Below are 41,493 nucleotides of genomic sequence, written 5' to 3' on the forward strand. Positions count from 1 at the left end.
TTTCTTACCTACAGTCAAGTGTTTTTATTAATTAATAACTATTTTTTGGGTGGGAGGGGTACCACTCCCACCCAAAAAAACATTTTGGAAATGACAAATAGACCTGACGAGTTATGTTTTTTCGAAAGGTCATCTATGTTATAGTGTAAATAACTGATTACGAACAGATGGATGCTGTATTGTAATCATAGGTGATGTTGTGTGTGATTAGATGAAAGGCCACTTTCAAGAACTTATTCACACATGCAATTGACGCAACTTTATGGGGTTTGCCTTGAGGTTGCGTTTTTAATTTGTCATAATACTCTACAATATGATTGTTGGACTTCTTACGAAGTTTAATCATCGATTGAACCATGTAGTACAATAGTTTTCGTAATTTGTTATTTCCTCGTTTATTTATTTTATCTTTATAAAATGTATTACCAGATTGATAACGCATGATATCAATTCCAACATATGCATTCAATTGTTTATGGTTCTGGAAGCGTTGTAGATCCCCTAGTTCTCCAATTAGTCTTACAGCAGTCACCTCTCCAATCCCTGGAAAAGAAAGTAATACCTGATACTCAATACGATCTTTTGAAAGTTCAACCATCTGTTTTATAAGCATGTCTTTTTTCGCTTTAAGATCTGTGATACGTATAGCATAATCCCGAATTTGGTCACAACGAACATCATCTTTTGATATTGCTGGATAGGAATCTTGTGCTGCGTGAAGTAATTCTATTGCTTTTTCTTCTGCACGTTTAAGGGATATGTTCTTTTTTGTATTCCCTTTTATTTTATTTCGTATTACAGTTTTAGAACATGCCAATACTTCATCTGGGTGTGGGAAAAGCTGAGTGACGTTCAAAAAGAGAGCAGAACGTTTTGAAAAAAGACGCTCTAATTCAGGAAAACTAAGCTGTAAAATAGCGTGCAATCTACTGTATAGACTTATAATTTCACTATCTAGTTCATCGTAATAACGTGTTAGTGCGCGCATTTGTTTATAGTAGTTTTCTTCCTGGTATGTCGTAGAACGTTCTGTTCGAAAATGAGATTTAGCAAGCCCATGAGCATCACTTATATCTGTCTTATGACGACGCATCGAAGCCGTTTGTAGATTCGCTTCTAACGGGCTAACTCTATGATAGGTGTAGCCTTCTGCTTGAAAAAACTGTTCTAATGGTCTCGAATACACTCCTGATGCTTCAAATACAATTTCAGGTGCTTGACCATCCCGTTTAATGATTTCACAAATCCTTTCATTCAAGGCTTTAAAGGACGATTTATTATGTGTAATTTCGCCTTCATATTCACATTTATTATAGTGATTATAGATAACCATTGTACTTTTCCCCATACTAACATCGAATGCTAGAACATGTTTCATGTTCATTTCTCCTTCTCTTACCATTCATAGAAGCCTTCACATTGCCTTATCGATTCCACTTTCTTTTACTCGATCTCTTAAGGACCCAACATACTAAACTGATTCAAATAAGGGTGTGAAGTCGGCCGGTTTATAATACGGACTCTTAAATGGTCCTAGAGGCTGGTCGGCCTTACTTCACTTCTACTATAAAAAAATAGTAGCACAAACCCTGGCCAGGGTCTGCACTACTAATGTTAGTATGTTTGTATTGTTAGCAATTTTTGTTTGTCAAAATCAATAAATTAGTTTCCTGTAGATGACCTTGAAGATCATCAAGGATAGGAAACTCGAAGTTTTTGCTCTTTTGCACAGAATTCTAAGAAGGTGAAGGAAGATACAGCAGAAATTCATCCTTTAATAAACAAATCCTATTTACATATTCTAAAATTTAAAATAAAATAAAACTGACGATACATAACATTTGTTATACAATGTTGAAAGGGGAACATATATTATGATAATTGGTCTACATCACGCACAGATTACCATTCCAAAGGGTGCTGAAGAGGAAGGGAAAAACTTTTATTGCAATGTATTAGCCTTACCAGAAATAGAGAAACCCGAATCTCTAAAAGGCCGCGGTGGTTTTTGGTTACAGGTTGGGGATAAAGAGGTTCATGTAGGTACAGAAGATGGATTTGATAGATTAACAACGAAGTCACATTTAGCCTATGAAGTAAATGATATTTCTCACTGGAGAAACATCTTAGATAGGAATCATATTAAAATTTTAGATTCTGTTCCCATTCCAGGTTATGAACGGTTTGAATTTAGGGACCCTTTTGGGAACCGAGTTGAAATGATTAAAAGAAAATGATTTTAATTTCCATGTAAGTAAGGCAAAAGATTAAGTGTATAACAGATTCTCAACTATTTTAAAGTATGATTCTTATAAATAATTCTTTATGAACAATGTGATAATTTTCAATTAAACTAATGCGGTAATGGAACAAGTTAACACTGCTATGGTGTCGCTAACGGGGAGCAGTGTTAATTAAAGAGCTACCATCTTTAATTTAACTAAGGAAGCAGAATTGTTGAAGAAGAAGATATTCTCTAATGGAAGGATGTTGTTAATGATATTAGAGTTAAAAAAAACTGAATTTCATAAATGTAAAGATTTATTATATGCGCAAGGTCAATTAGAACCTAAAGCAGTAGTCGAAGGAGTAAATCCTGGTCGTATTTTTGTAGATGATATTGTCTCTCCCGCTTCGGGACTTATTTGGTTAGGTAATAACGATGGATTTTTCTTTATTGGAAATGAAAGAAACGAAGTGTTCAATTCCGAATTAAATCTTTTTATTGATACATTAATCATACCAGAAGCAAGGAAGGTAGGACTAACTTGTTTTGAAGGTATTGGTAATCATAATAAGTGGGATGAAACTATTTTAAAAGTGTTTGAAAATCGTAATTTAGGAAGTTGGAATCAGAGGGTTTATACTTTACAAAAAAACGACTATATAGGCAACTGCGAACTTACTATTCAAGAAGATTATAATATTGTCAAAATTAGTGAAACACTTTTTGAAAACAGTGATAAATCAATTAAGAATATAAAATTTTTACATTCCAAGATATTAGAGGTTTGGTCCTCACCCGAGAGGTTCTTTAGTAAAGGCATTGGTTACTCTGTAATTTATAAAAATAAAATTGTAAGTATTTGTTTTTCGGGTTTTGTAGTTGATAATTTTCACTGTATTGATATTGAAACTTTGGAAGAGTATCAAGGTAAAAAGTTAGCACAAAAAGGAGCCTTAACTTTTGTAGAAGATTGTTTAAGAAACAACTTTATTCCATATTGGGACTGCATGGAGTCTAACAAGCCTTCGATTGCGGTTGCAGAAAAACTAGGATTCAGAAAAGTATTTAATTATATAGGATATGAATTTATGTTTGAGTAATCTTGAACTATCAAGCGTTAGTATAATAAGAAGCGAGTAAAACAAAAGCAGAGATGAACTGTGCTTTTATTTTCATTTTCTGAGCTAATGGGATACTCTCATTAAGAAATATAATTGAAAAGGTGTGGGGTATGTGGGAATTGATTTTCATAGTGATATGAATCAAAGTAGTTATACAACGCGCAAAGCTGATAAATCTTGGATCGATGCCATAAATCAGCTTGTACCAACCGAAACTATCTCTCTTGCTGCAGATGTAGGGTGTGGTGGTGGTATTTATACGAAGGCACTTGCTGACCTGGGGATTGAATTCGTAACAGGTGTTGATTTTTCAGACTCAATGCTTAACGGAGCAAGAGATAATTGCAAAGAATACGAAAATATTTCTTTTAAGCATGGTAATGCTTTTGAAACAGGATTGGAAAGTAACAGCTATGATTTACTCTTGGAGAGGGCATTAATCCATCATATAGAAGACTTACATACTTGTTTTAAAGAGGGTTATCGTATCTTAAAGGATGGTGGTTATTATATTGTCCAAGACCGTACTCCTGATGACTGTTTACTAGAAGGCAATGAAACTCATGTTAGAGGGTATTTCTTCGAGCTTTTTCCTAAATTAATAGATATGGAGACGAAGCGGAGATTTGAAAGTGAAGTTGTCGTCGAAAGGTTGAAGGAAGCAGGATTCAAGAACATTAAAGAAGTTAAACTATGGGAGAAACGAAAAAAATATGAGGATAAAGGGCAATTACTGAACGATATAAAGGCTAGAACTGGTCGAAGTATATTACATGAATTAGACGATGAAGAATTAAAGTTACTTATCGACCACCTTGATGAATCCTTAGGAAAGATGAATAGTATTGTTGAAAAAGATAGATGGACGATTTGGAAAGCTGAAAAGTAATCGTACAAGTACTAGGGAGCTATAAAACACTTTATTTGGACTGTTTGTTCATGCTGTACTTAATAAGGTTCATCTGGTGACATATTAATAACCTTCTGGGATGACACCACATTTTAGCAAATTTCGTCCCTAAGACGAACGACAGTCTTGGGGATGGTTTTTTAATTGAAGAAATTTATTAGCCTACAATGGAGGGGAAAAGGATGGTTATGAAAAGGTTAATTAAATCATGGAAATATCCTTTCATATTATTATTAGGTATTGGTGTGTCCAATATTGGAGCTTGGGTCTATTTAATTGCCTTAAACTTAATTGTATTTGATATAACAGGTTCCCCTCTAGCTGTAGCAGTACTTTATATTCTAATCCCAATGGCTACTTTAGTAACCAATTTTTGGTCAGGAAGCTTAATTGACCGTTTAAATAAACGAAATGTCATGATATGTCTTGATCTATTTCGAGCCCTATGTATATTTCTTATTCCTTTTTTAATCTTTCATTCTATTTGGCTAGTGTATCTTATCGTTTTTCTAATAAATATGGCAAGTTCCATGTTCGCACCAACTTCAATGACATATATCACCAAGTTAATCCCGCCTGAACAAAGAAAACGATTTAACTCTCTTCGAAGCTTAATGGACTCGGGAGCATTTCTTATTGGTCCAGCCATTGCTGGATTATTATTTATCATTGGAACACCAATAGTAGCCATCTACATGAATGCTGTCGCTTTATTTCTATCAGGTCTAATTACTTTGTTCATGCCTAATGTAGAGAAGAAAAATGTAACTCCTGAGAACGATAAGGTGTTATCGTTGGATATCTTGAAGAAGGATTTACTAGTTGTAGTAGATTTCAGCCGAAAAAATATTTATATTATGCTGATTTATTTTTTATTTAGCTCGGTTATGGTGATGACAGCAGCTGTAGATTCTTTGGAAGCGGCTTTTGCTAAGGAAGTACTTTATTTATCCGATAGTGAATATGGATTTTTGGTCAGTGTTGCAGGAGTAGGAATTGTTATAGGTGCCTTTATTAACACCCTTTTTGTAAAAAAAATTAGCCTTCCCTTATTAATTGGTTTAGGGTCCATTTTTGTTTCCGTAGGTTATCTTATCTATGCTTTTTCTAGCTCCTTTCATATTGCTGCATTAGGTTTCTTCGTTCTTGCGTTTTTCCTTGCATTTGCGAATACTGGGTTTCTTACTTTCTACCAAAACAATTTTCCTGTTGAAGTGATGGGGAGAATAGGAAGCTTATATAGTTTAATCCAAGCTATTTTAGTTATTATAACAACGGTGCTTTTCGGGGTGGTTGCTCAAATTATTTCCATACAGGTAGCAGTTATCTTAGGGACGTTAATTATGTTTTTACTAGCAGTTTCTCTAAGTATAGGTAGTTTTCAGCCTTCAAAAATAAAATACAATCAACCTCCAAATATGGAACCAGTCAAAACAAATTAGCACGAGAACCAATTAGAAGGGAGACGGAGAGATATGTAGGAAAAGGAGAGTGGAAATATGTCTAGAATGAAAGTTTACGATTATAAAATGGAATTTGGTTGGGAAGACCACAATGGAATTGGTGAAAAGTTGATTCAGCAGATAATCAAGGGGGAAAAAACAGCGACATGCGCTTTAAAGGAAGAATATTCCGAACAGGAATTAAAAGAGATCTATGAATCAGTTGGTAAGACTGCCACTGTTGTGGATAAAAATGGTAACCCTAGATGTAATGTACGATTGAAAGTAGTAGTTGAAACGACAGTTGGAAACCCTGATCCAAGACTTGTACGTGGGGAAGGTTATGGAGATAACACGAAACATTTCCAAGAAGCCCACAGAATAGTCTGGAATGAATTAGGGGTGAAAGTTAACGAAGGGACTATTTTAATTGCTGAATTATTTGAAGTAGTTAAATAAATAATTTTTCTAAGAACAGGAATAAAAGTATAAAAGTATAAAAGAGTCTAAAAATGTATGGAAACTGTAGATTTTTAGGCTCATTTTATATAGAAAGATTTAATGTTTTTTACCAGTCGAGTTATACATTAAGAAAAGTTATGGAACAATAATAAAAATAAATGTATAATGCATGATATGTATCGTATTTATTTCATTATAGAAGGGATTATTATGGCACCTAAAAATAAATTTACGAAAGAACAAATTATTGACTGTGCCTTTGATATTGCAAAGGTAAATGGTATAAACAGTATTACAATTCGTAAAGTTGCAGAAAATCTCGGAAGTTCCATTGCCCCTATATACGTTAACTTTAATAATGTGGAAGAACTAAAACGGGAAGTCATTAGGAAGCTTATTAAAGTAAGTAATGACATTTTAGGGAAGCAAGATTCAGGTAACCCTTTTCTTGATTTAGGTGTTGCAAGTATTTTGGCTGCCAAAAAGTATCGAGCATTATTTACAGATTTCATTTTAAACCCAAACACTTATTTAGAAGAATATGACCGAGGAATGGAACAAACTATTCTTGCAAAGATCCAGAGTGATCAGAGTTTACAGGGATTTAGTGAAGAAGAGGTTATGACGATTTTCTTGAAGATGAAGATTTTTCAAACTGGATTATCCATTATGGTAGGTAATAATTTGTTGCCAAAAGAGCTTGGCGAAGAGCAAATCATTAACTTATTAGAAGGAACAGGTCATGATATCATAACTGCAGCGCGTTTAAGAAAAGAAAATAATAACGATTAAAACAGTGGTAGCAATAAACAAGTTAAGCATTTCATACTTGTTCATATGCTCCCACTTTTTTTATGTCTTATATTGGTCTTTTTGATAATTTTTTTAAAATCATCAGTAACTAAAAAAATGAAATAATGATTGTAAAAGTGCCAGGGTTATATATATAATGATATATATAAAGTGTTATATATTATCTGTATTTTAAATGATGTATACATTATTCACAAGCGTAGAGACATAGGTGATCGATTGAGTATGGGGAATAAAGAAAACATAAAAAATTGTGGTAAAGTAAACGAAGAGGAACTCACTAAAATCATAAGGCAGGTGGAAAGAAAGTTAAAATATGTCGCATATAAATACTTGAAAAACTGGACTTTAGTGGAAGATATTATTCAAGAAGTATATATTAAACTATTTATTAACTTCCATTCTATTAATAAGAATAAAATGAAATATTGGTTGATTACTACAACAAGAAATCAGTGTCTTGATTATTTAAGGACCAAACATTCCAAATTTACCGTTCCTGTTGAATGCCCAGAGGACTTGAAAAAAGTACAAATACCATCGGCAGAAAATACAATGATAAAGAATTTAGATAGAAAAGATCTGCTTCACAAAATTGAGTTACTACCTAAAAAATATAAAAAAATAATCAAACTTTACCATTTATATGGTTTAACTTGTAGGGAAATAAGTTTTCTTCACAATATAAGCATTGGGACAGTGAAAACTCGTCTTTATCGAGGGAGAAGGATATTAAGACAATTAATGTGTGTGAAGAATATTTAAATTGTAAAAAAACACTACATTCTTTATATTGGTGAAACTTCACAATACTTTGAACACTCAAATAAGTAAACCGAGAAAGTAGAGGATGGTTTATGTGGCAAGTGTTGGGGAGTTCTGTTTACAAAGGTAAGTTATACATTGAAAGCACAAAAAATGGAGGGGATACTGCATGTTAGAAAAACGGGTAGGTAAATGGATAGAAAGGTACGAAGAAAATAATTATTTGAATGGTTCCATTTTGATCACTTCTAATGAAAATTTCATTTTAAATAAAAGTTTTGGCATGGCTAATTGGGAGCATATGGTTCCAAATAAACGGACTACTAAATTTCGTATGGGTTCACTTACTAAGGGTTTTACTGCTCTTGCTATATTTCAATTACACGAAAAGGGATATTTGAATATAGACGATAGTATAGGGAAGTATTTTGCCAACTATCCACAAGGTGAAAACATTACAATTTATCATTGTTTAACAAATACCACAGGAATTCCAAATTACACAAGTTTTCCTGAGTTTTGGTCTAAAACAATGAGACTTCCAATGACTTTAAATCAACTGATTGATTCATTTAAACATCTTGAATTGAAATTCGAGCCTGGGAGCCGCTTTGAATATTCAAGTTCTGGTTATGCATTGCTAACAGCCATTATCGAAAATGTTTCAGGTATGACTTATGCAGATTACATACAAGAACAAATCTGCCATCCATTGGGTATGTATAATACAGGATGCGATGATGGAATAAAGGTCGTTCCAAATTTGGCTTCTGGTTATTCATTCTGGGAAGAACCTGTTCATTCAGCACATGCAGACTTGTCTTTTCCACTAGGGGGATATGGATTATATTCTACTACTGAGGACTTATTTATTTGGGACAAGGCGTTAAGGTCATCTCAATTAATAAACAAAGAACTGACAGAAAAAATGTTTACCCCAAATCATGGCTCATATTCATGTGGTTGGGTAGTGTCTGAGATACTAGGCAGAAAATGCGAACATCACTTTGGAGATATTAGTGGTTTTTCCAGTAATATTCTCAGGTTTGTTGATGAACAAGTTACTATTACCTTTTTAAGCAATATAAATGTTACGCCTGTTACACATTTAACAAAAGAGATGGCTAAGGTAATTTTTGATGATCCTGTATCATTGCCTCTTCCTACGCAGCCAATCAATTTTACAAACATTGAACTTATTGCTGGTAAGTACTTTATTGAAGAGGAGAGCAAAATTTTAGACATCTCTATAAAAAATGGTGAGCTCTATTTAACAGTCCCTAAAATGTACGGGGCATTCTACAAATTTAAACTTGTGCCAGTCAGTCACACTGCATCAGAAACGACTTTTTTAACCGAAATGGTTAATGAGCAAATCAAATTCCATTATTCATTGTCAGGTGAAATAGTAGGTGTGGAGTATAAAGATTTTAACGAAAAAAAATATATAGTTTCTAAATGTTATTAAACTACGATGATAGAACGAAACAACACATTTTTTAAAGATTACTAATATAATAAAAAATGAGAGACATTCACAGGATTTTTTGGTCCTTCCTAATATCAGCAAATGACATTCCAGTCTTGCTCCGTTTGGTATACATACTCTAATTCCCATGTAAATTACTTGTCCGTTAGTGTTACAAGCACTAGTGGTCTTTTTTTATCTGGACCTATACTATCCAGTGGTTTTAAACGGATGGAGCGCCAAGGGAGAGGGACAGTTTCATGGCACTTATGCTCAACTTATAAAGTTAAAGCAATCACGAGCACGTCAACTTAGCTCAACACACTGAAAATGTCGAATTTGTGAAACTGTATACAATATCACTTCCGGTTGTGATACATATCACACACAAAATAATAAATTAATTTTAATATAAATGTATCAGTATAGTACTTAATTCGAAAACACCCATAACTGGAGGGAGTATTAATGAAACACCTAGTGATGATCGGGAATGGAATGGCTGGAATCCGAGTGATTGAAGAGATTCTAAAACAAAATAATAAGATGTACAAAATCACCATTTTCGGAGAGGAGCCGCATCCGAACTATAATCGAATCAAGTTATCCAATGTATTACAAGGCGATACTACGATCGATGACATAATCATGAACGATTGGGATTGGTATAGGGAAAACAATATTGATCTACATGTAAACGAAGCAATCGTTCAAATTGACACCAATAACAATCAAGTAATCTCTGAAAGAGGCACAATCGTATCATACGACGAGCTAATCATTGCAACAGGTTCCTCTTCTTTTATCTTACCGATTCCAGGTGCGAATAAAGATGGTGTTACCGGGTTTCGTGATATAAATGATTGTGAAACGATGATCAATATAGCGAATCAATATAAAAAAGGGGTAGTTATTGGTGGCGGGCTCTTAGGTTTAGAAGCTGCAAGAGGATTACTAAACCTTGGTATGGAAGCAAGTGTAGTTCATTTGGCCCCACACTTAATGGAGAGACAACTGGATTCAACCGCTGGTGCGATGCTTAAAAACGAGTTGGAAGCACAAGGGATGAAGTTTTTGATGGAAAAGCAGACCGCAGAAATTCTCGGTGACGAACGGGTGACTGGCCTTCGCTTCACAGACGGAAGCGAAATCGAGGCAGACCTCGTCGTCATGGCGGTAGGAATAAAGGCGAATACTAAGGTTACGCATAACACTGACATCTTTGTGAACCGTGGAATTGTTGTGAATGACTTTATGGAAACGAACATTCCAAACGTTTATGCAGTCGGAGAATGTGCCGAGCACCGTGAAGTGACGTATGGGTTGGTGGCACCTCTTTATGAACAGGCGAAAGTACTTGCCGCCAAGTTAACGGCAAATGATGTGGATGGATATGAAGGATCCATTGTAGGAACACAACTAAAAGTTGCAGGTGTTGACTTGTTCTCTGCAGGGGAAGTAGAAGAAGATGATTGTACTAAATCCATTAGAATTCACAATGATTTTGATGGTGTCTATAAAAAGATTCTGATCCGTGAGAATCGCATTGCTGGCATCGTCCTTTATGGCGATACGTCCGATGGTCAAAAGCTCTTCCGGATGCTATTGAAAAAAGAAGATTTGACTGGAATTACTAGTACGCAAATTCTTCAGACTTCTTGTGGTGTAGGAGGAGGCGGTGAGGATGTTGCTTCCATGCCTGATGATGAGCTCGTGTGCGGCTGCAATGGTGTCACGAAGAAAACGATCGTTGATGCGATTACAACAAACGGGTTAACTACGGTCGACGAAGTAGGCGGATGTACGAACGCCGGTCGTTCATGCGGAAGATGTAAAGACTTAGTCGGTGATATCCTTGCTCACACGCTAGGAGATTCCTTCGATAAAGATACAGCAACGAAAAAAACGCTATGTGGATGTACTACACTTGATCGTGAAGAAGTTATTGCCGAAATTCAAGAGAAAGGTCTCAACTCAACAAAAGAAGTAATGTATGTACTAGGTTGGAAGAATGAAGAAGGTTGCTCCAAGTGTCGCCCAGCCTTGAACTACCTACTTGGAATGTTGAATCCTACGGAATATATCGATGAGAGCAACTCCCGCTTAGTGAATGAGAAAATGCATGCAAACATTCAGAAGGACGGTACCTACTCCGTTATCCCGAGGATGTACGGTGGTGTAACGACAGCGGATGATTTGAAAAAAATCGGGGAAGTCGCTGATAAATACAATGTTCCCCTTGTTAAGCTGACAGGTGGACAAAGAATCGGTTTATTTGGAGTAAAAAAAGATGACTTGCTTTCCATTTGGAAAGAGCTCGATATACCTTCTGGATATGCATACGGCAAAACACTTCGCACGGTGAAAACATGTGTAGGTAAAACCTTCTGCCGTTATGGTACACAAGATTCCATGAGTCTCGGAATCGAACTGGAGAAAAAATTTGAACGCTTGGACACTCCTCACAAATTTAAGATGGGCGTATCTGCCTGCCCACGTAACTGTGCAGAATCTGGAATTAAAGATATTGGCTTCGTCGGTGTCGAAGGTGGTTGGGAAATCTATGTAGCGGGGAACGGCGGTACAGATTTACGTGCTGGTGACCTGTTATGTGCTGTTAAAACAAAGGAAGAAGCCATGGAAATGACTAGTGTATTCCTCCAGTATTATCGTGAAACTGCAAATTACTTGGAGCGGACTTCCCATTGGGTAGAACGTGTAGGTCTGGAAAACATCAAAGAAGATATCGCTGATTCTGAAACGAAAAAACAACTAATTGAAAGATTAGAAGTGACATTAACACGTTACACCGAGCCTTGGAAAGAAGCGCTTGAAAATAAAGAAATTCAAGAAAAGTTTTATAAAAAACGTCAGATTCAAGTAGAGGTGAACTAATATGAACGCTTTAGGAATACGTGTAAAAGTTGCAACCTATGGGGAACTGGAGCCACAAATGGGACAACCAATTTTAATAAATGACAAACGCATTGCTCTATTTAAAGTGACCAGTGGTGAATTATACGCGATAGAGGACAGGAGCCCGCATCCAAAGGGAGGAGTTCTATCAGAAGGGTTAGTTAGTGGTCACTATGTATTTTGTCCTGTATATGATTGGAAAATCTCACTTGCTGACGGTATAGTTCAGGCCCCTGATGAAGGTAGGGTGCAAACGTATAAAGTAGAAGTACTCGATGGAGATGTATACGTCAGTGTGTAAGAAAAGCTTGAAACACAAGTATACCGGTGAAAAGAGCATATACTTTTTAAACAAATAGAGGGATGAGCGTCGCTGCCTCCCTCTACACAGGGGGAAAACAGCATGAGACAAACAGGGATGGTGTATTTAGTAGGAGCAGGGCCTGGTGATATTGGACTAATAACTGTGAAAGGTTTAGAAGCGATTAAAAAAGCAGATGTTATTTTATATGACCGACTTGCGAATCCTAAATTGCTTGATTTTGCAAAATCGGATTGTGAACTCATCTACTGTGGCAAACTCCCACAACGCCATATTTTACGGCAGGAATCAATTAATGACTTATTAATTGTGAAGGCACTCGAGGGGAAAATCGTGACACGACTAAAAGGGGGAGATCCGAGCGTCTTTGGCCGTGTTGGGGAAGAAGCTGAGGAATTAACAGAACATGGTATTCGTTTTGAGATTGTACCGGGTATCACGTCAGGAATCGCTGCCCCCCTCTATGCTGGAATCCCTGTCACTCACCGAGAGTACGGGACGTCATTTGCGGTTGTAACTGCCCACGATAAATCCAACAATGGCCAACCAAACATTGATTGGGAAGGGTTGGTTAAAGGAATCGATACAATTGCCTTTTATATGGGAGTGGCTAACCTGCCATTCATCTGTGAGAACTTAATAAAATACGGCAAGGCACCAACTACTCCCGTGATCTTAATTCAATGGGGGACATTTGGTCGCCAGAAGACACTGGAAGGAACGCTTGAAACGATTGCTGAAAAAGTCCGTTCTGCTAAGTTCACTAATCCAGCGATTACCCTTATAGGTGATATCGTTAATGTCCGTGAAAAATGTAAGTGGTTTGAAAACCAACCTCTATTTGGTAGACAAATTCTGTTGGCCCGGACAAGTGAAGGGGAAAGTCACCTTGCTCGTCAGCTAAGAGCGCAAGGGGCGGATGTCATAGAGTATCCAAAGTGGAAAAGCACGCCTGCCATTATGGATGAGGCTATCCTTACTAACCTTTGTTCCTATGATAAAGTCCTGTTTACCTCGCCTGATAGTGTGGCACAATTTTTTAATATCCTTGTAGATCGGGAGATTGATATTCGCCACCTTAGAGGGGAAATCTATGCTCCTTCTGTAAAATCTAAAAAAGCGCTATCCTCTCGAGGAATTGTTGCAAAATCAGCTTCTACTATGGAAGAGGTTGGGACCCTTTTAGTCGTCGGAGACAGTACAGTACGAACTCAAACGCTTGAGAATACTGTAAACTACGGATCCCATGATGTACTAATAACTACTGAAAAAACGATTGATGAACAATTTTCACCAATTGTAGAGCGGATGTTGGAAGAAGCAGAAATTGATACGGTCATCTTCCCGAGCAGCTTGTCCATTCAACCAATCGTGGAGAGCAGTTGTTTGGCGATTCATGAGTTACTAGGAACATCCAACATTGTAGCAATGGGAGAAAAATCGGAACTAATGGCTACAGCTCAAGGGTTGAATGTTAATAAGAGGCCCACAAAGCCAACAGTAGAAGAATTGATGAAATCGTTATTATTAGATGAAGAAAAAGTGTTGATATAGCTATACCAGGGAGAAGTGATTGAACTTCTTTTTAAAATTATAAGGGGGCACGGTGGAATCAAACTCGTACGCCGGCACTGTATATATGAGAAAGCATGATAAAGAGTCTTAATTTGCGAATGTTGGAGGAGTACTGGATGGCACAGATAAAAGAATGGCAACCAGAAGATGAACAGTTCTGGAATGGAACAGGTAAGAGGATAGCAAATAAAAACTTAAAACTATCGGTTTTTGCTTTAATACTTGCGTTTATTATTTGGCAATTATGGTCGGTAACCGCCGTTAAATTAAACGATGTTGGTTTCGAATTTACTAATAGTCAATTATTCACTCTGGCAGCATTACCTGGTTTAACGGGAGCTACGTTTCGGTTGGTTTATACTTTTTTACCAGGAATACTTGGAGGTAAAAAAACAACGTTACTAACAACTGGGGTTCTTTTGATTCCTGCAATAGGTATCGGGGTTGCAGTCCAAAACCCGGATACGAGTTTTACAATAATGGCGATATTAGCAGCTTTATGTGGATTAGGTGGAGGGAATTTAGCATCTTCTACAGCATCATTAAACCCCTTTTATCCTAGGAAGGCCAAGGGGACTGCAAATGGTATCAATGTAGGAATAGGTAACTTAGGAGTTAGTGTTGTTCAATTCCTAACACCAATTGTGATTAGTTTGGGCTTTATTGGAACATTAACAGGCGGTGGACAAGTATTACCAGATGGCACTGAAATATATATCCAAAATGCCGCGTTTGTATGGGTCATTCCAATTATTTTATCATTTATTTTGACGTTATTTTTTATGGATGAGCTACCAAACACGAAACAAAGTGTAAAAAGTCAATTAGCCGTTTTAAAGTTGAAACACACATGGGTGATGGCATGGTTGTATATTATGTGCTTCGGTTCCTTTATCGGATTTGCAGCTGCTTTTCCATTGTTAATAAATAGTGAGTTTTCAGATATAAACGGGGTTCAATTCGCATTCTTAGGGCCGTTAATTGGCGCTTCGATCCGCCCCATTGGAGGCTGGTTAGCAGATAAAATGAACAGTGGTTCGAAGGTAACTTTTTGGACGATTGTTAGTATGATTATGGCCACATTAGGCATTATTTTCTTCTTATCAGTAGGTAGTTTCATTGGTTTTCTCTTCATGTTTATTATATTATTTGCAGGAACGGGCATTGCAAATGGTGCTACATTTAGAATGGTGCCATTTATATTCGAAGCAAAACAATCTGCACCAGTACTAGGGTTAATCGCAGCATTTGCTGCGTATGGAGCATTTTTAATCCCTAAAATCTTCGGATGGTCCATTGATATTACTGGCAGTGCGTTGTTTGCTTTATATGCCTTTGTTATATACTATGTCATCAGCTTGTTTGTTTGCTGGTTTTGGTATTCTAGGAAAAAATCAGGCATTGAATGTTGATAAGGTACCCAGTGTGGTGCAACTTCACCGTGTGGGGGAAGCGAATTTGTCTCAAAATGTTAAAAGCAGTGCTTCAGCATAAAAGGGTATTCTTCTACCCCGAAAATCAGAAGAGTGGGACTTAAATGATAATAATGTTTTTGCGATTTCCCATTTAATTAAAGTCTTGAGTTGAGTATAAACAAGAATGGTGAAATCGTGTAGCATGGGAAGCGATAATTCAGTATTGACGAAAAGGCGTACTTTACAAGAGTGCGCCTTTTTTATACTATAGTTGGGAGTCAAAGGGAGTGGAGTTTCTCTCATACAAGAATACTGATTTTCTTGATTTGTTGATTGCTGACTAAATCCCTTTGAAAATGGAAATTCAAAAAGGTGTGTTTAAAGTAAAGAAATATACTCTGTAGAAAAAGTTGCTGTGGAGTATTGTTAGATTTCATATCTGTAATGATGCAAGTTCGTATGATTGCGATTATGTCAAGGACATCTATGTATGACAATGTAAAAAGGGGGAGACCATGATTCCAGGTTCATGGAGAGCATTAGTATGGATTGGATTAGCTGAAATATGCGCATTAAGTTTGTGGTTTAGTGCTTCTGTTATAGCACCCGAACTAAGACAAGTATGGAATCTTAGCTCCAACTTAGAAGTGTGGTTGTCTACTTCTGTCCCAATTGGTTTTGTAATAGGTGCATTATTTAGTTCTTATTTTGGGATAGCAGATCGTTTTAATCCTAGAAAAGTATTGTCTGTTTCAGCGTTTCTAGGAGCGCTCTTTAATGTTGCACTTATACTAGTAGATCAAGCTTTTTTAGGTATCTTACTTAGGATATTAACTGGTGTAGCACTCGCTGGTGTATACCCGACAGCTATAAAAATACTATCACAATGGTTTCCAAAAAAACGCGGACTTGCTATTGGTATCTTAATAGCAGCATTAACTCTAGGGTCTTCTTTGCCACATTTTATTGTAATATTCCCTTCTTCTTTAAATTGGCAATTAGTGATTATTTGTAGTTCAGTATTGGCACTACTAGCAGCTATAATTGTCAACTGGATTTTAGAAGATGCTCCAGTAACAACTAAAAAATTACCTTTCTCATTTAAATTAATTAAAAGGGTAGTAAAGAATAAACCTGTAATGCTTGCGAACTATGGTTACTTTGGGCATATGTGGGAGTTGTATGCAATGTGGACGTGGATTCCCATCTTTTTGACCTCTAGTTTTACAAGCTATTCACCAGGAATTTCTCCCTGGTTCGTCGCACTTTCCTCTTTTATTACAATCGGTATTGCAGGGGGAATTGGTTGTGTAATAGGTGGGATAGTGTCAGATAAAATTGGAAGAGCGAATTTAACGATTATTTCTATGTCTATCAGTGCTATATGCTGTATCTTGATTGGTTTTACATATGGTCAATATATTTGGATAACATTAACCCTTTCTATCATATGGGGAATGTCTGTCATATCAGATTCTGCCCAATTTTCTGCCGCAGTTTCAGAAGTAGCAGAAGTTGAGTATGTAGGTACAGCCCTTACTTTTCAAATGTGTATTGGTTTCCTAATCACTATATTTTCTATAAATCTAATTCCTTTTATTGAGAGTTTTGTAGGCTGGGAATGGGTCTTTGTATGTTTAGCGGTTGGTCCAATTCTTGGAACCGTATCTATGATCCAATATAAACGGCATGAATTTAATATTGTAAAAGGTGAAGTGTAACAGCGAAAAGAGAAACTTCGTAATTAAATGGAAATGGAATGAACAAGCATTTGTTTATTAGGATATGAAATTAAAGATCTCACGAAAAACAGCAAAGACCGGGATGTATAGAAAGGAAAAGGACCGATCCCTTCCTTTTTAATTATATTTAAATTTGACTAACCGCTCAACCCCACTGATAATTACTTTAGGTGATAAGATGACTAACGTTGTGAAAATTTCAGTAAGAAATTTAGTAGAATACGTGTATCTTAGTGGCAGTATTGAAACTGGATTCCGTTCTTCTTCTACGATGACAGAAGGCACAAGAATCCATCAGTTAATCCAAAAAGGTTACCGAGAACACGATGAAAAGGAAGTGTATGTAGAAACAGATATTCCTTATGAAGATTTTGTTGTTCGAGTGGATGGACGTTGTGATGGACTACTGAAAGATGAGGAGTCTGTGACAATTGATGAAATAAAGTCTATAGTAAATTCATTAGATGATGTTGAGGAAGATACATATCCAGTCCATTGGGCACAGGCTATTTTTTATGCCTATATTTATGCTGGTGACCATCATTTATCAGATTTGACGATTCAACTTACGTATGTACAGGTGAAAACACTGGAGCAGAAACAATTTCGTCGTATGATGACATATGAGGAAATGAAATCATTCGTTTATGAGGTAATCGAGGAATATGCTATTTTTTTAAAAGTGAAGATAAAGCATAAGAATAAGCGAAATAAGACAAGTAAAACACTTGAGTTTCCGTTTAAAACATATAGGGAAGGTCAACGTAAGCTTGCAGGTGCCGTATATAAAACGATTGATGACAAAAAAACATTATTCGCAAGTGCTGCGACTGGGATAGGGAAAACAATATCTACTATCTTTCCTGCTGTAAAAGCGATTGGCGAAGGAAAACTGGAGAAAATGTTTTATTTGACTGCAAAAACAATTACAAGAACAGCGGCAGAAGAAACATGTCAGCTATTGATTGATCACGGTCTAGATATGAAAGTGCTGACAATAACCGCCAAAGATAAAATTTGTTTTCAAGAGGAAACGATTTGTACAAGTGAAAATTGTCCATTTGCAGCTGGTTTTTATGACCGTATAAATGAGGCGATTATTGATATTTTGGAGCAGGAGAAGCTGATAAATCGAGGCATTATTGAACAATATGCTCGAAAGCATCAAGTTTGTCCTTTTGAATTTTCTATCGAACTTGCTTATGCAGTAGATACTGTCATTTGTGATTATAATTATATTTTTGACCCGAGAGTATCGTTGAAGCGGTTGATGGAAGATCAGAAAAAGAAAACGGCCATCCTAGTAGATGAAGCCCATAACTTAGTGGATCGTGCAAGGGAAATGTATTCTGCTACGATTCATAAATCCAACTTTTTGCAACTGCAAAGGTATTATAAAAATACTCCCCTTGCTATAGAGGCTAAAGCGATCAATGACTATTTATTGCAAGTGAAGAAGTCTGAGGAATATTTACGAAAGGATTTAGATGAAGAACTTGTTGCATTACTAGAAACATTCATCATGCAAGCGGAGATACAACTGGTGAAGGTTGATCATGAATTGTTGCTAGACACGTATTTTGCCGCGCAAACTTTTATGAAAATTGCTAAACTTTACAATGAGCAATTCATTACATATGTTGAAGTTCATAAAAGCGAAGTGAAGATGAAGCTATTTTGCCTTGATCCATCTCAACAAATTCTTAAAATGGGGAAAGGATTTAGGAATAGGGTGTTCTTTTCAGCAACTTTAATACCTGCAGATTATTATAAAGAGTTACTTGGGGGACAATCGGAGGATTATGTTATCTCCATTCCATCCCCTTTTGCGAGAAAAAACATAGAGGTCATCATCCAACCATTATCGACGAGATATCGGGATAGGGAAAAGACAATGGCACCGATGGTACACTTTATCAAAGATGTGATAGATAAGAAGGAAGGAAATTTCTTAGTCTTTTTTCCATCTTATCAATATATGAGAGACGCGTATGAGCAATTTACGGAGTATGGTTCAAGTGTGTCTACGATTATTCAGGATGCGGGAATGGCCGAAGAAGAGAGGGAATATTTTTTGGCACAATTTACATCTGAACGTGCCGAAAGATTGGTAGGTTTTGCTGTACTAGGAGGAATTTTTTCTGAAGGTGTTGACTTGAAAGGTGATCGATTGCAAGGTGTGATCGTCGTTGGGGTCGGCATGCAACAGATTGGTTTTGAACGAAATATTATTAAAGACCATTTCCAATCGGTTGGAAAGAATGGCTTTGATTATGCTTATGTCTATCCTGGAATGAATAAAGTACTGCAAGCAGGTGGACGACTGATTCGATCTGATTCGGATACTGGCATGATTGCCTTAATTGATGATCGGTTTTTACAGAAGAAGTATCAGGCGTTACTCCCTTATGAATGGCAGGATTATAGTGTGGGTGCCCCAATTCGTCTCTTTTAATATAAAAGTCTAAAAATGTTAAAAGTAAAGGTATGACATATAGTGAAAAGTTAGTGAGGGGAAGTTGATAAAAATGACATAGAAAAATATAATAATATTTTTACATAAATTCAATTATCTTAAGTACGTGCATCGCTATTGATATAGATACGGAAGAAGAAGGGGACGGACTTTGGAATATAATACTTGCAAGTAACTAGCCAAGACACGATTTATGTGGACTTGGCTTTTAGCTGTTGGAAGTTGTCAGTAAAAATGCTTCTATATTGCATATCCACTTATAAAATAGATAATATACCTGAACGGAACTACCCTTAAAACAATAATATTTTTAATTAAAACAATAAATATTTATTGTTAAACAATAATTTGTATGATAAATTTATATGGAGATTATAGTGAAGAGGTGCTTTTGATGAAACGAGGTTCAACGCTCTTTCTAAAAATAGCTGTTATTTGTATTGGGATTCCAGTTCTTGCTTTGTGTATTTTTTTATTGCCTCAAATTGGGAAGGAGGCAATAGAAGCAGTTGATAAAGGTTCCACAGTGGCATACATGGTATTTGGTATTTTAGGAATAATGTATGGTTCCACGATCCCGTTTTATTTCGCATTGTACCAAGCACTTAACCTTTTAAACTACATAGACAAAAATCATGCATTTTCCGAATTATCTGTAACAGCACTAAAAAAAATCAAAATTTGTGCACTGATCATTAGTGGCTTCTATGTCATGGCCATTCCATTTGTTTATATCATTGCAGAGATAGATGATGCACCGGGGCTCATCATTGTTGGATTGATCATGATATTTGCACCGTTGGTAATTGCAGTCTTTGCTGCTGTTCTCCAAAGACTCCTACAAGAAGCAATCACAATAAAATCAGAAAATGATTTAACGGTTTGAGGTGAAATAATGGGGATTATCATCAATATTGATGTGATGTTGGCGAAAAGAAAAATGAGTGTAACAGAACTTTCGGAGAGAGTTGGCATTACGATGGCTAACCTTTCCATACTAAAAAATGGAAAGGCAAAGGCGATACGTTTTTCCACTTTGGAAGCTATTTGTGACGCCTTAGATTGTCAGCCAGGAGATATTCTCGAATATGAAAGTGAAAAGGAAGAATAATTATATAGAAAATAACTTATAAAGGGGCCATTGTGAATGAAAAAATTATCCATGTTTTTGGTGTTCCTTGTTATTTTATCAGCTTGTGCCGTCCATTCTGCTACTCCAATGAAGCCCAATCCTAATTCCATGGTATTAAATATTAGAAATAACGCAAATTTTGATTATTATACAATAGAAGTGAATGTTCAATCTGAAAATGCAATAAACTCAGGTGGGGTAATGTACGCTGATGGTTCCAAAATAGAAAAAGGGGATATACTTGGATTTGAATACATTGATAAAGTAGACTTTCAATTGATAGGGGAAAAATCTTTTGTGGTGGTGTTACAGGATAAGGACCAACTAAATCAAGTACACCTGGAGCCCTTCACCATCGAATTGGCCGCAAATACAGATTTTCTTTTTGAAATAACCGGTGATTCCATGGAAGACGTTGAAATTAGACAAATAAAATAGTAGAACTTCACAAGGGGAACTTCCGATACAAGGAGGTTCTCCATTTATTTTCTAGTTAAAACGTTAATACGTTGTTGCGATCATCTGGATGCAGTACAAAAGCAAAATTAGTAGTCATAAAGGATACTAGTTTATAAGGGTTTCCTTGCAATAAAATACTACCATTCACTTCATAAAGAATAAAATTATAATCATCGGTATTTTCATATAGTAGTGTACCAACGTTGAAGATTATATCCTCTTCGTTTTCATCTACCACATTCATAAGGATAATATGTCTTTTAAATTTATCCAAGTTTTCCCCTTGTATTCATTTTCAACTTTTTCATGATCCTTCCATAATGTAACTAGTAAGCTAATATTAAGTATTCAGGTCTCTGCATAGCATGGTTAACTGGAACAAACGAAATGTATTAACTTAAAGTAACGGCAAAGTAGTGTTTCTAAGAGTGTCCCTGCTATAAAAAAAATCACTAATTTGTTAAATGAAGAAGAAGGATTTTTCTCATCTTTGTCGAATTGTGACAAAATAAGTAAAAACTTGGAACATTCAGAAGAAAAAAGATTCGCTTTTTCGAGCCGGACGATTAGGTTAAGTTCTTCTTTATTGGTTTTGTAAAGATGTGATCGTTTTTCTCTATAAGTTTTTTACATATTACAGACACTGATGTAATACGAAATTATTTGGAAAATAAATAGTAGGATGAGATTCTTTATTTTAAGGAGAGATAAGAAATGAAAAGAGGTTTAAGTATTTTTTTACTTTGGTTGATGTTATTCTACACGATGTCTAGTAGCATAATGCCATCTTATGCTATAACACCAGATGATCAACCTAGTGTTATTAAGGATGTAAGCTTAATTGATGAAGAAGGTAATATCGTAAACTACGATACTCCCAAAACAGATTCAAAGGTATATATACAGGTTCAATGGTCTGTTTCGGGTAAAGATGTTAATGAAGGTGATACAGAAAAATTCACCTTACCAAATGAAGTCGATATTTTAGAAGTGCAAAATGGAGTTTTACTTGAGGATAAACTAAATGAGGAAGTTGGATCATTTGAAGCTTTAATGGATGATACAGTTGTATTGACGTTTAACCAGCGTATTGAAGAACTGGAAGAGGCAACAGGTACTTTCTCTTTTGAAGTTAACCTTTCACTTGAGGAAAAAAAAGGGAGTGTAGAAGAAGAAGTAGTTATTGAAGGTGAAACGGATACATATGAGAAAGATAACATTACTTTTTTATCTACAACAGGGGAACAACCATATCCAGAAAATCTCCTAATAGAAGTCTCGTTAAAGGAAATACTGGAAGATGGCAACACGAGAGATCTCGAACCAAATGAAGAAATAATTGTTCAAAGTCCTTATAATGATTTTAATTTAAAGTTAAATTATCGATTTGAATTACCAAATAACCACACATATAGAGATGGCTCTATTTATACAATAGAAGTGCCAAAGCATTTTACTATTCCAGTAGTTATAGACCCTGAACCTTTAGTCAGGGGGGATGGACAGGTTTTCGGAAGTTTTATTACAGAAGGAAATAAAATCTTGATTACGTTTAATGAAAACGTCCAATATGAATCAAATATAATTGGCTACATATCTCTTTCATCATCATTTGATAAGAACTATGATGGTCCCGCGTTAGGTGAGCCTATTTCGATACCATTAAGTAATGGAGAAACTACAGAATTCCCGGTTCGTTTTGTCCCAGATGGTTCGGCGATTGAGAAGAACGGAGTACCAAACAAGGTTTACAATACGGATACAATTGAATGGACAATTGATATTAATAAGAACTTACAAGTACTAGAAGATGTAGTTTTAGATGATGTGTTAACGGAAGGTGATCACCAATATATAGAGGGTTCAATGCGTTTTTATCAGTTAGTCATGAATGCAAATGGCACAGTGGTGGATGTCATTGAATTAACGGAATATGAAAATACCACATTTCCTATCGAGTTTGACAAGATTGAGCAAGCATATCGAATTGTTTATGAAACTGAGATTCTAGATAACGTTGGTGAAAGATATAGAAATGTGGCAACATTAAATGGGACTAATATGTCACAGGTTGAAGCTTCTGCATCAGTATCAGTTTCACGTGGTAAACCATTAGAAAAAGGTGCTGTTGCATATAATAATGTAACACAAACAATTACTTGGACAATTAAATATAATTATGATGAAAAAGTAATTCCAGTTCAGAGTGCAAAATTGACCGATAAATTAGGTAATAATCAAGTATTAGTAGGAAATAGCTTTGTGGTAGAAGAGGTTGACATTGACTCAGATGATGGGAGTGTAATCGGAACAACGATTATACCAGAAGACGCATATGTGATTCATCAAACTCCTGATGGATTTGAGTTCACATTCGAAGAAGGAATTGATCGGGCATATAACATAACTTATGAGACAACTGTAGATGAACGTGTTCTTGATAATGTCTTGATTGAGAATACCGTAGAAGATGATTACAATAATTCAACTACTGGTCAACAGACAATACATCAAGGTGTCTTTATTAAATCACACACTGGTAATACAAATTACAAAACTAAAGAGACAAACTGGCAAATTTTAATTAATCGAGATGAACAACCCATGAACAATATGGTTGTTATAGATACTTTACCAAATGGATTCACTCCAAAAAATATTCAATTAACCCATGATGGTAATACATGGGATGAAGGTGAAGAATATATTTTTGAATATGATAATGGAGTGATGCGTTTTGAAATGATGGAACCAGTTACGAAACGTGTATACATTAGGTATACTACTGAAATTAACTTTGATGATGTTGATCCAAGTTTAACAACCTACAGAAATAATGCAACTCTTGAGTGGGAACCAGAAGGGGAAACAGAAACTTACACGAAATCTGCATCAGCAACATTTGATCCAGATAATTATACTAAGAACAATGGTTTTAAACATGGTAGTTATAATGCCCTCACTAAAGAAATCACATGGCAAATTGGACTTAACTACAATAATCAATCCCTAAGTAATGTCGTGCTAGAAGATATTATTCAAGGTAATCAAAATTTTGATATTAGTAATTTACGTGTGTATGAAATGATTTTAACTGGAGAAGTGGATGGCTATGACGTAGGTAATGAAGTGACATCAGATTTTATCATAAATAACGTAACAAGTTCGAACGATGAACCTGGATTCGAAGTAGAGTTTGGAAGTATAAATTCTGGGTACTTGATCGAATACACTACGGACCTAAATGGTGAACAAATTGAAGCAACGTATAACAATGATGTCAATATATCAAGTGATAATTCCGATGATATTCATTTACCAGCCTCTGTTAGTATTAGTTATGGTGGGGAATACACAAATAAACAGGCACAGCAAAACGCATTTAATCCCCGAGTTGTTAACTGGGTGGTTCGAATAAATTATTCTCAGTCTGAAGTAAATCAATTATCATTAACGGATACCCCAAGTATTAACCAGACTGTTCTTACGGACACAATAAAAATATTTGGTACAACGGTAACTGAAAATAGTATTACTAAAAACTCCACTGACTTACTTGTTGAAGGGGAGGATTATACTTTAACAATGGTAGAAGACAGTGAAGGGCAAGAATCATTTACGATAGACTTTCTAGAGGAAACCATTAATCGAGCTTATATATTAGAATATGATACTTATATTCTATATGCTGGGGATGGAACTATCTCCAATACACTTCACTTTGATGCAGTTGAAATTGTTGACAACGAAGAGGATGGTAGTTTTAACACCAATATCAATTTTTCACAAATTAGTGGTGGAATTGAAGGTGAAGTTGGGAGTCTAGAAGTTGTAAAAGTTGACTATGACGACGATGAAAATACACTTTCAGGGGCCGTTTTTGAATTATATGACGAATCAGGTGCCGTGTTACTGAAATCAGGTATAACAAATGAAGATGGTAAGGTTAAATTTAATAATTTACTCTATGCTAACTATCAACTAAAAGAGGCAGAAGCACCAGATGGTTATGTTGTAGGGATTCAAGACCAACAAACTGTCACTATTAATGAAGCTGTAGAAACAGTGACGATAGCCAATAAAGAAATAAAACGCCATGTGCAACTAACGAAGGTGGATGGTTATGATAATTCGCCACTTGAAGGCGTAATTTTTGAATTAAGAAGAGCGGATGGTACCATCGTTGACCACCTGAATGAATCAGATTTAACAACAGATGAAAACGGTCAAATCTATATTGAAGACCTTGAGCCGAATAATTATTATTTTGTGGAACTACAACCAAAAGTTCACTATCAAGAGAATGAGAGAGAGTATTCATTTACAATAGAGCCTTTACAAACTGATATTGATCAACTGACCATTGAAAATGAGTTAATACCTGGAACGGTGACAATTACTAAGGTGGATAAAGATCGACCAGAGGATGGATTATCAGATGCAATTTTTGAGATTAGTGATGAAAATAATCGAGTAGTTGATACGGTGACTACTGGTGTAGATGGAATTGGAGTATCGCATGATTTACGTCCTGGAGAGTATACTCTTAAAGAGGTTGCTGCACCATTTGGTTTTAATCGTTCTGAAGAGGCAGAAGCTGGGATCGTCTTTACGATTGAAAAAAGTCAAGAGACTTCACTTAAAATAGATACAATTACTAATGAAGTAAAAACAGCAGATCTAGAAATAATTAAACGTGGTGAAATAAGTGAAAGGTTACTTCCTGGAGCGTTGTTCGAGCTAGAATATGTATCCGGTGATTATGCACATCTTGATTTCATTGTCCAAACAGGAACAACTGGAGTAGATGGTAGAGTACAATTTGAAAATCTAAAACCAGGAACATATGAACTAAGAGAGCTTGAAGCACCACCTGGGCATATTAAAAGTGATCCACTAGAAATCGAATTGACATTAGCACATGTTAATAACAATCAGGTAGTACAGCGTGAAGTTAGAAACTCTCCCTTTGCTGAGGTGCGATTGACTAAAGAAGATGCTGATACAGGATATCTCTTAGAAGGCGCTATTTTTGATGTTATTACAATGGAAGGCGTAGAAGTCGAAGGGTTTACAGGATTTACTACGAATAGTGATGGAGAAATCCGTATCGGAGGGTTACCGGTCGGAGATTATCAATTAAAGGAAACAAATGCACCATATGGTTATAACATTATAGATGATGGTATAACAGAACCATTCACTATTAGCGAAACAACTGAGACAGAAATTATTACTATTGAACCAGTAGAAAACGAGATTATTCGCGGAGATGTTACGCTCATTAAACGTGATGGAGATACAGAAATACCATTAGCTGACGTTACCTTTACATTACGTGGAGAGGATCTACTACATGATGGGGAATATGGTGAGACAACTCATACAACGAATGAAAATGGAGAAATACATGTAGAAAACTTACGACCTGGAAAGTATATGTTCGAAGAAGTTGCTCCACTTGATGGGTATCAAGGACAATGGGCCGTTCATTTAGGTAGTTTTGAGATTGAACTAAACCCAACCGAAACTGTGGAAGTAGAAATAGAGAATTATCAATTAGTAGACTTTGAAATTGTGAAATATTGGAATGACACAGATGAAGAAACACGTCCAGATGAAGTGACCATACGTGTTTTACAAAATGGTAGGTTCCTCTTTGAAGAAACTATGACTAAATCAAACAACTGGAATATTGAGATTACAGGTTTAGATGCTGTTGATGAAAATGGGGAGAAATACACGTATACAATTGAAGAACCACCAGTTGATGGATACATTCTGGAAAGTTTAACAGGGAACAGCAATGATGGGTTTATCATTCGAAATGTTCAAGCAATGGATTTAACTGCATCAAAAATTTGGAAAGATGAACCGGGAACTGCTCAACGGGCTACAGTTTCTGTGGACCTTTACCGAAATGGTGTATTACACCGAAGTGGTGAAATAAGAGAGAGTTCTGACTGGAAGTTTGTATTTACTGATTTACCAATATTTGATGAGGCAGGGAATCATTATTACTATACGATTGGAGAAAGATCAGTTCCAGGATACGATATGGAAGAAATAATCCCCACCGATTCGGGGTTTGAGATTACCAATGTAAGAGCTGGAGAAACAGTAGTAAGTGGAGAAAAGATTTGGTTAGATGATGATTCAGAAGACCGTCCAGAATTCATTACAGTTCACCTATTACGAAATGGAGGTCCAATCCCAATCGATGAGCAAGAAGTGACAGCGGATACTGATTGGGCGTTTAGTTTTGAAGGTTTGGACGAATTTGATGATCAAGGGGTACCGTATTCGTACACAGTAGAAGAAGATCCTGTAGAAGGATATGAAACAACGATAAATGGATATACGATTACGAATCTACGAGTGGGAGAAATAGACGTAAGGGGTGAAAAGATTTGGTTAGATGATGATTCAGAAGATCGCCCAGAATCCATAACAGTTCATCTATTCCAAAATGGGGACCATATCGATGAGCAAGAAGTGACAGGTGATGCTAATTGGGAATTTTCATTCTCGAATTTAGCAGAATTTGATAATCAAGGTAAAGCGTATACCTACAGAGTAGAAGAATATCCTGTAGATGGATATGCTACAACAATAGATGGCTATACGATTACGAATCTACGAGTGGGAGAAATAGACGTAAGGGGAGAAAAGATTTGGTTAGATGATGATTCAGAGGTCCGCCCAGAATCCATTACAGTTCATCTGTTGCAAAATGGGGACCATATCGATGAGCAAGAAGTGACAGGTGATGCTAAATGGGAATTTTCATTCTTGAATTTAGCAGAATTTGATAATCAAGGTAAAGCATATACCTACACAGTAGAAGAAGAAACAGTAGAAGGATATGAAACATCAATAGACGGATATACGATTACGAATCTACGAGTGGGAGAAATAGACGTAAGGGGAGATAAGATTTGGTTAGATGATGATTCAGAAGACCGTCCAGAATCCATTACAGTTCACCTATTACAAGATGGGGAACGAATGGATGAGCAAGAAGTGAATGCTGACTCGAATTGGGAATTTACATTTGCCAATTTAGCGGAATTTGATCATCAAGGTAAAACATATATCTACTCAGTAGAAGAAGAGCTAGTAGAAGGCTATGAAACAACAATAGATGGATATGAGATTACCAATTTACGAGTAGGAACAACAGAGGTAAGGGGAGAAAAGATCTGGTTAGATGATAATTCAGAAGAGCGCCCAGCATCCATTACAGTTTACTTATTGCAAAATGGAGAACAAATCAATGAACAAGAAGTGACAGATGATGCTAATTGGCAATTTTCATTTGCTAGTTTAGTGCAATATGATGAGCAAGGTGTTGCATATACCTATACAGTAGAAGAAGAGCCGATAGATGGGTATGAAACAACAATTGATGGATATACAATTACCAATCTACGAGTTGGAGAAACAGAAGTAAGTGGTGAGAAAACTTGGTTAGATGATAACTCAGAAGATCGCCCAACAGCTATAGAAGTTTATTTACTTCAAAATGGTGAAATGGTAGAGACTCAACAAGTAACAGTTGAAGATGAGTGGAAATACCAGTTTACAAATTTAGCTGCATATGATAATTATGGAGTACTTTATAGCTATACAGTGGAAGAAGCGGAAGTTAGTGGTTATGAGCCAATTTATGACGGATTCGATATAACAAATCTTCGCGCTGGTATAACTGAAATTAGTGGAGAGAAGATTTGGTTAGATGATCATTCAAGTGATCGTCCATCACTGATCGAAGTGCATTTAATCCGTGATGGAGTATCGTATGCTACACAAAAACTAAGTGAATCTACGAATTGGCAATATAGTTTTTCAGAGCTGGAGATGTTTGATGAGCAAGGAGTAGCATATACCTATACAGTAGAAGAAGAACCTGTAGAAGGGTATGAAACATCAATAGATGGATATACGATTACGAATCTACGAGTGGGAGAAATAGGGATAAGTGGAGAAAAAACATGGTTAGATGATAACTCTGAAAAACGCCCAGATTCCATTACAGTTTATCTGTTACAGAATGGGGAACGAATGGATGAGCAAGAAGTATCAGCGAATTCAAATTGGAATTATACTTTTACAGGGTTAGACCAGTTTGATGACAAAGGAGGCTCTTACGTCTATACGGTAGAGGAAGAGCCAGTAGAAGGGTATGATACTACAATTGAAGGCTTTAACATTACAAATGTACGTGCAGGGGTTACAGTGATTGAGGGGGAAAAAATATGGAAAGGTGATACAGAATCTGCTCGACCAAATGTGATTTTTGTGGATGTGTATCAAAACGGAATATATTATGCCACGGTTGAAGTAACTTCGGCGTCACATTGGGAATATCGTTTGAGTGACTTACCTAAATATGATGAAGAAGGTGTATTATACGAATATACAGTTGAAGAGAAGGTAGTGGAGGGATATGAGTCCACAGTAGATGGTTATATAATAACCAATACAATGATCAAACAATTGGATGAAGGTAAGGCCCACGATAAGGATTCATTACCTGATACTGCAACGAATTTATATACTAAGTTGTTAATTGGAGTCGTGATTTTAGTAACGGGAATACTTGTACTTCGTTTAAAACGAAGACGAAGAAAAGTGTTAGATAACTAAATGCTAATAGTGGACTGAAAGAAGAGGCTGGGACATAACTAAAGTGTTTAATTGAAAATCCGAACAATACAAACGATAGCGAAGTATATTTCCGTAGCTAATGATTGCGTGGATTTTTCATTGATTAAAACACTTTGTCCCAGCTTCTTTCTTACCTTTAGACAAGTGTAATTTGGATACAGATTGAATAAATATGTAAACCAACCCAAGAGGTCTTGGAAAAAGATCTACCGAGGTTTCGTCTAAACCTCTGTTGAGACCTCGTTACTGTTATAAAATCCAAAATTAGAAAGTCCTTATTTGGCGGGACCGTCTGGGAATCGAACCCAGCGGAGACGTCACGCGCTTCCCTGAAGGTTTTGAAGTTATGGTTTGACCGTTATATATAGTGTCTTATAATGCTATAAAGTGCTATACAATAAGGTTTCTGTGACGTCTAGTAATTTTTAGTATCATAAAATTTTTAAAAAATGGGCACTCGCATGGCACTCTTTAGAAGTAACCCTTGTAGCATTGGGTTATTTTTTTTATCAAAATACAAAGTCTATTGAATGAGAAGTAGTTGGATATTTATGTTAAAATGTTCTTGGGAATTGTAGACTTTGTGAATTGATGCACTTAAACTCCCTCAGTTAGATTAATATATCTATTGAATACTTGCTTATTCGTAGGATTTCAAACCACTAGTAAGAACAATGACGGATAAAGTGGAGTGATTATTGAGCATAAAGGCTACATGAATGCATGCGGAAATAGAGGAGTAAATGGTAATTCCACCTTTTACCATATAATGCACGTTTCTCCACGCCGCCCCTGGAGGCTTTCCCTCCCATGTCTCAATGGGTCTAATGCCCTATCATTCCTTCGTCATGCCTATCAAAGGGGTGGAGGCCGGTTTTGCTAACGGAATGGGTCAGTGCCCTTGTGTTTAAGTATTCCAGTACTCCGTGCTTTCTTTGAGATCCTACGAATAACCCAACATTCAATAAAGTGACTTTTGCTGTTTCATATGTTCAGGTAATTCACTTATGCTGCTAAAGCCGCCAAAGGGTGTACTTTTTCTGCACAATAAGGTTCATTACGTCGAGCAATTCCAACTATCATTCTTCAAAATTTAGCAATTAGTTTCATGATAGATTTCATTTTTTTCATCTTTTTCACTTTGACATTGTGAGCATGAATCTCTTTGAACTCAGTATTGTTCATCACAAGGCATATGGTTGCTAGGTATAAAAATCCCTTAAACGAGACCTTCCTCTCTTAGAAATGACTATTTGTTCTTTCCATTTTCCAGAGCTAGCCTCGATTAAATGTAAACCCGCATGACGTAATAGAGGATTGCCATGTGCGAACTGACTTAAATAACCAGCTTCCCCTAAAATTCCACCTAACATTACGATTGTTAATCCTTTGATACTAATTTATCTGTAAAAGTAATGCTTTTAAGAGCTTCAGATACTTCTATATCTACTATTTCCAGTTGGCTTATGGCGAGAACGAATTCTTCAAGTAATTGTTTTAGGTGTAATTTATAGGCATCATGTGCTTTATCATTACCAACAGATTTTTAGCAAGTTTAACGGGTGCTTCGGCTTTTTTTATACCAGGTTGACGCTTCATCATCTTTTTCTACTCTTAACAATATCCACAGCTTCCATCGAACGTAATTCTTTTGGGGTAGGGAATAAACGAAGAGTAGCGATTGCGCCTTTACATGTAACGTTTACTACGCAGCAGATAATACCAATTTTCGTCGAATTTGTGAAAGAATGCTCTTAATGTGGAAGCTAATTTGAAAAATACTAGAATGAAACAACAGAACCAAGAACAAATAACCCGATCCTGACTACCGATAATTAAGACCAAACAAAAAAGGTCGACAAGAAATAATGTCACAAATATTCACCCTTCCTCGTCTTGAGTTATGAAATAAAAAAGGAGGTTATCTTATGGATAAAAAATGGGATGTTGTTATTATAGGTGGTGGCCTAGCTGGTTTTGTGGCAGCCAATTATTTAGCACGAAACCAGTTATCTATATTAATACTCGAAAAAAATAAAAAGGTAGGTGGAAGAGCAAGGACTGATCACATACGTCAACAGTATTTTAATTTAGGTCCACATGCTCTATATAAAAAGAGTAAAGCCAAGTCGATTCTCGAAGAATTAAATATACAACTTTCTGGAAAGTCTCCTAAGAAAGGAGGCGTTTTAGTTAAAGGTAATTTGGAATATACTGCACCTTTTACTCCTATAGGCCTGCTCAATACCAGCTTTTTAAGCTGGAAAGAACGGATTGAATGGGCTAAAGTTTTATTGAAAGTAATGTCAATTCAACCTGAAAAGTTAGCACAACAAACATACGAGCAATGGGTGCAGCAAACAACCCGTTTAGCAAATGTTCAATCATTACTCTATTTACTAGGCAGACTTTCGACGTATTGTCATTCTCCTGAAAAGGTTAGTGGGATGGTTGTGTTATTACATTTGAAGGCTGTCATGAGCGGTGTACTTTATTTAGATAAAGGTTGGCAAACAATGATAGACCAACTTCACAATAATTGCGTTATCTTTGGTGGACAGGTTCAAACACGTAAGTGTATCAAACAAATTGTTCCAATTAAACAGAACCATTTTAAATTAGTACTATCAGATGATGAGGTTATTTACGGGAAAAATGTTTTATCTACAGTAGGACCAAAAGAACTTACTCAGATGCTAGGTGAAAAGTCTCCCTTCTCCCAAATTGACTCGTTTACAAAAATGGAATCTGTAATGGGAGCTACTTATGATGTTGCTTTAACACAGCTTCCGAATCCAAAGAAATTATTCGCCATGGGAATAGTAGAGCCCATCTATTTTTCTGTACATTCAAATTATGCGCTACTCTCTGATGATGCCAAAAATATAGTTATGCATGTATTTAAGTACCACAATCCAAATGATAATATAGATACAAAAAAGGTAAAAAGCGAGCTTGAACATTTTTTAGAAAAGATACAGGCAGGGTGGAAAAACTATGAAATTACAAGTCGTTTTATTCCTCAAATTACAGTTAACCAGCGCATACCTCAAATAGGTGATGAACAAATATTACAGTGTTCTAAAAATAAAATTCCTGGATTATATATAGCAGGAGATTGGGCTTCTCCAGACTCAATTTTGTCAGAAGGAGCAGTTACTAGCGGGAAACAAGCAGCTGAGGAGATCATTAAAAAGGAAAAGAGTTGATATCGTGCAAATTAGTAATGAGGATTACCAACAATTTAAACCATTGTTGTTTTCCATAAGCTATCGTATGCTTGGCTCTATCGTGGAAGCAGAAGATATTGTACATGAAACCTTTTTAAAAGCGTATCAAATTGATGAGAAACAAATAGATAATAAGAAAGCATACCTCTGCAAAATGGTGACCAATCGATGTCTTGATGAATTAAAATCAGTACGGCGCAGACGGGAAAAATATGTGGGACCATGGAATCCTGTACCCTTATTGCTGGAGAAAACCGATGACTCCGATCCCTCCGATATTGTGTTAAAAAAAGAAGGATTGAGTATTGCCTTTTTACGTATGATGGAACATTTAGCACCAGATGAACGGGCCGTTCTCCTCTTAAAAGAGGTTTTTGACTACTCCTATTCTGAGATTGCTAATATTATAGAAAAGAAAGAAGAGAACTGCCGAAAAATTCTTAGTCGAGCTAAGCAAAAAATCTCACGCATAGAGGATGAAAGTTTAAACTATGAGAGAAATAAATACACTACTAATCTCTTTATTCAGGCATTTCAAATGCACAATACTGCTGCGCTATTAGAACTTCTAACTGAGAATGTTACTTTATATTCTGATGGTGGCGGAAAAGTCAATGCTGCTATCCGTCCAATCGTTTCTCGAGCTAATGTTATGGCCTTTCTATTTGGTATTTTCAAAAAGGTCCCCAAAGACTTTTACTTTGAAGTAAAAAATGTCAATTATCAACCAGCTATCGTAATTCATATAAATGGCAAGGTTCAAAGTATCCTCAGTTTTTATATTTCTAATGATAAAATTAATGAAATATATATAACCATGAACCCTGACAAGTTACCAATTCTCTAAAATATGGAGATAGATGGTGGAAAAATATGCTTTTGATACGTTGACAATTGCTAGGTGAAATTATAATCTACAAATCTTAACCTATGGCGATACATAATTAAAAGCATGTTCTTGGTCACAGGTAGCGGGATTTGATAGAAAAGTTTGAATGTCTCTTAAGTGATTTAATCGCTCATCACCAGAGCTTTGGGTGGAAGATGAAAAAATAATAAATAATTGCATAGAAACAAAAGAAGATAGTCATTAGCTGCGCAGCAACGATACTATCACTAGAAAACGATCTTCCACAATTGGTGGTATTGCTGAAGACCAAACCCTAATCCTTGGTAAATATAAGGAGGTTTAGGCTTTTTACTTTAAATCTTTGATATTCTTCTATTGGTAAACACGTGCAGTAAGTAATAACTTCGTGGCAACTGCTGGTAATAAACTTGGCGGAGATGGTACATTCTTGTGGCTGTAATCAGTTGGGAGCTGTAGAGAGGGAGTCTCTTCCATAGCCCCAAGAGCATTATTGGTAGAACATACCTAGCGGTCTGTTATTTGCTTCTATTGGAGAAGATACATTGGAGGAAATCGAGAATCAGGAAGATGAAGAAGGTGATATCGGTTTTATTATAAGAAATGAAATCACATTTACCCTGGCAGTGCAACTTGATTTACCTGGAACACCAGATCCAAATTTTGCAATGGGCGAAGTAGGGATAAACATTCATCCGTCTGGACCTGAATTGTACACGGAGTTCATTAACGATGCTCAAATGATTTTACGAGGGACTCATGGTCAATACAGCATTGAAAATGAAAGTGGAGAAGAATTGTTTGAAGGTGACTTTGAACCTTTTACAATGGTACCTCAATCGGAAATACGCTTCCCTGTCCCGAATCATTTAGAGCCTGGACTTTACAACGTGAATATAACCGCAAATGTAATGGATGAAGAGATAAATGCTGAAAGGACTTTTGAGATTGTTGCTGAACAAGTGAGAGAGTATGAAGAAATAAGAGAAGATGCATATCCAGTAGAGCCCCAAACAGGAATTCCAGTGTGGGTATGGATTGTGGGCGGTGTATTAGTTGCAGGTGTATTTTATTGACTAGGGGCAAGACGAAAGTAGGCTATGTCAATTACCTTATATTACCTTAAAAAAACACTTAATTTGGTAAGTTTTATCCTATATAATGGTAGCATTGGATGGAGGTGCTACCATTGTTTGCGTTATATGGAAAATCAACTAAAAAATACCTTGTTCCTTTTTCATCCACTATACTATTCATCTTTCTTTCAATTAATATTCCAACAGTAAAATCGTCAGAGACATCTGTTAACTTTACTGTTTCTAGTGGTACTTTACATATTCAGTCTTCAAAAGAGAATGTAACCTTGAGAATGAATGAGAAAACCGATGTGGTGGCTTACGGAGATGTGGGAAAATTAACTATTGTTGATGCTACAGGATCAGGTTCAGGATGGGTTTTAACCGTAAAGTCTACTCCGATTAATGAAGTAGAGCAAAACGGAAGAAGCGTAGTCGATGATTTTGAGGGTTCTTTATCATTACAGACTCAAGCGGCGAAGATCCAAAAGGGAGAAGGTTCATCAAATCCTCCTAATTGGGTAGGGAGTAAAACATACCATATTGAAGAACATTTACCAATCAAAGTTCTTTCTGCCAACCAAGGAGAGGGAATGGGTACATATAATATCGATTTTGGAGTCGATTCTTTAAAGTTTCAACTTCAACAAAATATAAGTGACGATACATATCTTGAGACTTCGCTAGTGTGGAATATCGTTAGTGGACCATAAGGAATTCCAATTAGAGAGGGGTTATCTACAAAATAAGTAGGTAGCCTTTTTATTTTCACTTTACCAGAATGTAAACTTGTATTAACACCTGTGAATTTGGAATGGAGGAGGAAATTGAAGAGGTAGAGGAACATTATATTGCCCCTCTACCAAAAACCACAATCAGGATGGACAAATTTAACTATTTCTTTCTGTAATAAATTCTTCTTGAAAAAACCACCGATAAAATAATCTGGAAGTATAGTATGTTACCCCCATTGTTAAATAACTCCAATACCACTTCCACTTTACATATTTGATAAGATTAGTGTACTTTTCAATAAGGACTTCACATAATGTAAGTGCGCCTGCATGAATATTGATGTAAAGAAATTTGAATAATTTGCTACGTTTTTCTGGGTAATACAAATTAAAAATTACGCATAAAGAAGGGTAAAGAAAATACTCAAATGAGAAACTTCCTTTGTATGCTTTTTTGAATTCTCTAACAGGATACTTAATTAACCCTTTTTCGACTACGATTAGACCAAATAACCAAGTTATAATTTGTTTATACAAAAATGATAGTGCACCATGTCTTATCTTATTTCGGGGAACATACCTAAAAAGAAGGCCTATCGCTAAAATCCAAAAGAAAATTAAAATTCTTTTATCTTTCGACATGAAAAATCCTCCTTCTTAAGTAAGGTATCCTAGAAATTTTCTTTAATACCAATGATGGAGATATTTTAAAAAAAGTGTCGTAAGTTAGGATTAGCATTGATTTAACAATAATTAAGGATAAAGTATAGTGTCAATAAAAACAGGAGAAGAAGTCATAATATGCTCAAGAAAAGAAAGAGAATCGTGGAAACGGAAAAAACAATTTGTTATTTAAGAGGGGTTATCTATCCAACAAGTAGATAGCCTTTTTAAATTCTATGTCCTAAAATGTAAACCCTCGTCAACGCTTGGAACTATTGAGATGGAGGTAGAAATTTATCAAATTTGTGTACTAAAGTGTACGAATTGTGTACGCCGATATAATAGGAAATGTTATTGTACACCTTTCGTGTACTAAAATGAAATTTAAATTTTCCAAGGAGAGAGATAATTACCTATTTATCACATAAGGAACCTGAACAGTTGTAACATCTCCACTTCTCCCAATTTGGGTGTGCTTTGAGCGTTGTTTTGCTCATTCAACGAAGTTAGATTCCCTCGTCCCTTAGGATACAATTCTGAAAAAAACGAGAATATCCTAGCATTCAAAAGGATTTAATAGGAAAAGTTCAGTAATCGTGTGTATTCGTATGTCATTACGATATTCTAGCCCCCATCATTGATGAATAAGGACACTTGTTAGGGATGTGAAAACAGACCGTTACAAGTGGTTTGGAGGTTATGACCATCTTAGGGGAAAAGTGTTCCAAAATTTGGGTGTTTATTGTTATATAAAAAGTGCTGATCGGGAATTTGAAGTGTGAATGGGATGAAGTCTGTAGCATATATTTGTAAGTGATTTTAGGGTTGGATAGATAAAAGTAACTAACGATTACAGACGTCAAAACGCTTTTCAAACATAAGAGATTAACCTGAAAAAAACGCTATAACTTTTCCTTGAAAATAGGCAGAAAGACATTCTAAGATTAAGATAAGGATAGCAACAAACCTCCATGACGTTACTTTGAAAAGATGTTATGGGTCGTTATGACCCCATTAAAAACGTAGGAGGGTACTATCCATGGAAGAAACTATCAAATGTAATACCTGTCACCAAGAGAAGTCACGTTCAGAATTTAGACGTGTAAAGTCACCAGAAATGTGTCTTGCTTGCATCCAAAAAAGGAAAGATGCTCGGCGGAACATGGAAAAGAAAAAACAGCATCAGAACAGGTCGGACGAACATGGTGTCCGAAATACAATCTATCTAGCACCAAGACAACAAGCAATCTTGAATGTGCTTTCAATTAGTAATACGAGGAGTGGTGTTGTCCAAAGTGCTCTCGAATTGTTGTTTGAGAATCAACCGGGCCACGTAAAAGAGTTTTTTAGACATCATCAAGAAGAGATTAAGTTAGAAATGAGTGAAGGTCAGGCAAATGTTGAAAGTGAAGAAGTATGAGAGACCTGAATAAAGTGTTCCCAATGATACTCATCTGCAGTATGCAGTGAGTGTCAAGGGATTATGTTGTATTGTAATAGATGAAATTTTATTGTTTGAGAAAAGTTAATTTGTGGTCTGATTATTCAGAAAAAAGGAGATATTGAAGTGAAAAAACCAACTGTGCAAGTGATTGACTTGAGAAAAGTGGATCTTAATTGGGAATCGGGAATTAGAAATGAACATTTACCAAAGACGCTCTTGTCTAAGGCTCCCAAAGATGCAATGGAATTACGGCAAATGCTGGCTGTAAGTTCAAGCGGAGGAATGAAAATGGTGGATCAACTTAAAGCAAACAGATGAAAATCATTGTTTTTTGTAATACAATGCACAAACATTTTTTATACTAAAGCGATTTGCCACAGTGGGCGATATGTTAGATGAAAGTAAAGAAGCAGAATATCTTGGCTGTGGGTGAGAAAGAGAGGTATTTATGTGTAGTAATTTTCTAGGTTTAATAAAATACGGGTACTTGCCTATAGAGGGTTAACAGTTATTACCATAAAATAAGTTGTGTTTTTCCCTCTATTCTGATTGAAAGAATGATTTACAGGTTTTAAAATAAATAAGAGTGTTTGTTCTTTATCTATTCATGTCATACCCCAAAACAACATCCTTTGTGTATCCTTCAAGCAATATAACCGATCATTTTACATGATTCGATTATTAGTCCATTTCTATGTATTCTCGTTACTGCCTGTTTCACTGGTAGCGTTTTTTTAATAAAAAGTCCTGTTACATAGGACGATCCTTAAGCAATGGTGAAATAAAGACCTCCGAAGATAAGTGTTCCCTTTTAATTATGGGCAATAGCCCTTTTTTTAAAAGGAGGTACTCATCATTGTTAAAACAACAAGATCATATCCTACAGCAAATAAACACACTCATCATAGGTGAAAGACATAAGTTCATTGAACAAACAGGTCGAGGAACATCGGCATCATATATCACTATACCTTCAACATTACATGATCAAGCAGTAAGACAGCATATTGAGGGTGATAGGACCATAGGATGCTTTTACTGTGGAAAGGGAAGCAAATTTCTTTGCTTTGATATTGATGATAAAGAACCAATTAAGACGTTAGGGATCATCAGCACTCTAAAGCGTATAGGGTTTCCAAAGGAGCATATACACGTGGAGGATAGTGGCAATAAAGGATATCATGTATGGCTCTTCTTTGATGATACCCTTCCAATTGAAAAGTTGGTTTCATTTGGGAAATGGGTCATTAGTCAATTAGGAGAGTACCAGGATGGAGTTGAGTTATGACCAGAATCTGTGAGTGGCAAGGCGGTGAAACTCCCACTTGGTATTCATAAGAAAACAGGAAAGCGTACAAAGTTCATTACGCACCAGTTGAAAAAAATGAAAAGGTCTTACCACTATTTTCTAACCATTCAACCGATGAATAAAGAAGATTTTAACCATATCATGGATGAAGCAATGACTCTATTGGATGTCAGGACACTTGAAAAAAGGACCCCTGAAAACCTCGAAAAACGCCTCATAGAATCAAAAAAAGAGTTTAGTGATATTAAACCTCCCAATAGCCAATCAAGTTCACTCCGCCAAAAAGCAGAAAGGTTGCTGCATGAAGGAATACGAGAGGAAGACTTAGCGAAAGGGACAGGTCGTCATGCCCTCCAATTTTTTGTGATATTGTATTTCAAGGAAGAAGGATATTCTGAAGGTGAAGCCTATGAAAGAACGCTACAATGGGCTTTTCGCGAAAAAAACAAAGGCATGGTTGAAAGTGATGACATGAAAATACGGAGAGACATAAAGAAAAACGTCCGTCAAATATATAAAAACGATATAGGTATGTTTGATAGTCAAGGAAGAGAATTTGAACTATATAAAAATGACTTGATTGTGGCAGGAAGTTTCAAGAGAAGAACAACTAGAAAAGTCGTGCTGGCGATCTTATTGATAGGTCGCATTTTTCATTGTTTAGGAAATTATAAATTCTCGAACTGTGGATAAGTTTTAGTTTAAAATATTGTTATGGGAGGTGAAGTCATGGTAAAGCACGGTAGCGGAGTGATAAAAAAGATACTTAAGGATCACTTCGATGGTTTTTGGAGACTTCATCATGATCGCTTCCCTAAAGAGTATCAAGGTGATGTTCAGGAGGCCGTTGAAAAAGCAATAAAGTGTGGCACAACTGACATTGGTTTTGCGAAATATGAATGTTTAGGATGTGAAGGAGAACCTAAACCAGTCTTCGTAGGTTTTACGTGCAAAAGTCGATTCTGTCATAGATGTGGTAAAAAATATACCGATGATTGGTCAGATAAACAAGAAGAAATGATTTTTGATGTTCCACATCGTCATATGGTGTTTACGATTCCGAAGGAGATAAGATCAGTATTTTTTTTAGATCGTAAAAAGTTAAATGAATTGAGTAAACAAGTGGCAGAAGTCTTTCATTTTTACTATCAAAGAAAAAGTAAGAAACGCGACTTAAAAGTGGGTATTATAACCGTCATTCATACATTTGGACGAGATTTAAAATGGAATCCTCATATACATGCCTTAGTAACAGAAGGCGCTCTTGATAAAAATAAAGAATGGGTTCCGAGTGAATTCATCCCTTATGAGTACCTAAGAAAAATCATGGCAAAAGGTAGTAATGGATGCAATAAAAGAGTGGTTCCCAACTAATCCTAAGGTCCATACACTAGTAAATGATTTATATAAACGCTATCCTAAAGGGTTTTATGTTAACGCAGAAAAGAAAATGAAAAATGCAAAAGGCGCGGCTAAGTATATAGGTAGATACCTTGCTAGACCAGCAATTGCAGAGTATAGAATTGAATCTTATGATGGAGAAACGATTCGATTTTGGTATGAAGATCATCAAACTGGTAAGAAGGTAAATGTGGCATGGCCTATTTTTCGATTTCTTTTTGAGTTACTACAACATATTCCTCCCAAGCATTTTCGAATGGTTGGGCGTTTTGGGTTGTATAGCAGAAAATCACATAAGAAAACGAATCAAATCCTATCACTTTATGCTTATGTAAGAACTCGTCAGCTCTCTTTGTTGGTAGAAAAGAAGAAAAGAAAGAAAACCTATCGCCAAAGAATGATTGATGCGTTTGAAAGAGATCCTTTTATATGTCCTCATTGCCATCGCGAGATGGATTTAACAGAAATTTGGCATGCGGATCATGGATTTATTTTTCATTATATGCAAGGGGTGAAGTGTATTAAATTTAGGAGGGAAGAAGATGTCATCAAAAAAAGAGCAGGATAATACGATAAATGACCCTTTTTTGAGATGGCTTGAAGAAGGGGAAGACCCGTTTGGATTACATGAAGATCAAGAAGATGATGTGATTATTTTTAAGTGTTTAGATTGTAAAAAGACAGATGAAGTACCTGATTTTGTAGTAGGTGATTTCTCTGTTGATTTAAAAGAAGGAGAGAAAGTTGAAATTGAATGTCCTTATTGTAGTGGAACTATGCATGAAGCGAGTGACGTCCCAAGTAAATAGTACTTAACTTGGGACGTGCGAAAGTCGCGTTAGCGATTTTGTTC

At 36.0% G+C, this 41,493-nt stretch carries 32 protein-coding genes and 1 pseudogene; 29 read left to right on the plus strand and 4 right to left on the minus strand.

The window, feature by feature from the left end:
• Positions 1 to 157: 157 nt before the first annotated feature.
• Entirely contained in the window at positions 158 to 1,378 is a 1,221-nt protein-coding gene (locus tag KS419_RS06320; RefSeq protein ID WP_246593679.1) for an IS110 family RNA-guided transposase, read from the minus strand.
• A gap of 496 nt (positions 1,379 to 1,874) precedes the next feature.
• On the opposite strand from KS419_RS06320, the gene KS419_RS06325 reads away from it, so the two are divergent.
• From KS419_RS06325 to KS419_RS06405, 17 genes are all read left to right on the plus strand, one after another.
• A complete protein-coding gene (locus KS419_RS06325) occupies positions 1,875 to 2,237 on the plus strand; it encodes a VOC family protein (RefSeq protein ID WP_217065225.1) in 363 nt (120 codons plus the stop codon).
• Positions 2,238 to 2,496: 259 nt separating this feature from the next.
• A complete protein-coding gene (locus tag KS419_RS06330) occupies positions 2,497 to 3,327 on the plus strand; it encodes a GNAT family N-acetyltransferase (protein ID WP_217065253.1) in 831 nt (276 codons plus the stop codon).
• A gap of 133 nt (positions 3,328 to 3,460) precedes the next feature.
• Positions 3,461 to 4,237: a class I SAM-dependent methyltransferase gene (locus tag KS419_RS06335; RefSeq protein WP_217065226.1), complete on the plus strand. Its 777-nt coding sequence runs from the start codon at positions 3,461 to 3,463 to the stop codon at positions 4,235 to 4,237.
• Positions 4,238 to 4,446: 209 nt separating this feature from the next.
• Entirely contained in the window at positions 4,447 to 5,700 is a 1,254-nt protein-coding gene (locus KS419_RS06340) for an MFS transporter (RefSeq protein WP_217065254.1), read from the plus strand.
• A gap of 66 nt (positions 5,701 to 5,766) precedes the next feature.
• The gene (locus KS419_RS06345) at positions 5,767 to 6,159 is read left to right on the plus strand and encodes an ASCH domain-containing protein (protein WP_217065255.1); all 393 of its coding nucleotides are present in this window, start codon (positions 5,767 to 5,769) and stop codon (positions 6,157 to 6,159) included.
• A 213-nt stretch (positions 6,160 to 6,372) separates the two neighbouring features.
• Positions 6,373 to 6,954: a TetR/AcrR family transcriptional regulator gene (locus KS419_RS06350; RefSeq protein WP_217065227.1), complete on the plus strand. Its 582-nt coding sequence runs from the start codon at positions 6,373 to 6,375 to the stop codon at positions 6,952 to 6,954.
• A gap of 246 nt (positions 6,955 to 7,200) precedes the next feature.
• Positions 7,201 to 7,740 (plus strand): RNA polymerase sigma factor, encoded by a 540-nt coding sequence (locus KS419_RS06355; protein ID WP_217065228.1) that lies wholly within the window; start codon positions 7,201 to 7,203, stop codon positions 7,738 to 7,740.
• Positions 7,741 to 7,909: 169 nt separating this feature from the next.
• Positions 7,910 to 9,208: a serine hydrolase domain-containing protein gene (locus KS419_RS06360; protein WP_217065229.1), complete on the plus strand. Its 1,299-nt coding sequence runs from the start codon at positions 7,910 to 7,912 to the stop codon at positions 9,206 to 9,208.
• A gap of 468 nt (positions 9,209 to 9,676) precedes the next feature.
• Positions 9,677 to 12,103 (plus strand): nitrite reductase large subunit NirB, encoded by a 2,427-nt coding sequence (gene nirB / locus KS419_RS06365; protein ID WP_217065230.1) that lies wholly within the window; start codon positions 9,677 to 9,679, stop codon positions 12,101 to 12,103.
• A 1-nt stretch (position 12,104) separates the two neighbouring features.
• The gene (gene nirD / locus KS419_RS06370; RefSeq protein ID WP_217065231.1) at positions 12,105 to 12,425 is read left to right on the plus strand and encodes a nitrite reductase small subunit NirD; all 321 of its coding nucleotides are present in this window, start codon (positions 12,105 to 12,107) and stop codon (positions 12,423 to 12,425) included.
• Between the two features lie 102 nt (positions 12,426 to 12,527).
• Positions 12,528 to 14,000 (plus strand): uroporphyrinogen-III C-methyltransferase, encoded by a 1,473-nt coding sequence (cobA, locus tag KS419_RS06375; RefSeq protein WP_217065232.1) that lies wholly within the window; start codon positions 12,528 to 12,530, stop codon positions 13,998 to 14,000.
• Between the two features lie 137 nt (positions 14,001 to 14,137).
• Positions 14,138 to 15,433 carry an MFS transporter gene (locus tag KS419_RS06380; RefSeq protein WP_217065233.1) on the plus strand — a complete coding sequence of 432 codons (1,296 nt, stop codon included), beginning with the start codon at positions 14,138 to 14,140 and terminating at the stop codon, positions 15,431 to 15,433.
• A 518-nt stretch (positions 15,434 to 15,951) separates the two neighbouring features.
• Positions 15,952 to 17,157 (plus strand): MFS transporter, encoded by a 1,206-nt coding sequence (locus KS419_RS06385; protein ID WP_217065234.1) that lies wholly within the window; start codon positions 15,952 to 15,954, stop codon positions 17,155 to 17,157.
• Positions 17,158 to 17,356: 199 nt separating this feature from the next.
• Positions 17,357 to 19,633 (plus strand): ATP-dependent DNA helicase, encoded by a 2,277-nt coding sequence (locus tag KS419_RS06390; protein ID WP_217065235.1) that lies wholly within the window; start codon positions 17,357 to 17,359, stop codon positions 19,631 to 19,633.
• Between the two features lie 415 nt (positions 19,634 to 20,048).
• Positions 20,049 to 20,540 carry a DUF2975 domain-containing protein gene (locus KS419_RS06395; RefSeq protein WP_217065236.1) on the plus strand — a complete coding sequence of 164 codons (492 nt, stop codon included), beginning with the start codon at positions 20,049 to 20,051 and terminating at the stop codon, positions 20,538 to 20,540.
• A 9-nt stretch (positions 20,541 to 20,549) separates the two neighbouring features.
• Positions 20,550 to 20,765: a helix-turn-helix domain-containing protein gene (locus KS419_RS06400; protein ID WP_217065237.1), complete on the plus strand. Its 216-nt coding sequence runs from the start codon at positions 20,550 to 20,552 to the stop codon at positions 20,763 to 20,765.
• Positions 20,766 to 20,801: 36 nt separating this feature from the next.
• Entirely contained in the window at positions 20,802 to 21,224 is a 423-nt protein-coding gene (locus KS419_RS06405) for a hypothetical protein (RefSeq protein WP_217065238.1), read from the plus strand.
• Between the two features lie 55 nt (positions 21,225 to 21,279).
• Here the strand turns inward: KS419_RS06405 and KS419_RS06410 are convergent, their stop codons facing one another.
• Positions 21,280 to 21,519, minus strand: coding sequence for a hypothetical protein (locus KS419_RS06410; protein WP_217065239.1), 240 nt, complete (start codon positions 21,517 to 21,519; stop codon positions 21,280 to 21,282).
• Positions 21,520 to 21,959: 440 nt separating this feature from the next.
• Here KS419_RS06410 and KS419_RS06415 point away from each other — a divergent pair, with 440 nt between their 5' ends.
• Positions 21,960 to 29,894 (plus strand): Cna B-type domain-containing protein, encoded by a 7,935-nt coding sequence (locus tag KS419_RS06415; protein WP_217065240.1) that lies wholly within the window; start codon positions 21,960 to 21,962, stop codon positions 29,892 to 29,894.
• Positions 29,895 to 30,920: 1,026 nt separating this feature from the next.
• Here KS419_RS06415 and KS419_RS25615 read toward each other — a convergent pair.
• Positions 30,921 to 31,618, minus strand: a pseudogene (locus KS419_RS25615) (transposase); the annotation flags it as partial.
• A gap of 225 nt (positions 31,619 to 31,843) precedes the next feature.
• On the opposite strand from KS419_RS25615, the gene KS419_RS06425 reads away from it, so the two are divergent.
• The 4 genes from KS419_RS06425 (at position 31,844) to KS419_RS06440 (ending at position 35,802) form a co-directional block, all read left to right on the plus strand.
• Complete coding sequence (locus KS419_RS06425) at positions 31,844 to 33,124, plus strand: phytoene desaturase family protein (RefSeq protein ID WP_217065241.1); 1,281 nt, start codon at positions 31,844 to 31,846, stop codon at positions 33,122 to 33,124.
• A 4-nt stretch (positions 33,125 to 33,128) separates the two neighbouring features.
• Positions 33,129 to 33,992 (plus strand): RNA polymerase sigma-70 factor, encoded by an 864-nt coding sequence (locus KS419_RS06430; RefSeq protein WP_217065242.1) that lies wholly within the window; start codon positions 33,129 to 33,131, stop codon positions 33,990 to 33,992.
• A gap of 566 nt (positions 33,993 to 34,558) precedes the next feature.
• Entirely contained in the window at positions 34,559 to 35,089 is a 531-nt protein-coding gene (locus tag KS419_RS06435; RefSeq protein ID WP_217065243.1) for a WxL protein host-binding domain-containing protein, read from the plus strand.
• Positions 35,090 to 35,202: 113 nt separating this feature from the next.
• On the plus strand, positions 35,203 to 35,802 hold the full coding sequence (locus KS419_RS06440) for a WxL domain-containing protein (RefSeq protein ID WP_217065244.1): 600 nt from the start codon (positions 35,203 to 35,205) through the stop codon (positions 35,800 to 35,802).
• A gap of 177 nt (positions 35,803 to 35,979) precedes the next feature.
• Here KS419_RS06440 and KS419_RS06445 read toward each other — a convergent pair whose 3' ends face one another.
• Complete coding sequence (locus KS419_RS06445) at positions 35,980 to 36,465, minus strand: CBO0543 family protein (RefSeq protein ID WP_217065245.1); 486 nt, start codon at positions 36,463 to 36,465, stop codon at positions 35,980 to 35,982.
• A gap of 1,060 nt (positions 36,466 to 37,525) precedes the next feature.
• Between KS419_RS06445 and KS419_RS06450 the strand changes: the two genes are divergently transcribed.
• From KS419_RS06450 to KS419_RS06480, 7 genes are all read left to right on the plus strand, one after another.
• Positions 37,526 to 37,906, plus strand: coding sequence for a hypothetical protein (locus tag KS419_RS06450; protein ID WP_217065246.1), 381 nt, complete (start codon positions 37,526 to 37,528; stop codon positions 37,904 to 37,906).
• Between the two features lie 147 nt (positions 37,907 to 38,053).
• Entirely contained in the window at positions 38,054 to 38,248 is a 195-nt protein-coding gene (locus KS419_RS06455) for a hypothetical protein (RefSeq protein ID WP_217065247.1), read from the plus strand.
• A 538-nt stretch (positions 38,249 to 38,786) separates the two neighbouring features.
• Positions 38,787 to 39,218, plus strand: coding sequence for a TOTE conflict system archaeo-eukaryotic primase domain-containing protein (locus KS419_RS06460; protein ID WP_217065248.1), 432 nt, complete (start codon positions 38,787 to 38,789; stop codon positions 39,216 to 39,218).
• A 24-nt stretch (positions 39,219 to 39,242) separates the two neighbouring features.
• Positions 39,243 to 39,932: a hypothetical protein gene (locus KS419_RS06465; protein ID WP_217065249.1), complete on the plus strand. Its 690-nt coding sequence runs from the start codon at positions 39,243 to 39,245 to the stop codon at positions 39,930 to 39,932.
• A 36-nt stretch (positions 39,933 to 39,968) separates the two neighbouring features.
• Positions 39,969 to 40,613 carry an IS91 family transposase gene (locus KS419_RS25150; RefSeq protein ID WP_217065250.1) on the plus strand — a complete coding sequence of 215 codons (645 nt, stop codon included), beginning with the start codon at positions 39,969 to 39,971 and terminating at the stop codon, positions 40,611 to 40,613.
• Positions 40,582 to 41,208, plus strand: a complete 627-nt coding sequence (locus KS419_RS25155; RefSeq protein ID WP_217065251.1) for a transposase — start codon at positions 40,582 to 40,584, stop codon at positions 41,206 to 41,208. Before KS419_RS25150 ends, KS419_RS25155 begins: the two co-directional genes overlap by 32 nt.
• Positions 41,183 to 41,449: a hypothetical protein gene (locus KS419_RS06480; RefSeq protein ID WP_217065252.1), complete on the plus strand. Its 267-nt coding sequence runs from the start codon at positions 41,183 to 41,185 to the stop codon at positions 41,447 to 41,449. Before KS419_RS25155 ends, KS419_RS06480 begins: the two co-directional genes overlap by 26 nt.
• Positions 41,450 to 41,493 lie beyond the last annotated feature (44 nt).

It is taken from the genome of Evansella tamaricis (genome assembly GCF_019042215.1).
GTDB lineage: Bacteria > Bacillota > Bacilli > Bacillales > Salisediminibacteriaceae > Evansella > Evansella tamaricis.

Coding starts and splice junctions, on each gene's coding strand:
- KS419_RS06320 (WP_246593679.1), bottom strand. CDS start 1,378: ATGAAACATGTTCTAGCATTCGATGTTAGTATGGGGAAAAGTACAATG.
- KS419_RS06325 (WP_217065225.1), top strand. CDS start 1,875: ATGATAATTGGTCTACATCACGCACAGATTACCATTCCAAAGGGTGCT.
- KS419_RS06330 (WP_217065253.1), top strand. CDS start 2,497: ATGATATTAGAGTTAAAAAAAACTGAATTTCATAAATGTAAAGATTTA.
- KS419_RS06340 (WP_217065254.1), top strand. CDS start 4,447: ATGAAAAGGTTAATTAAATCATGGAAATATCCTTTCATATTATTATTA.
- KS419_RS06345 (WP_217065255.1), top strand. CDS start 5,767: ATGAAAGTTTACGATTATAAAATGGAATTTGGTTGGGAAGACCACAAT.
- KS419_RS06350 (WP_217065227.1), top strand. CDS start 6,373: ATGGCACCTAAAAATAAATTTACGAAAGAACAAATTATTGACTGTGCC.
- KS419_RS06355 (WP_217065228.1), top strand. CDS start 7,201: ATGGGGAATAAAGAAAACATAAAAAATTGTGGTAAAGTAAACGAAGAG.
- KS419_RS06360 (WP_217065229.1), top strand. CDS start 7,910: ATGTTAGAAAAACGGGTAGGTAAATGGATAGAAAGGTACGAAGAAAAT.
- nirB (WP_217065230.1), top strand. CDS start 9,677: ATGAAACACCTAGTGATGATCGGGAATGGAATGGCTGGAATCCGAGTG.
- nirD (WP_217065231.1), top strand. CDS start 12,105: ATGAACGCTTTAGGAATACGTGTAAAAGTTGCAACCTATGGGGAACTG.
- cobA (WP_217065232.1), top strand. CDS start 12,528: ATGAGACAAACAGGGATGGTGTATTTAGTAGGAGCAGGGCCTGGTGAT.
- KS419_RS06380 (WP_217065233.1), top strand. CDS start 14,138: ATGGCACAGATAAAAGAATGGCAACCAGAAGATGAACAGTTCTGGAAT.
- KS419_RS06385 (WP_217065234.1), top strand. CDS start 15,952: ATGATTCCAGGTTCATGGAGAGCATTAGTATGGATTGGATTAGCTGAA.
- KS419_RS06390 (WP_217065235.1), top strand. CDS start 17,357: ATGACTAACGTTGTGAAAATTTCAGTAAGAAATTTAGTAGAATACGTG.
- KS419_RS06395 (WP_217065236.1), top strand. CDS start 20,049: ATGAAACGAGGTTCAACGCTCTTTCTAAAAATAGCTGTTATTTGTATT.
- KS419_RS06400 (WP_217065237.1), top strand. CDS start 20,550: ATGGGGATTATCATCAATATTGATGTGATGTTGGCGAAAAGAAAAATG.
- KS419_RS06405 (WP_217065238.1), top strand. CDS start 20,802: ATGAAAAAATTATCCATGTTTTTGGTGTTCCTTGTTATTTTATCAGCT.
- KS419_RS06415 (WP_217065240.1), top strand. CDS start 21,960: ATGAAAAGAGGTTTAAGTATTTTTTTACTTTGGTTGATGTTATTCTAC.
- KS419_RS06425 (WP_217065241.1), top strand. CDS start 31,844: ATGGATAAAAAATGGGATGTTGTTATTATAGGTGGTGGCCTAGCTGGT.
- KS419_RS06445 (WP_217065245.1), bottom strand. CDS start 36,465: ATGTCGAAAGATAAAAGAATTTTAATTTTCTTTTGGATTTTAGCGATA.
- KS419_RS06450 (WP_217065246.1), top strand. CDS start 37,526: ATGGAAGAAACTATCAAATGTAATACCTGTCACCAAGAGAAGTCACGT.
- KS419_RS25150 (WP_217065250.1), top strand. CDS start 39,969: ATGGTAAAGCACGGTAGCGGAGTGATAAAAAAGATACTTAAGGATCAC.
- KS419_RS25155 (WP_217065251.1), top strand. CDS start 40,582: ATGGATGCAATAAAAGAGTGGTTCCCAACTAATCCTAAGGTCCATACA.
- KS419_RS06480 (WP_217065252.1), top strand. CDS start 41,183: ATGTCATCAAAAAAAGAGCAGGATAATACGATAAATGACCCTTTTTTG.